The following is a 57,334-nucleotide window of genomic DNA, read 5'->3' as shown; positions in this document are numbered from 1 at the left end:
GTGCTATTCAAGATATTGAAGCCTTAGAAAAGATTTATCCAACCGGATATTTGGGATATTCCGTCAATGGCGATTATGAACTGCGGATCGCCAAAGCACTTTGCTACTCGGCAACCGGACAAAAAGAAAAAGCAATTTCTATTATAGAAAATCAGCTGGCAAAAAAAGACCACAACGTTGGTTTATATGATTATTATCAGCTTGGCGTCACTTATTTCGAAACTGGGAAATACGACAAAGCCTTAGAAAACTTCGAGAAACAAAGCAAAGTTTATGATTTTGCTGAGAATATTTATTTTAAAAGTAAAGTTTCTAAAATCAGAAATAAAGATTATTTGGATTTGAAATCACTTGCCCTCAAAACGTACGATGATGGCAAAACAATGAAAGATGGCTACACGCATCATTTCAACAAAGTTTACAGAAAGCAAATTGCCGAACTGTAAATTTTATTTCTAAAAATTCAAATCAAAAATCTTCCGGGTTAAATCATTTGACTACGGACTAAAAAATTAAAATTATGGCAGATTTACAATCCATAAAAGCACGCTTCGGAATTATCGGAAATTTCCCGGCACTTAACCGCGCTTTGGAAAAGGCAATCCAGGTAGCACCAACAGATATTTCGGTTTTAGTAATGGGAGAAAGTGGAGTAGGGAAAGAGTTTATCCCGAAAATTATCCACGGCGAATCCAGAAGAAAACACCAACCATATATTGTCGTAAACTGCGGCGCAATCCCGGAAGGCACAATAGATTCCGAGCTTTTCGGGCACGAGAAAGGCGCTTTTACCGGCGCAACTTCCACCAGAAAAGGCTACTTCGAAGTCGCTGATGGCGGAACAATTTTTCTAGATGAGGTTGGAGAGTTACCACTTCAAACGCAGGTTCGTCTCCTGAGAGTTCTTGAAAGCGGCGAATTTATGAAGGTTGGTTCGTCTCAAGTTCAGAAAACGAATGTAAGAATTGTGGCAGCGACCAACGTAAATATGATGAAGGCTATCACAGACAATCGTTTCCGTGAGGATTTGTATTACCGTCTGAATACGGTTCAGATTGATATGCCGGCGCTTCGTGAGAGAAAAGGCGACATTCATCTGTTATTCAGAAAGTTTGCGATTGATTTTGCTGAAAAATACAGAATGCCGGAACTGAAACTGACAGACGATGCGGTTTCGTATCTGGAAAATTATGCTTTCCCGGGGAACGTCCGTCAATTGAGAAATCTGGTGGAGCAGATGACGGTTGTGGAGCAGAACCGCGAAGTGAATTCCACAAAACTGGCAGAGTATATCCCAATGAATGCGAATTTACCTGCTGTCATTTCTAAGACTGGCGGAAATAGTACTTCCGGAGATTTTGGTTCGGAACGCGATATTATGTACAAAATTCTCTTCGATATGCGAAGCGACATTAATGATTTAAAATCCTTAACTTCGGAACTGATAAAAAACAAGGGAAACACGGATCTGAGTTTGCAGGAAAAAAATCTCATCAACAGGATTTATACTCCGGAAACGCAGCAGTCGGCAAGTCCAAATTCTTTGCTTTATTTTGAAAATAATCAGCAGAATCAGAATCAAATTCATCATCCGACAATTATTTCTGATGAAGAGGATCATCATTACAACGATGTAGAAGATATTGAACTGGAAGAAAGCAGACCAGAATCGCTTTCGCTTCAGAATAATGAAAAAGATTTGATTATCAAAGCTTTAGAAAAACATAAAGGCAGAAGAAACAGAGCGGCAGACGAATTGGGAATTTCTCAAAGAACGCTTTACAGAAAAATAAAACAATATAATCTAGAGGAATAATATGGAAACAAAAATGAACCCAAGACCAGTAGATTTTAAATTTAGCAACTACATCAGCCAGGGATTTGATCTGCTGAAAGCTAACTTTATGCCCATTTTCTTAGCGACACTTTGTACAATCTTGATGTCGATCATCCCATTTTGCGGCGTCGTAGCAGTGAGTAACTTACTCAAATTTATACGCAAAATTGACAAAGGACAGCAGGCAGAACCATCAGAAGTTTTCAATTTTGGTGATTTTATGAAATATTTTGTTCCGCAGTTATTAATTTTTGCGGGAGTGATCGCCCTTTACATTCCATATTTTGTGCTTTTGGCTTTAACAGGAATGTTGAGAGGAGAGCAGCCTTCAGGATTTGTGGGATTGATAATGGGACTTTACGTTCTTTTCATTGTTGTGGTCATTTTTTATTTTACACTGAAAGGTTTTTATATTATTGCTTTGATGTCCCTGAAAAATATTGCCGATTTAAAACAGGCCTGGAACATCTCAAAAGTGATGTCCACTGGAAATCTTATTATGATTTTCTTGTTCAGTATCGTTGTCAGTTTCCTGGGAGAAATTGGAATTATCCTTTGTGGAATCGGTGTTTTCTTTACGATTCCGTTTATCTATTGTGCACATTATTTTGCATATAAAGATGGATTGTCTCAAGTTGAATATGATGACATCACAGAAATCGGTCAAAACTATTAATTTATGAAAATTGTTTCTGGAATCTCATTCCTGCTTTTATTACTTCTGACTTCGTGTTATTCATTCACAGGATCGTCTCTCAGTCCCGAGATGAAAACCGTGAAGATCAATACGTTTCCGAATAACGCGGCCAATAATCTTCCGAGTCTAAGTCAGGATTTTACGGTGGCATTGCAAAACCGTTTTCTGCAAAGAACCACTTTGAAAGGCGCTGTAGAAAATCCAGATCTTTTGATAGAAGGAGAAATCAGCGATTACAACATCACGCCAACCAGCGTTGGTTCAGCTACAACGACGGAGCAGGGAAACACAATCCAGGCGTTGCAGAATAAACTGACGATTACAATAAAAGTACATTACGAAAACAAAATTGATCCTACTTTGAGCTTCGACAGAACTTACAGTGATGAAGCTGTTTTCAACAGTGATCTGGATCTCAACACGATAGAAACTGCGCAAGTGAGAATCGTGAACGAAAGGATCATCAACAAAATTTATAACGACATTGTCGCCAACTGGTAAAAGTATGAATACTAGAGTTTTAGAACTAATAAAGAATCCAAAAATCATTACTGAATCTGACCTCCATATCCTGGAATCAGAATCAGCAAAAATGCCTTATGCACAAAGTATCAGGGCGCTTTATCTCTACGGAATCAATCTTTATCAGTCCGAAAATTATAAAGAAAATCTTTCTAAAACCGCCGCTTACACAACGGATAAAAAAATCCTTTATCAATTTATCAATTCTCAGAAAAATATTCTGAAAGAGGAATTGCCAATCGAAGAAACAGCAAGTCAAGTAGTTGAAAATAAGGTTGCTAACGAAACGACTACTGCGGAAAATATCATTGAAAAAACGGAAGAAAATTCATCAGGGATTGAAGATGCTTCGGTTGTCCTGAATAAATTTGATATTGATAGAATTATCGAATCTGAAGAATCTCAAAACTCAGAATTCATTGTTGTAGAAGGTGAAAAAAACCGATTGCTCTACGAAGGCGAAGAAAATTTCCTCGAAGAAAAATCGCAGGAAATAGATTTGGAAGCAACTAAGGAATCTGGAATTATCACAGTTAAGGATGACTTAGATATTAAGGAAAATCTGATTATTATTGATGATAACAGATCCGAAGAAACCATTTCTGAGCACACCAACGTTGAAGAAGTTTTAGAAATTCCGGAAGTAGAAATTCCTGAAAGTAAAGTTGAGGAAACACACGTTGATACTCAGGTTCAGGATGAAGATTCGTCTGGAAATATCAGTTTCAATGGCATTGAAGATTTCTTACCTCAGATAAAATTTTCTGTTCCCAAAAACCATTTGGATTATTTGAATCCACCAAAAAAAGAGATTAAAACAGAAATTCCAACGGCAGAAAAACCGGTTTCAAAATCGGAGTATAAAGAAGCTTCCGTTGATGAAATTTCTGAAGATCAAATTGACAACAGCCAAATCAGTTTTGGAGAAACGCAGACTTTTGAGGTCTCAAAGCCTGTTGAAGTTGAGAAAATTGAAGCAATAACTGAAAATCAAGACGAAACGAAAGCTGTTGAAAATGAAGTCAATTTTGAGAATACTCAATCTTTCGAAGTTTCAGAACCTGAAAAAATAGAGGAAACTGAAGTTCAGGCAGATCAAATTGCTAAAGAAGACATTAAGGATCAAATCAGTTTTGAAAATACCCAGACATTTGAAGTTTCAAAACCGGAAGAAATTTCAACCGAAACTCAAATTTCGAAACCTAAAAATATTAAGATTGAAGAGGAAGTTGTTGAGCCAGTTTCTACCTGGAAACCAATGTCTTTTTCCACAAATACGCCAGATGCATTGATTGGAAAATCGCCGGAAATTGAACAGCCAAAACAGGAGATAAAAATTGAGGAAAAAGTTGAAGAACCTGTAGTGACAGAGGAAATTATCATCGATGAACAACCGTTTGAAGAAGAAAAACCTCAAATCACTGAAAGCGAAAGACCTTTAATTAACGTTTCATTTTTTGGAAATGATGTTTCAAAAATTGAAGAAAAAGAAAAGGAAATCCCTCCAATTCTGGACAAATCGATCGAACAGGATTTGGCAGACAGTAATGTTGGCACATTCATCAACACCTGGCAAAACTGGCTGAAAATCGACAGACCAAAATCCGAAGAATTACCAGAGAAAACCATTGTTGTCAAAGAAAAAATCATTGATCAATTCATAGAAAAAAATCCAAAAATATCTCAATTGAAAGATGAGGTCAATTTTGTCGTAAAAGAGAAAAAAGACGACATTTCCCACTTGATGACCGAGACTTTGGCAAAATTATATGTGGAGCAAAAACTCTATTCCAAAGCGATAAAAGCCTACGAAATCTTGATTGAAAAGCATCCGCAGAAAAAGGGTTACTTCAATGAAAAAATTGAGGAAGTCAAAGAAATCAGAAAGTCATAAAACAAAAAACCGGAAAATTAATTTCCGGTTTTTTTTATTTCAATTCAATAGGATTGTTTCTGCTTTTTATCTCAGTTTCCATTCGTTTCTGCATTTCCTGCATTTGTTTCGGATCCATTCCAGGTCTGTTGGCACCGCCGCCAGCTGGACCTCTTCCGCCTCCGCTGTTCCTTAACGCGTTCACAAAACTTGCAGGATCTTTTTGCATCTTCTTTTCCATATCTGCATATTTTGATTTGGAAAGTGAGATAAATTGTCCTCTATTCAAAGGTTGATAGATCTCCGCTATTTTTTTTGTCTGCATCAAATCGAAAGAATAATCGCCTTTGTCGTCTTGAACTTTCAAAATCAATCCAGGCAATCCGGAAAATTTATAAGGACCGTCCTGCAAAGGAATCTCTTGTGTAAACCACGCGTACCAGGTTCTTCCACCGAATTTGGTTTCTGCTTTCTGGGTTTGGTAATCTCCAATTTTTACCGTTTCCGGCAATATTTTCCATCCAAAGGCCGGCGTTTCTGAATACGAATAATTGTCTCTTCCGATTCTTGATTTGTAAACCAAAGTCTGGTTTGTAAGATCTTTTTCGATTATGAATTGCAGATTGCTTCTCAGATTTTGCATTTGGCTTCTGTCAAAGTTTTTCGTGGTGCGCATTCTTTCCATTATAGAATCTCGCTTCATCGAATTTTCTGCGTAGAAAACAGATTTTTGTCCGTCTGTATCAAGATAAGCCAATTCCGTTTTTTTCTCAACGTTGGTAGAATCGGGTGTCAATGTCGCCTGATAAACGAAACGAGTGCTTTGCTGAGCCATCAAAAGAGGCATTGCAAGTATGCTTAGTAGTTTTAAAATTTTCATATTAATATTTGTTGCTTAGTTCTATTGGATTTGTATTCCCGAAGTTCATTGTGTTTCCATGACTCGCCGAAGATTGCTGCGAAGGATTTCCCATTTGCATATCTGGTTGTCCGCCCATATCGCCGTTTTGCATTCCGCCAGGCTGCTGGCCTTGACCTCCAAATCCATTATTCATTCTGCCACTTCCATTGTTATTCATTCGGTTGAAGCTGTCGAAGTTGATTTCCGGATCTTTATTGTTGACCATTTCCATTCGTACCGATGCTTTGTCACCTTGGAAATTAATTCTTGTCGATTTTCTGGCGTCTTGTTTTATGCTTTCGGAAAAGGCTTTTTCAATATTGATCTTCTTCACAAAGCTGAATCTGTAATCGCCTTTGTCATCCTCCAATTTTAAGATCAAACCTGGAAGACCAAGGAATTTATAAGGTCCATCTGAGATTTTAATATCTGGAGTAAACAATGCTGTCCAGGTTCTGCCTCCAAATTTCATTATTGCCTTTTGAACTTTATAATTATTAAAATCAGAAACTTGCGGTGAAACTTCCCAAATCATTTTTCGATCTTCCTGATAGTAAACTTGTTTGGATCCAATGCTTTCAACAAAATTCACCGATTTGTCATCCCTGTTTTTTGTAATAAAATAATCGAAGAAAGTCGGCTGGATAGATTTCCCATTCGGCAGTTTTGGAAATTCGGATTTATCTTTTTTAGATTTTTTTGTTTCTGTAATGCCTTGTTGTCTTAGAACGGTTGTCAAGGAATCTCTAAGTAATTTGCTTTCGCTGATGAATAATGATTGATTTCCTTTAATGTCCAGAAATGTGTTCTCAACTTTCATATTCACAAGATTGATGGTGTCTGGATTCACTTCCGTCTGGTAGATGTATCTTTCGGTTTGACTGAAAACTTTTCCGAAAAAGAAAAACATAAGTATCAAAATGAGGAGCTTCTTCATAATTTAAAACTGATTGTTTGATTAACAAAATCAAGCAAAGTTAATTATTAGAAGTTTCAGAATTAATAATTGTTGGTTTTTTGATAAGAATTTAACATTAACGAACTGTTTTTCATTGCTAAAGCATTACTGGTTCATCATAGAAAATCATAAAAATAGATGTCATCGATTTGAGATTGCGGAAATTAGTTCGTACTTTTGTAGACTAAAATCAGTCTAAATAAAAACAATGATACAAGTAAGCGATCAGGCAAAATCTAAGGCGGCTCAGCTGATGACCGAAGAAGGCTTCAACCCTGAGACTGACTACATAAGAGTAGGCGTAAAAAGTGGCGGTTGTTCCGGACTAGAATACGTCTTGAAGTTTGATAATATAAAAAATGAAACCGACACAATTTTCGAAGATAACGGCGTAAGAGTCATTATTGAGAAAAAATCCATCCTTTATCTTGCAGGAACAGTTCTGGAATATTCTGGAGGATTGAATGGGAAAGGTTTTATTTTTAACAATCCAAATGCTGCAAGAACTTGCGGCTGCGGAGAGAGTTTCTCTTTGTGATTAAGAGATTAAGTTATTAGGAGATTTAGAAATTATGACTGCTTCATTTGAAAATTTTCCAGTTTACAAGAAAACTATTTCATTTACAGTTAAAATTTTTAAACTTCTTGAAAATGAAAATCTGAATAAAGAGTTTTCACTTAAAGACCAATTAAAAAGAGCCACTTTATCAATATCAAATAATATAGCAGAAGGCTCAGAATATGGCAGTAACAGACAATTTATAAGATTTCTTTGGATAGCAAAAGGAAGTTGCGCCGAAGTAAGAAATATGTTATTTGTCTTATATAGTCTAGAAAAAATAAATGAACAGACTTTTATTACTACAAACGAAGAATGTTTAGAAATAACAAAAGAAGTTTATCATTTCATAAAATATTTGGAAAAGAACAATTTAGGAAAGTAATAATTTCTAAATCTCTTAATTTCTAAATTTTTAATTAATTATGGCAAAATATACTGAGGACGATTTAAGGGAAGACCTTAAAACAAAAGAATATGAGGCGGGCTTTTATACCGATATCGAGTATGATGATTTCCCGACTGGACTGAATGAAGACATCGTGCGCGCTATTTCTGCAAAGAAAGAAGAGCCGGAATGGATGACGGAATGGCGTTTGGAATCTTTCCGAATCTGGCAGAAAATGACAGAACCGGATTGGGCCAACATCAAATATGAAAAACCGGATTTCCAAGCGATAAGATATTATGCTGCTCCGACCAAAAAACCGGAATTGGCAAGTCTTGACGAAGTTGACCCAGAGCTTTTGGCAACTTTTGCTAAACTAGGAATCAACATCGAAGAGCAAAAAAGACTTTCAAACGTTGCAGTTGACATCGTAATGGATTCTGTTTCCGTAAAAACGACTTTCCAGGCGACTTTGTTGGAGAAAGGTGTGATCTTCTGTTCTATTTCAGAAGCGATCAAGAACCATCCAGACCTCGTTAAAAAATATCTTGGAAAAGTAGTTCCGAGAGGCGATAACTTCTACGCAGCACTTAACTCCGCAGTTTTCTCTGACGGAAGTTTCTGTTACATTCCAAAGGGTGTGAAATGTCCAATGGAATTGTCAACCTATTTCCGAATCAATCAGTCAGGAACCGGACAGTTCGAGAGAACTTTGGTCATCGCTGATGCAGGAAGTTATGTTTCATATCTGGAAGGTTGTACAGCACCATCAAGAGATGAAAATCAATTACACGCTGCTGTTGTGGAATTAATTGCAATGGATGACGCTGAGATCAAATATTCGACCGTTCAAAACTGGTATCCAGGAAATGAGGAAGGAAAAGGAGGTGTTTTTAATTTTGTGACGAAGAGAGGACTTTGTGAAAACAGAGCTAAGATTTCTTGGACTCAGGTAGAAACTGGTTCTGCAGTGACTTGGAAATATCCATCTTGTATCTTGAAAGGAGATAACTCAATTGGCGAATTTTATTCGATTGCAGTGACGAACAATCACCAATACGCCGATACAGGAACGAAGATGATCCACATCGGTAAAAATTCTAGATCGACAATTATCTCTAAAGGAATCTCTGCTGGGAAATCTCAAAACTCATACAGAGGATTGGTAAAAGTGATGCCTTCTGCAAAAGGAGCGCGTAACTTCTCCCAATGTGATTCTTTGTTGATGGGTAACGAATGTGGCGCACACACTTTCCCTTACATCGAGATCAAGGATCCTACGGCACAATTGGAACACGAAGCTACAACTTCGAAAATTGGTGAAGACCAAATCTTCTATTGCAACCAAAGAGGAATCGATACTGAGAGAGCGATTGCACTGATTGTGAATGGATTCAGTAAAGAAGTTTTGAACAAGCTTCCAATGGAATTTGCGATTGAGGCTCAGAAATTATTGGAGATTTCGCTTGAAGGTTCAGTAGGATAGAATTTTGTAAATTTGAAAAAATTTAGATATGGAAAATACAATTTTAATCAATAAAATAAAAATATTGCCCAATTCATTAAAGGAAGAGGTCAATGATTTTATTGATTTTTTGTTATCTAAAAAAAATAAAAAATCGATTCCTGCAATCGAAGAATTTTCCGGAATTTGGTCTAAAGAAGAATCAATTGAAATCGAAAGTGTTATTAAGAAAGGGACAGAAAATATAGACAATGAGTGGTAATGTATTAGATACAAATATCATCATTGATTTGTTTCGGGGAGACGAAAAAACAAAATCATTTTTGAAGAATTTTGATTTTGAAATTCCAGTATTTGTAGTTGGAGAATTGTTTTACGGAGCCGAAAACTCTTCAAAAAAAGAAAAGCATTTTGAGCAAATAAAGAAATTTACTGAAAATGTTTCTATTATTAATTCTACCGAAGAAACTGCAAGAATTTATGCTTCTGTAAAATCTTTATTAAAACAGCAAGGAACACCAATTCCTGAGAATGATATATGGATTGCTGCAATTTCTATTGAGAACGATAAATCTTTGGTGACAAATGACCAACATTTTTCATTGATAAAAAATTTGAAAATCATTAATTTAAAATAAAAAATCATATTTCACGAAAAGAAATGTGTGTAAAATAATATGTTACAAATCAAAAACTTACACGCCAAAATTGAAGACGGCGCAGAAATACTAAAAGGAATCAATCTTGAGATCAAACCAGGCGAGGTTCACGCAATTATGGGACCGAATGGTGCTGGAAAATCTACACTTTCCTCTGTGATCGCAGGGAAAGAAGATTATGAAGTAACCGAAGGAAACATTCTTTTCGAAGGTGAAGATATTGCTGAAGATGCACCAGAGGAAAGAGCGCACAAAGGGATTTTCCTTTCGTTCCAATATCCGGTTGAGATTCCTGGCGTTTCTGTTACCAACTTCATCAAAGCAGCGCTTAATGAGACCAGAAAAGCAAATGGACTGGAAGATATGGGCGCAAAAGAAATGCTTGGCCTGATCCGTGAAAAATCTGAGCAACTGGGCATCAAAAAAGATTTCCTTTCCAGATCTCTAAACGAAGGTTTCTCCGGAGGTGAGAAAAAAAGAAACGAGATCTTCCAAATGATGATGCTGAATCCAAAATTGGCCATCCTGGACGAGACAGATTCCGGACTTGATATCGATGCTTTGAGAATCGTTGCTGATGGTGTTAACAAATTCAAGAATGAAGGGAACGCGGTTCTTTTGATCACGCACTACCAAAGACTTTTGAACTACATTCAGCCAGATTTCGTACACGTTTTAGCAGACGGAAAAATTATTAAAACAGGAGATAAATCTCTAGCACTAGAATTGGAAGAAAAAGGCTACGACTGGCTTTTAAACTAAAAACAAATCTTCTAACAGATGCAAAATCAAACCATTACAATGGCTTTATTTGAACAGACAATAGATCAACATTCAGATTTTTTGGGAACGCTTCGTCACAGATTTTTGGACGAGGACAGAAAAACCGCTCTCGAAGCTTTCGCTTTGAAGGGTTTTCCGACCAAAAAAGATGAAGAATACAAATACACCAACCTAAAAGAGATCACGGAGAAAAACTACAATTTTTTCCCGACAGAGGAGCACCACATCTCGAGAGAGCAATTGGATGCGCTTCATTTGGGCGAGGAAAACTTTGACAGAATCGTTTTCATCAACGGAAAACTTCATAAAGAATTTTCCAAGATCTCCATAGGAAATGCAGAGTTCCTTTCTTTCAATTACGCATTGAACGATGCGGCTCATAAAGAGGTTTTCGACAAATATTTCAACACAATTGCCAACAAAGATCTGGCTTTCACGAACTTGAATTCTGCTTACTGCAAATTCGGATTCTTTTTGAGAGTTCCGAAAAATGTGGTAATCGAGAAACCAATTCACGTCTTCTATCTTTCTCAAAATCAGGAAGAGAACACATTCTACAACACAAGAAATCTCTTGATCGTAGAAGAAGGCGCCAAAGTGGAGATCATTGAAAGTCATCACAATTTGGACGAATCTTTCGTGCTAACCAACTCTGTGACAGAGATTTTCACTTATCAAAATGCAAAAACCGATTGGCACAAATTGCAGAATGACAACGATACGTCTTTCCTTGTAGATCACACCTTTGCGAAGCAAGAAAGAGACAGTTTGACGACGGTAAATACTTTCACTTTCGGCGGAAAATTGGTTCGTAACAATCTGGATTTCATTCACAATGGTGAGAATATCAATTCATTTATGAACGGGATCACGATCATCGGAAAAGACCAATTGGTAGATCACCACACGGCCGTGCACCACAACACGCCGAATTGCGAATCTTACCAGAATTACAAAGGAATCTTCAAAGACAGATCGCACGGTGTTTTCAACGGGAAAGTTTTCGTGAACAAGATCGCTCAGAAAACCAATGCATATCAGCAAAACAACAACATTCTTCTGGACGAAGGCGCAAGCATCGACACAAAACCTCAGTTGGAGATTTTCGCCGACGATGTGAAATGTTCGCACGGTTGTACCGTTGGACAGCTGAACGCAGATGCGATGTTCTATCTGAGGGCGAGAGGGATTTCCAAGAAAGAAGCCAGAGCACTTTTGCTTTATGCTTTCGCCAACGACGCAATGCAAAACATTGATATTGAGCCACTAAAACTAAAGGTCTCAAAATTACTCGCTGAAAAGCTGGAGGTAAGTATGGAATTTTAAAACTTCAACATAAACAATCTAAATCCCGGAATTTTCTGGGATTTTTTATTTTTGGGCGCCTTTATCCGCGCTCCACTCCCGCTATTTTTGTGATTGCGAACGACGATTTTGCAAAAATTGAACATTGGCAACTCGCAATCACAAAAATGAGCTCCGTTCAGCTCGGGGCGCAGATTTGTATTTTTTTTGAAACATTTGCCACGAAATTGTAAATTTGAATCATCTCCGAACAAATTAAACTTTAACACAAATGAACTACGAAAAACTACAATTCAACCTCAACGCTTACAAAGAAACCGGCGAAATATTAGACGGCGCCAAATTCCTCATTCATCAATTCGATTTGGACGACGACAACTTTGCAGGCTTTGGTTTCCGCGAAGAATTAGAAAAGAACTCAATCCTCCTAACTGCGAATGGAGAACTCGGAGAATTGCAACACGTAATGATCCCAAGAAATCTCTTCGATTTTGATTTGACCTTAGTTCTAAATATGCTGGCTCACGAGATGTTGCACGTCCGTCAGAAATCACCAAGAATGATGATTGTGGACAAGAACGAACGCGAATGGCAAGCTTATTACGAAATGCTTTTTCACACCAATTTTCCTCAAATTCCGATGCTTTCTGATTATTACAGCAAATTCTTTGGTGAAAAAGCTTTGGTTTATTACTCAAGAATGGGCGAAGGAAGTGAACTTCAAATAAAGTACGCTGAACAAAAACTGGAAGTTGAAGAGCTACTGGAAAATTTAACCAAAGAAAATATCTGATATGAGGAAAATTCTATCTTCGTTAATCAATCCTAGAGTTATAATTATGGTCATTCTGATCATTCCCAATCTTTTTCAATCTCAAACAAAAAAGGAGATTTATGATAAATATTTGAAGAATGGTGCGTACAAGTATTCCTATTTTCATACAAAATATCAGCAATATCTTGACTCAGCATTGATCTATTTGCCAAATGACGCTTTTCTCTGGCAGCAGAAAGCAATGCCTTTATTCAAAAGTAAAAAGTATGAGTTGGGGATGAAATATCTTGATAATGCTGTAAAAAACGATGATGAGTACAGCTCCATGCTTTCATATCGTGCATTCATCAAATGTATCTTCCAAAAGGATTACGGCGGCGCAATTGCAGATCTGGATGTCCTGATCAAGAAGTACCCGAAAGGGATTATTATGGATCATTCGTATGTATTTTACAAAGCATTGTCGCAGATTCAGCTCAATAAATATCAGGAAGCCGAAAGCAATCTGAAAATTTCGACCAATCTCTTCATCCAAAATGGAATCGAATCTCATTTTTTGGAATTATTCTATCTCGGAATCACTTTTTATGAAAGGGAAAACTATGATGAAGCGATTAAATATTTTGATGAAAGTTTGAAACAGAATCCCAAATTCTCTGACTGCCAATATTACAAAGCGTTAAGTTTGTATTATTTGAAGAGAAAACCGGAGGCTCTGGAAATCATCAAAAAAGCACAGGAAAATTTTTTAAACGGTGATACTATCACGGAGGACAACAGATTCTACGAAGATTATCCTTATCAAATCAAGAAATGGATGTTGCAAAATTGGGTCGAATTATTAAGTGGAAAATAATCAGTAATTTTATTTGTAGCATTAAAAATAAAGCTTGAGATAATGATAAAACCCGAAATAACCTGGCAGGATTTTGAGAAAATCGACATCCGAGTTGGAACCATCATTTCCGCAACAGACTTTGAAAAAGCAAGAAATCCGTCTTACCAATTGGAAATTGATTTTGGAGATTTAGGAGTTAGAAAATCTGCGGCTCAAATTACAGCTTTGTACAAAAAAGAAGATTTGATAGGAAAGCAAATTATGGCAGTCGTCAATTTCCCAAAGAAACAAATTGCCAATTTCTTCAGCGAATGTTTGGTAATGGGCGTTTACGGAGAAGATAAAAATGAAGTGACACTTTTGACTTCTAGTCTGCCTGTGAAAAATGGTCTGAATATTGGTTAGTTTTTTTTATCATATATGTTAAGAAAAACGCTAAATGATACAAAATAATTATAAAAATTAAAAAAACACACTATGGAAACAAATCGATTAAAAGAAAATCAGACGAAAAAGAAAAGCAAAGTAGCCTACTACATCTTCGGCGCAATTTTTTTATTAGCAGCAGGAATTTTCATTTGGCAGTACTACCAAGGTAAAACATCTGCTGATGAGGACGATACAGTTTATACTACTACAGCTGTCACAGAACCTATTTATCCCGATACAGAGAATTACGATTATTATAATAAATTGTTGTTTGACATTAATGAATATGACGGTATTTCACAAAACTACCGAGAAGGAATTATGAAGGTTTTTAAAGACAATGGCTTCTTCGAACCGGCAGAAGGGGAAAGGAGATTTTCTATGACCAAAATAAAAGACAGAGCTTCAAAAGTGTACTCTTTCGGAGACTTTACAGGACAAACGAAAAATAATGAACCGGAACTGGCTTTCCTGATACAGTCTGAAGATGCCAATGAAAGTAAGCTTTTCATCATTTCCAATGACCGTGACGTTCTTTTCAGAAAAGATTATAGCGATGCACCTATTATCAATTCTTTTAAAAAGGGCAGCAAGATCTTTATGGAAAGTGAAAAATTGCAACCGTCGCCAAAAGACGGATTGATCATCAAATCCAAGAATTCAAAATATGCATTGGTGTATAACGAAAGTTCTAAAAACTTTGATGAATTTTACCAATACACAAACCAAGATCTGATTGATAATAAAAATGAAAGAGAAGATTATCAGGAAGTTTCTGACGAACCAGAGGAAACGCCTTAATTATTCGCTTTCAATTAATCAAAATTCTGGAGCTCAACCAGTTTTCTGTACGTTCCATTTTTGTCCATAAGTTCATGATGAGAACCTTGCTCAATGATGTCACCTTTTTCCATTACGACAATGTGATCGGCTTTTTGGATGGTCGATAATCTGTGGGCGATGATCAGTGACGTTCTGTTTTGCATCATTTTTTCTAAAGCGTCTTGAACATATCTTTCAGATTCCGTGTCGAGGGCAGAAGTTGCTTCGTCCAAAATCATAATTGGCGGATTTTTCAGAACTGCTCTTGCGATGGAAACACGTTGTTTTTGACCGCCGGAAAGTTTGTTCCCATCGTCACCGATATTCGTGTAATATCCGTCTTGAAGCTGTGAAATAAACTCGTGGGCGTTGGCAATTTTTGCAGCTTCAATTACTTGCGCTTCGGTTGCATCAGGATTTCCCATCAAAATATTATTGTAAACCGAATCATTAAACAAAACAGATTCCTGAGTTACCATTCCGAGAAGTTGTCGGTAATCTGTCAGTTTTAAGTTTTTAATATTGTGACCGTCAATTAGGATTTCGCCTTCGGAAACATCGTAGAATCTGGCTAATAAGTTGGCAATTGTAGTTTTACCACTTCCGGACTGGCCAACTAGCGCAACCGTTTTTCCTTTTGGTAAAGTAATGGAAACATTTTTAAGAATCAGATTGGATTTTTCATAATAGAATCCAATGTTTTTGAATTCGATTTTATCATTAATTTTAGAAATTGGTGTTGGATTGGCAACTTCTTCCACTTTTAAATCATAGTCCAAAACTTCCGAAACCCTTTCCAGACTCGCCATTCCGCCTTGGATAGCGGAAACTGCGTTCGATAAACGTTTTGCAGGATCCAGCACCTGAAAAAATACAGCTATAAACGCCAGGAAAGTCGCAGGATCCTTATTGGTTCCATTGATGATTTCCGTCCCTGCGTACCAGGTGATGAGCAACATTGTAACGGATCCAAGGAATTCACTCATTGGAGAAGCCAATTCTCTTCTTCGGCTCATAGAAATGGCGTGATGCTGCCACTGATCTGTGGTTTTATTGAATCTGTTTTTAAGAATTTTGTCAGCGTTGAAAATCTTGATAACTTTCGAAGATTTCAAGGTTTCATCAACCAAAGAGAAAAGATTGCCCAATTCTTCCTGCGCAAATCTTGCCTGCTTTTTCAGACTTTTACCAACCCAGGAGATGATCCAGCCCATAATCGGGAAAACGATTAACGAGAATAATGTCAATTTCGGAGATAATAAAAATAAGGCTGTGAGTGATGAAATGATCATAAACGGCGAATTCACAATATCTACCAAAGATCCCATAATTCCGCCTTCTACAGCACCAATGTCATTGGAAATACGCGACATCATATCGCCTTTTCTCTGTTCGGTAAAAAAGGAAACCGGCAGTTTCAGGAATTTATCATACATCAAAGTCCGAAGATCTCTGGTAATCCCGACACGGTAATTCACCAATAGATAGGAACCCAAATATCTAAAAATATTTCTTAATAAAAATGCAACCGCAGTGATGCAGCAGAGAACAGCTAAGACTTTGATGCCGCCGTGCTTATCCATATTAACCTGAATGGTGTAATATGCCCAATCTTTGAGGTAACCAAAATAATCAGCAATTCTTCCACTCCAAACCGGCACTTTCGAAGTGTCAATTTTGTCCGAGGTTCCAAACATTACACTTAGGATTGGCAATAAAGTTCCAATAGAAGCGATCTGAAGAAGAGAATAAAGAATATTGAAAAACATACTGCCCCACAAAAATCTTTGATGTGGTCTGGCAATACTGATAATGCGTTGAAATGGTTTCATTCAAAAAAATTGAATTGCAAAATTACGGAAAATAAATAGCTTAGTTTATCTAGACGTTAGAAATCGAAATTTACTTTATCGTTGTATTTCGGAGTAAAGTTTTTGGTGTTCAGTTTTTCAATTGTTTTTGCAAAGTTGTTGATGATGTTTGTGAGATTTTCCGCATTTACAATTTTAATGTCATCATTTACAGCATGGTAATGAAAGGCTTTGGTCATATCAACTGTAGAAATAGAATGTGCAATGATTTTCTTTTTAACGAAATTCACATTGTCAGATCTGTAGAAAAGCTGTTCATTTTTGTATGGATCAGGATAAATTTTCAAACCATTCACAGCATTTGCATTAATCAATTCGTCAAAATCAGAAAACTCGTCACCTGTCATAAAGACAGCATTTTTCCCGAATTGAGATTCTGTCGCCAGCATTTCGAAATTGAAAAGTGCGGTGATATTATTAAAAACAGGATTTAAATCTTTGTTTTCTGATAATGCTTTTGAACCTTTGAGACCAACTTCCTCCGCATTGAAAGCCATAAAGACCATCGAATAATCTGTCTTTTTATCTTTAAAATAATCAGCAATTCCAATCACGGTAGAAATTCCGCTCGCATCATCATCGGCGCCATTGTAAATATGATCTCCGAAATTCGTATTCGTTCCGATGTGATCAAAATGTCCTGAGAAAGCCAGACTTTTTTCGGATGTTCCTTTTTTGATGCCGCAAACATTAAAACCCTTTTGTCCTTTATATTCAAATGGAATTAGATATGAATCGCCGAAACAGTAATCCAGATTATCTTTTTTGAATTCCGAAGCGATGTACTCTGCAGCTTTATCATTTTCCGGAGTTCCGAATTTTCTTCCCTTCATCTCATCCGAAGCCAGAGTGGAAATGATATTCACAACTCTGTCTTTCGAGATTTGTTGTGCGAAAGAAAATGTTGAAAGCGTAACAAAAAGAAACAGGTTTAGTTTTTTCATAATGGTTGATTTATTTATAAAACAAAGATATGACTGATATGTCATTGAATCCTTAGTTTTGTTACCATTAATCGTAATAAAACAAAAAAACAGCCTCCAAAAAGGAAGCTGCTCTTACTCAAAAAAATCGTCGTCAAGTTTATCGAAGTCTGTCTACAGATTTTACGAGCCTCTCATCTTTTTTGATGTACACATTTGCCAGAAGCAAACATACAATCGCAATTACTGAGAAAACCGGCTCAATACCCTTCTCAGGAAAAGTGATTCCTCCGGGTAAGTTTTGCAGCCAATAAATCAAAAAACCAAGCAACAAAGCGTTTATAAAAATGCTGATGTTGTTCAGCAAGATTTGTCTTTTGCGGTTTTTAAAACTGAAGATACTTAGCAATCCCAATAATATTAATAGAACAGAAGAAATATTGATAATTAAGTTTCCACCTAATACATCAAAGTCCTGAGCTGTGAGGTTTAGGAACAAAGCGCCTAACACAGCTAAAAATATCCAGATTGTTTGTATTCTTTGTAACATTTTTCTTGATGAATTCCGTTTTGAATGGGAATAAATTGTCTGCAAAAATAAAATAATTTTTGCGTAATTCAAAAATTAATGTAGATTTGCATTGTAATCACCTATTAAAAATGATAATCGCCTGATTTTCATTCTTACTTTTACAAAATTAATTTACTTTTTTACGCATTATATGTTTAATATTGAAACGCTAAGGTCAAAATCCGATGAGGAATTGACCAAACTTTCTAAAGATTTAGGCGTCAATTTGGCAAAGAAAAGCTCTCCGGAAGAAACTGTTTTCGCAATTCTGGACTATCAGGCTTCGAACCCAAAAATCATTAAAGATTATCTAAACGCCAATCAGGAAAATATGAATAAAAACACAGAAGATAACTCTGAGGAAAAAGCTGTTCCGGCTAAAAAACGAGGCAGAAAGCCTGCAGAAAAGCCCAAGCAAGAAGCAGAGATTCCTACAGCAGAAGTTGCAAAAGAAGAGGTTCCTGTAGCGGTAGAAGCGCCGGTTGCGCCGGAGGAAGTCAAAAAACCGAATCCGCCAAAGAAAAAACAACCGAGAGCAAGAGTTGCAGCTAACGAAAATCAAGAAGTCGTGGCAGAAGCTAAAACAGCAGAACCAACTCAGCCAACAGAAACCGCTCCTAAAACTGACGAAAAGCCAGAGGAAACAAAACAGCCTCAACAAAGACAGCCTCAACAGCAGAATAACCGTCAGCAACAGCAAAAGACCAATAATAACAATAGAGGTCAGCAAAAAACACAAAATCCCAATTCTCCCCAACATAACAATCAAAAAGAACCATCCGAAAACCAACAGGACAATTCGCAAAAGAAAGAATTCAACTTTGATGGATTGATCACTATTGAAGGTGTTTTGGAAATACTTCCGGACAACTACGGATTCCTTCGTTCTTCAGATTTCAGTTATATCTCTTCTCCGGACGACGTTTACGTTTCTACCAATCAGATCAGAAATTATGGTTTGAAAACGGGTGACACTGTAAAAGGATTCGTAAGATTGCCAAAAGAAGGCGAGAAATATTTCTCACTTTTGAAACCTACTGAAGTTAACGGACGAGATCTGGCTTTCATTAAGGACAGAGTTGCTTTCGAATATTTGACGCCGCTTTTCCCTCAGGAGAAATTTAACCTGGCAGGAAAAGGCTCAACACTTTCTACGAGAATTGTCGATTTGTTCGCGCCAATCGGAAAAGGACAAAGAGCAATGATTGTTGCGCAGCCAAAAACTGGTAAAACGATTTTGCTTAAAGATATCGCCAACGCAATCTCAGCCAATCACCCGGAAGCTTATATGATGGTTCTTCTTATCGACGAACGTCCTGAGGAAGTAACTGATATGCAGAGAAGTGTGAATGCGGAAGTGATTGCTTCTACTTTTGATGAAGCAGCAGATAAGCACGTAAAAGTGGCGAATTTGGTTCTTTCAAAAGCGCAAAGAATGGTGGAATGTGGACACGATGTTGTAATCCTTCTTGATTCGATCACAAGATTGGCAAGAGCTTACAATACAGTAACGCCAGCTTCAGGAAAAATACTTTCTGGTGGTGTAGATGCCAACGCGCTTCATAAGCCAAAGCGTTTCTTCGGTGCTGCAAGGAAAATCGAAAATGGCGGATCGCTTACGATTATCGCAACAGCTTTGATCGATACAGGTTCCAAGATGGATGAGGTGATCTTCGAAGAGTTCAAAGGAACCGGAAATATGGAATTGCAATTGGACAGAAAAATCGCTAACAAAAGAATTTATCCGGCTGTAGATTTGGTTTCATCCAGTACAAGAAGAGACGATCTTCTTTTGGACGAGGCGACAATGCAAAGAATGTGGATTATGAGAAAATATCTTTCTGATATGAATCCTTTGGAAGCGATGGAATTTGTACAAAAGCAGATCCAAGGAACCAAAAACAACGAAGAGTTCTTGATGTCTATGAACCGATAAGTTCATTATACAATTTAAAAAAACAATGTATTTTAAAAATAAAAAATTCCGAATCAAATCTGATTCGGAATTTTTTTTAATTGTATGTAATTGGATTTACATTATATTTTTTACTTAATACATTTTACAGTTTTAAGAAACCAAAATATCTTCAACGTCATCTTTTCTGCTAAGTACCGAGTGCGCGTACGAGCAATGTGCTTTAATTTTCCAGCCATTTTTTCTTGCAAATTCTACAGATTTTTCAACCAATTTTTTGCCAAGACCTTGACCTTCAAATTTTGGAAAAACCATCACATAGCTGACAATCAATTTTTTAAGTTCCGGAACAATCGTGTAAGTCAGTCTTCCAACGTCTTCTGCGCTGTTTTTCAAAGTGATGTAACCTCCGTTTCCGGATTTGTTATTTTCAAAGCTAAGATCCATAAGTATGTATTTTATGGCTAGCATAGCGAAAAGTATTCCAAAATTGAAGAATTGTGTTATTTGATTGATAAAAATTCAAATGATTTTGGTTTCTAAATATTTGAATATTAGGGCAATCAAAAAAGCTACAATTATTAATGAAATATTTCTACTGGTTTTTTCTGATTTGAACAATGCGTAAACGACTTTTCTTAGTTTTCTATGATCAAAAATAAGTATGATGGAAATTAAAACTTGATAATAGACTGCAGAACTCAAGGCAATAATTTCATAAATATAATCTTGGATAATAATGTTTGACAAAATAACCGTGAGCAAAATGCACCCAAATATTCTTGTTCTGCTAAAGAGCAGACTTACTCCGCCAATAACCTCAAAGACACCAATAATAATTGGATATGCCAGCGAATAGGAATAAAAGGTCCACATCAATTTGTGACCTTCGGAAACATTTACATTTACCGAATCTTTGAAACTTTGGAACTGAATAGGTTTGCTAATTCCATAAACGATCATCGAGCCTGCGACTACAAAAATTATCGTCCAATAAAAAATATAGCTGATCTTTTTTCTGTAAGTATTCATCAAATCAGATCATTACCTTACAGGTGTTCTAAATTCTCCATAACCAATCAAGCCATCGAAGTTTCTGCCAAATGGCGTGTAATATAAAAAGGCTTGATAAAGATTTTCTGTCTGCCAGAAGTTTCCGTTTATTTCGCCGTAGTTGAGTTTTCCGTCAGAATCTTTTGTTGCCAGAATATAACTGTAGAATCCCTGCTTCAAATAGATTTTAGCAATATATTTCTGCGCTTTTTCGTCGTACAGCATTTGGCTTTTTGCATCAGCTTTGTAATCATTGAATATTCCGAGGACGTAAAATTCTTTGTCCGATTTCTGACTGTCGAGCGCAAAATAAACCCAGGAATAATCGCCTTCTCTGTCCGCATCTCGTTCAATTCCAAGATCATTTCTTCGGAAATAAAACGCACCGTTCACATCTGGCTGATATTGATAATCTCCTGGATATGCCCAGACTGGATGAAGGTAAGTGTAATTTTTACCATCGATATTTTCCGTGTTGGCGACCATATCCAAAGCCTGATTCATCACCTTATTGTCAAAATAATAAAACTCATTATTTCCCGGAAAAGCCAAACCTAACTGTTGGAAAAGAAGTTGATTTCCTAAGGTGGAACTTGGTCGGATATTAGTCAAAGAAATTCCCCAGTTGTTATTTTGAATCACACTTAAGGATAATGAAGAAAGGTTATTTGTAATTCCGGAACCGTTTCCTGTGGCCTGGATTTCCAGTCTCTGTTTAGCATTCGGATTTTTTGCATCGATGAATCTTGTTACATTGATTCCCAGATTGGCGCCGTCTTCATAAATTGAAAATCTCTTTTTGAACAAAGGTTTGTCCTGCGAATCTTTATAAACGATAATTTCATAATTACCCGAAATTTTCGGCTGAATTTTCTCATTCGGGAAAACCAATTCGTAATGTGTATATTTTTGATAAGTGTTGAAGGAATATTGGAATTGATCGATCAGCGCATTCATACTTCCACTGGCATATTCGGTAAAGAAAAGTCCGTCTTCTTCCCAGTTTCGGTTGTAATGTTTGTAAGTATATCGGTAGAGCTGGCTGGAGTTGGCAAGATCATCAAATCTTAAAATCAACTGCTGACCCTGAGCAATTACTGGCGTTTCATCATTGGTTTTAGGATTGAAAACCTGTACACTTCTGATTTCCTGAGCGAAAGAAATGGCGCTTAAAAAAAGAAAAAATAGTCTAAATACCTTCATCCTGCTAAGTTAATGTTTTATATTTTTACAGTTAAATTAAAAAAATGTTACACGTAGAATCTTTCACTTTCAATCCGTTTTCCGAGAACACGTATGTTATTTATAACGAAGAAAAGGAGGCTTTTCTTATCGATCCGGGAAATATGCCTGATGCTGAGACCAAAGTTCTGGCTGATTTTATCAAAACAAAAGATCTCAAAATCCAGAATATTCTTTTGACACACGCTCATATCGATCATATTATCGGTTTGCAATGGGCGTATGACGAGTTCAAAGTTCCTGTTTTGGTTCATCTGGAGGAAGTAGAAATTCTTGAGAAAGCACCTTTTACCGCAAAGAATTACGGTTTCTTTTTTCCTGCTTTCAAAGGCGAAATCCAAAATATAAAAGAAGGAGACAAATTGAATTTAGGTTCTGACGCTTTTCAGATTTTTGATGTTCCGGGACATTCGCCGGGAAGTGTCGCTTTTTATAATGAAGAAAATGAATTTGTAATTTCCGGTGACGCGCTTTTTATGATGAGCATCGGCAGAACGGATCTTTACAAAGGTGATTACGACCAATTGATTACAAGTATTAAAACCAAATTACTGACGCTTCCGGAATCGACAAAAGTTTTCAGTGGTCACGGAGAATCAACTACAATTGGTTTTGAAAAGGCACATAATTCGTTTTTACAATAAATTTAAACTGATGAAATACAGAATCCTGATTCTTTTAATGTTAATATTCAATCTTTCTTTTGCACAAAATGAATTGGATAAAAACGAAATTGAAAATATTCAAAAGCTCATAAACTTATATAAAGCTAAAAATATCAACGGAATTTCGAAGATCATCAGTTATCCTTTGGAAAGAGAATATCCAATTCCGAGCGTCAAAAACGAAGCGGATTTTAAGAAAAGATTTGATCAAATTTTTGATAAGAAGATTGTTGATTTAATTTCAAATTCGAAAATCGAACAATGGAGCGAAGTCGGCTGGCGTGGGATTATGCTGAATCGCGGCGATCTTTGGATCGAATCTGACGGAACGATAACAGCCCTCAATTACCAAAGTGATTTTGAAGCCAAGCAGAAAAAAGATTTAATCACCAGGCAAAAAACAAAACTTCACGCTTCGTTGAAATCGTTTTTGCTTCCTGTTTACAAATTTAAAACAAAGAATTATTTGATCAGAATTGATGAGCAGGCAAATAATAAATACCGATATGCATCCTGGAAGATTGGTAGTTCAGAATCTTCAAAGCCAGATATGATTCTTACTGATGGCGAATGGGAAAATGACGGAACTGGCGGCAATCACACAATTACTTTCAAAAAAGGAGAATTCAATTATAAAATTTACAGGGGAATTATCGGCGAAAAAGATGCAGCAGAAATTTCTCTGACTGTAGAACAAAAAGGTAAAATCATTTTGCAGCAGGACGGTAAATTATTAGAATAAAAAAGCGCTTCCAATCCGGAAGCATTTTGATTTTATAATTTTAATCTCTGAAGTTCACATCCCGGATATTCAGGAAGTGAGAAACGTTGCCTTTCCAGTGATTTTCTTCAATTGTAAATGCCAGATCGAAAGTTTTAGTTTTAAAATCTTCGACAAACTGCCCAAATCTGAATCCCACACATTCGATATTCCTGCCGTTGGTCGGCTGCAAAATGTTGAATTTGAGATGCGTACTTTCTTTCCCCATCAATCTTACATAGCCATTGACTTTCACATTTTTTAGTACCAAAATCGGCTTCATATTGTGCGGACCAAACGGTGCGAGTTTTCTGTGAAAATTAATGAATTCGCGATTCAGATCTTCAGGGTTTACAATGCTGTCAACGTAAATTGTCGGCTCTTTCTGATGTTCCTGAATATTATTTTTAACATAATCTTCGAAACGGATTTTAAACTCCTCGAACTTTTCTTTCTCCATAGAAAGTCCTGCTGCAGCCTGATGTCCGCCGAATTTCATAAAAAGATCGGAACAGAATTCCAAAGCTTTATGAATGTCAAAATCGGAAACAGATCTTGCGGAAGCTACCATTTCGCCATTATTTCCTTCAGTAAAAACCAGAGTTGGCTTGAAGTAATTTTCTATCAATCTGGAAGCTACAATTCCGATGACGCCTTTGTTCCAGATTGGATCGTAAACAATGGTAGAAAAGCGTTGTGTTTTGTGCATTTCCAACGCCTGATTCATCGCCGAAAGTGTGATGTTGATGTCCATTTCGCGGCGTTCGTCATTCAGGTTGATGATGTTTTCAACCATTTGCTGAGCCTGTTTCAGGTTGTCCGAAATCATTAGTTCAACCGAAGCTTTCGCGTGAGAAATTCTTCCCGCTGCGTTGATTTTCGGAGCAATGTCAAAAACAATATTTGAAATTTCGAAGTGCGCTAATTTCTCTTCAGGAATCAATAATCTCAAACCAAATTTCCTTGTTTTTCTAAGGAATTTCAAGCCTTGCATTGCCAAAACCCGATTCTCACCAGTCATCGCCACAATGTCTGAAGCAATGCTGATTGCAAGTAAATCTGTCAATTCAAACAGCTCACTTTCCGGAATTTTGTAAATGGTATTAAGACCTTGGCAAAGTTTGAAACCAACGCCACAACCGCTCAATTCCTTGTAAGGATATCGGCAGTCTTTTCTTTTCGGATCCAAAACTGCAACAGCATTTGGAAGTTTTTCGCCTGGCAAATGGTGATCGCAGATGATGAAATCTACACCTACAGAATTGGCGTAATCTATTTTGTCAACCGATTTGATTCCGCAGTCTAAAGCAATTATTAATGAAAATCCGTTTTCTTTTGCGAAGTCTATTCCTTCGTCAGAAATCCCGTAACCTTCAACATTTCTGTCCGGAATGTAAAAATCCAGATATTTTTTGTCAACGATTTTGCTGAGGTACAAATACATCAAAGCAACGGAAGTTGTTCCATCTACGTCATAATCACCGTAAACCAATATTTTTTCGCCGTTTTCTATGGATGTTGCAATGCGTTCGACCGCTTTTTGCATATCGGCCATCAGGAAAGGATTGTGGATGTCGCCGCCGTTGGGTTTGAAGAATTCGCGGGCTTTCTGATAATTGTCGATGCCGCGCATCACCAGGATCTTGGACTCTAAAGTTCCAAAACCAATAGAAGAAATTAATCCATCAACAATTTCTTCGTCCGGCTCGGGTTTATAGATCCATTTTTGACTCATAGCTACAAAAGTAATGAAAAAATTATCGATAAGAAATTAAAAAAGCCATCAATTTGATTGATAGCCTGTATTGAAAATCAAAAATTTAGTTCTTAATTTTTGATGAATTTTTTGGTTTCAAATCCTGATTTTGTTTCAATGGAAATGATGTAATTTCCTTTTGGGAAAGTGGAAATATCCACTTTTGAAGTTGTATCAGATTTGATTAATGAACCTTTGATGTCATAAATTTTAACAGATTTAATTTCGTTATCAGATTTAATATTAATGAAATCAGAACTTGGATTCGGGAAAATATTAATTTGAGTTTTATTAAGTTCGTTTACTGCTAACTGATCTAAATCTTTAATGATAATATTATCGACAATAAAACCACTTCCGTCATTGTCGAATTCGAAATTTAAATCATTCGCTCTTAAAACTCTGGTTCCGAGAGCAGAAGTGTGAACCAATTGATTGTCAAGATAATATTTAACATTCTTTTCTGTCACGTGATCTATTTCAATTCTTAGATTGTACCATTTATCAGGAATCCAGCTTCCCAAATCCTTGAAATTGACATCACTGTCGGCGTACAGTTTACCGCTGTACATAAAATTAAATCCGCCAGCCCAGGAATAATTGCCGTTGTTGTTATAATATAATGACAGCAAATAATAATCGGAACTGTTCAGTTTTTCCAATTTCACATCTGCCGAAACGGAAAGCCTGTTATACTCCGGTATTTTCTTGAAAAGAAAAGACATATTTTCTGTGTATTGATTCGTGCTTGTCACTTCCACAGAATTGTTGCCGTCGCTTGCTTTTCCAGTCACCACTTTGAAATTATTATTTGGGACATTGTTAGTTTTCACCATCCATTCTTTTTGCCCGACAACCGTTCCCAGATTGTAGCCTTCGGAAGTTTCAAAAGAAATTTTCTGCTGTTGTGCAGAGATTGAAATTGATAATAAAGCTGTTGCTAAAGAGAATAAAAATTTTGTCATAAATAAAATTATAGGGATGCGAATATAGAAAATATATGGTTAAATATAAATCAATTAGCCTTTGTTTGATGATCAAAAAAAATCAGCCTCTAAGATAGAGACTGATTTTAGATTTTAAAAAATCAAACAATTAATTTTTAATGAACTTCTTATTTGTTTTTCCTTTCGATGTCTGAACTTCTAGAAGGTAAGTTCCTTTTGGTAGTTGTGAAACATTGATTGCTGGATTGTTGCTTTTAGAATGGCTTGTTTTGATTAATTTTCCGTCTAATCCGTAGATAGAAAGTTGGTCGATGATTTCCTTGTTGGCCGTTTGAACTTTCAATTCTGACTGTACAGGATTTGGATAAATCTGAATCGACAATGATTTTTGAACGTCGCTCACACCCAATTCTCCTAAAGAAAGTTTCCACAGTTCCACGCCTCTGTCATCATATTCTGCTTTGAAAAATAACTCGTCATTTAATTCCGTAAAGAAAGGCAGGAAATATAAAGGGCTTGGTTCAGTCACATTTGCTGGCGCTAATTTTACAGTACCATTTGCCGAGCCGTCTGTCATATACAATTCACTTCCGTTGGTTCCATCAATGGCCACAAAGAAGAGTTTGTCCTTAAATGTAGCGAAGAAGTTAGGAGCAGAATAGCCTGTTGGATTAATATCTTTTACCATATAAGTTCCGCTAGGTGTTCCGTCACTTACCCAAAGTTCTTCGGAATGCACGCCGTCTGTCGCCTGAAAATAAACTTTATCATTGTAAACGGTTAACGCCCCAGGAAAAGAATCTGAATCGCCTGGATTAATGTCTTTTACCATTACAGTTCCTGCTGCTGTGCCATCTGTAGTCCAAAGTTCTGCGCCGTGAACACCGTCATTTGCCCGGAAACAAAGTTTGCCATTGATTTCCACAAATTCATTGATGCTCGATCCGTCAGTTGGGTTGATATCTTTTACGAGGACCGTTCCGGCTTCGGTTCCGTCTGTTACCCACAATTCATCACCATTTTCGTCATCAGCCCGGAAGAAAAGTTTGTCTTTGAATACTTTAAATCTTCTCGGCGAAGAGTCGGAGCTTGCAAAAATATCTTTCACCATATAAGTTCCAGCTTCCGTTCCGTCCGTAGTCCAAAGTTCCCAACCATCGATTCCATTGCTGGCCTGGAAATATATTTTGCCTTTGTATTCTGTAAAGTCAGATGAATAGGAACTCTCTGCTCCCGGAGCGATGTCTTTCACCATATAAGTTCCGGTTTCAGTTCCGTCTGTGATCCAGATTTCTTCACCGTGAGTGCCGTCATTTGCGACAAAAATTGCTCTGTTCCCGTATTGTTTAAAATTCAAGGCAACGGAACTTGATTCGCCTGGATAAATATCTTTTAGTAGTTTGGTTCCAGCTTCTGTTCCATCTGTCACCCATAATTCGATTCCGGTGCTTCCGTCGAACGCACTGAATACCAATTTTCCGCCAGCTTCTGTAAGTTCTACAATGCCTGAATTTCCAGTTGGGTTGATGTCTTTTACGAGTTTTGTACCTGCGCTGGTACCATCAGTTACCCAAAGTTCATCTTGATGTACACCGTCGTCTGCTGAGAAATAAAGCTTGTTTCCAAAGGTTTTTAATTGTGAAATTGAAGATCCTTCTGAACCTGGATTCAAGTCCTTCAAAATATTGATGTTAACGGTTTGTGACATCACAAATAGCGGAGATGCCACAGCGATTAATGTGGTAAAAATTCTTTTCATTTACTTATAAATTGATTTAAACTCTCAATTTATGAACTTTTAATAAAATTTACAGAATTTTGAATGTGACATTAATGTTAATAAAAAAACCTTCCGAAATAAATCAGAAGGTTCAGTTTTAATTGTCTATGTTCTATTTGTCTATAATCTCAAAGTCTACTTTGTATGATTCATCATATTTGTATCGATGTTGACGCCAATTCCTTGCGCAACTCTCATTCCAAGTTCGATATTTGCCCGGAAGAAATGACATAGCTGACGGTTGATGATTTCATCACGTTTTGGTCCGTCTACGCCACCAAGATGACCGACAATGTTATTCACCAAAGCCGTTCTCGCTTCTTGGTCTAAAGCTTTAGTATAAAACAATCCGGGTTGTGTGTAATGATCATCATCATTTTGATTTCGGTCGAAATGGGCAACTCGGGAATTGTCCAGATCATATTCCAGATTCTTGTAAGATTCGGTAGGTTCCACGTCGCTGAAACTATTTGGGAAATAGTTTGGTTTGTCACCATAATCAGAATCGTCTGCCATATGTCCCGCTCTTTGGAAATTGTTCACGGCGAAAGGACATTTGTTAACTTCCAATTGATGAGAATTGACACCCAATCTGTATCTGTGTGCATCGGCGTAGGAAAATAATCTGCCTTGCAACATTTTGTCCGGAGAAAAACTGATGCCGTCCACCAAATGACTTGGCGCAAAAGCAGATTGCTCCACGTGAACGAAATAATTTCTTGGCACTTCATTCAATTCCATCACACCAACTTCCTGCAATGGGAATTCGTCCTGGAACCAAACTTTCGTGACGTCGAAAGGATTCCAACGCCATTCTTTCGCCTGCTCTTCGGTCATCGTCTGGATGTAAAGTTTCCATTTGGGAAATTCTCCTTTTTCAATAGCATTCACCAAATCTTCCTGAGAAAAATCCGGGTTTTCACCTTTCATTTTTGTGGCTTCATCGTCTGTGAAGTTTTTGATGCCTTGCTGCGTTTTGAAATGGAATTTGACCCAAGTTCTTTCGTTGTTTGCATTAATCAAAGAAAAAGTGTGAGATCCAAATCCGTGCATATGTCTGTATCCGTGAGGTGTTCCTCTTTCAGACATTAATATCAAAACTTGATGAAGCGATTCCGGATTCAAAGACCAGAAGTCCCAAACCATCGTTTTGCTTTTCAGATTGGTTTTCGGAACACGTTTTTGTGTGTGGATGAAGTCCGGGAATTTTTTAGCATCCTTAATAAAGAAAACAGGCGTATTGTTTCCAACCAAATCCCAGTTTCCGTCTTCGGTATAAAATTTCAAAGCGAAACCTCTTGGATCTCTTTCTGTATCGGCGCTTCCCATTTCGCCACCAACCGTTGAGAATCTTGCAAACATTTTGCACGAGTTTCCAACTTGGGAGAATATTTTTGCTCTCGTCAAATGACTGATGTCGTGTGTCACGGTGAAAGTCCCGTACGCACCGGAACCTTTCGCGTGGACAATTCTTTCGGGAATTCTTTCTCTTACGAAGTGCGCAAGATTTTCCTGAAGAATGAAATCCTGCAGCAGAACCGGACCGCGTGGGCCAACAGTCTGTGAATCCTGATGCTCAAAATAAGGAGCGCCTACAGAATTGGTGAGTTTTTTTTTGTTTTCCATATTTCAGATTTTATTGATGTATGATATTTAAAAGCTAAATTCGATAAAAAAACTTATTCATGAAACAAATTAATAATTATATTTGTCATAGATAAAATAAATTACAAGTCGTGAATATCCAACAGTTAGAATATTTGATTGCAGTAGATAAATATAAACATTTTGGCAAAGCTGCACAAGCATGTTTTATCACTCAACCGACACTCAGCGCAATGATTCAAAAGTTTGAAGATGAGCTGGATGTGAAAATCTTTGACAGAACCACACATCCAATCAGAACTACTGACGCGGGTGGAGAGCTCATCAAAGAGGCTCAAAAGATCATTGATGCTGTGATGGAACTGAGGAATAAGGCTAATTTCCTTAATAATATTCTTGCGGGTAAAATTAATCTGGGAATTATTCCGACAGTTTCCACTTACATTCTTCCAAACGAAATTTTTAGTTTTTTGAATAAAAATCCGCAGATCGAACTTAATATCAAGGAGATGACTACGGACAGCATTATCAAAGCTTTGAAGTCTGGAGAGCTGGATGCCGGAATTATTTCAACACCATATTCTGCAGCGGATGAGTTTTATCAGGACTTTTTATTTAATGAAGAACTGATGTTGTACTCTGGAACAGAATCTGGGCAAAAGAAAGATTGCTTCGTCGTGCCAGAAGATATTGACGTGGATAAAGTCTGGCTTTTGGAGGAAGGAAACTGCCTGCGAACGCAATTCGAAAATATTTGTCATCTGAAGGAAAATTCTTTAAAACCAAAAAATCTGGAGTTCCTAGCTTCTAATGTGAATACGTTGGTTCAAATGGTGGATAAAGTTGGCGGAATTACCATTCTTTCTGAGATTGGCGTTCAGCAATTATCATCAGAACAAAAAGAAAAAGTTTCAAGATTTATCAAGCCTTTTCCTTACAGAGAAATCAGTCTTATTTATTACAAACCAACTTACAAGCAAAAGATTATTGACGAGTTGATTTCTGAAATTCGTACTTCTATGGAACAGAAACTTAATTTTTATAAAGACAGAGAAAATTACAAAAGTGTGAAACCTGAATAAATTCATACTGGATTAATAGGAATTGATTTTGAAATTAGAAAATTAGTTTGTAAATTTGCAACCGATTTTTGAATAAACGGAGGAGAACTTTGACTGATTGCAACCTCAATAAAAAATGCTAAAACAGATTTTTTTCTCTTTTAGTTCCTTTTTTAAACAATCATTGTTTTACCTCAAAAATTTAATATAAAAAGGAATAATTTATGTCTTATTTATTTACGTCCGAATCAGTTTCTGAAGGACATCCTGATAAAGTAGCCGATCAGATTTCTGACGCGCTAATCGATCATTTTTTAGCTTACGACAAAAACTCAAAAGTAGCTTGCGAAACGCTTGTGACAACAGGTCAGGTAGTTTTGGCAGGAGAGGTGAAGTCTGAGGCATATCTAGATGTTCAGCAAATTGCAAGAAATGTGATCAACAAAATTGGTTACACGAAAAGCGAATATATGTTCAATGGTGATTCTTGCGGTGTGATCTCTGCGATCCACGAGCAGTCTCCGGATATCAACCAAGGTGTTGACAGAACTTTGGACGAAACCGATTTTGAAGCAAGAGCAAACGCTCAAGGTGCTGGAGATCAGGGAATGATGTTCGGTTATGCAACCAACGAAACTGAGAATTATATGCCTTTGGCTTTGGATATTGCTCATCAGATTCTAAAAGAATTGGCAGATCTCAGAAGAGAAGGTTCAGCGATTCCTTACCTTCGTCCAGATGCAAAATCTCAGGTAACAATCGAGTATTCTGACGATCACAAACCAGTGAGAATCGACAGTATTGTAGTTTCTACACAACACGACGATTTCGGAAGCGAAGAAGCTATGTTGGCAAAAATCAAAAAAGATATTATCGAAATTTTGATTCCTAAGATCAAGGCTAAACAAAAACCTGAGATCCAGAAATTATTCAACAACGAGATCAAATATCACATCAACCCGACTGGAAAATTTGTAATCGGTGGTCCTCACGGAGATACAGGTTTGACGGGAAGAAAAATCATCGTTGATACTTACGGTGGAAAAGGTGCTCACGGAGGTGGTGCATTCTCAGGAAAAGATCCAAGTAAAGTGGACAGAAGTGCGGCTTATGCAACGAGACACATTGCTAAAAACTTGGTAGCAGCAGGCGTTGCAGATGAGGTTTTGGTGCAGGTTTCTTATGCAATTGGTGTTGCAGAGCCTTGTGGACTTTACATCAATACTTACGGAACTTCAAAACTGGATATCAACGATGGCGAATTGGCTAAGAAAGTTCAGCAATTGTTTGACCTTAGACCTTATGCGGTTGAGAAAAACCTTAAGCTGAGAAATCCAATCTATATCGAGACTGCAGCTTACGGACATATGGGGAAAGATTATTACGTCGCTGATAAAACTTTCAACAAAGGCCTTAAAAATGAAATCACTTTGAAAGATTTGGAATTTTTCACTTGGGAAAAACTTGATCGAGTAGAAGATATCAAAAAGGAATTCGGACTTTAATCTGATTTTTATATAAAAAGTAAAACTGCTTTGTCTTTGATGAAGCAGTTTTTTTAATTAATTACACTTTCAAACATCTGTTTTGTTATTTTTGTCGTAAATAAGATTACTAAAATGAAATCAAAAATATTCATCCTATTTATATTAATGGCTTTCGGTGGTTTGGCTAAGTCACAACTCACGATGCACAAGTTCATAACGGCGGGTTACGTCTATCAGAATCAAAGTTTTGGGGAAGTAGGTGGGAAGTTGCTTTTTCTAAGTAATGATGACGTCTTATTTCGCGTTGGCGCCTCAGCGTTGATGGGTTCTGCAAATAATAAGTTTGCAATAATGCCAAAAGTGAACGCTGATTTCCTGTTAAATTTTCAAAAAAATGTAGACTTTTACCATGCCCATTATTTCATTTTGGGTGCAGATGCTACAAATAAATACATCGCTCCGAAGGCTGGTTTCAGTCTTTTTGGGATTTTGGATCTCACCGGAGGATATGGATTTTCGCTCGATAAAGAGGGAATTAACGGCAAAGAACTGAAAGGTCTTAATATCAATTTCACAATAAATATCCCATTAGTTCTGCTTAATTGATTTAACTTTTATAATATATTTGAATCAAATTAAAGAAATATGAAAGTTTAACAATTCATTAACATTTTGTTTTGACTTTTTTATTACTTTTACAAACCTAAAATCAGCGTATAGAATAAATTTACTTCATTAATTAAAAACAACCGAGTCAGGAAAATTAGTTACACACGTAACTAACGAATTGCTGGGTTTTATATTATAGAAGTAAATATTATGAAAACGCAAACTGATAGCCAACTAATTCTTCAATATCAGAATGGAAATGAGAAATCACTTTCGTTACTGATCAACAGACACAAAAAAGACCTTTTCAGCTTTATCTACTACAAATTGATGGATGAAGATCTGGCCAATGACATCTTCCAGGATACATTTATCAAAATCATTGTTACCCTGAAGGAAGGCCGCTACAAAGAGGAAAATAAGTTTATTCTTTGGGCAAAACGAATCGCTCACAACTTGATCATCGATCATTTCCGCCTACAGTCCAAGCACATCAAAGTTTCCGAAACATCCTATGAAAACGAAGAGTTTTCTATCTTCGATATCATCAAAGAGCCGGAAAGCAACATCGAAGACCGATTGATAGATAAACAAATAAATGACGATCTTTTGAGAATGCTCGTAATGCTTCCGGAGAACCAGCAAGAGGTCATTAAGCTTAGATTTTTCGACGGACTCAGCTTCAAAGAGATTGCAGATCATACAGATACGAGTATCAATACAACGCTGGGACGAGTGAGATATGCGCTGATTAACCTTAGAAAAATTATGGACGAACATAAAATTATTTTAACAAAATAATAAATATGTAATAATAAAGATTTTCTTTTGGCGTTATTGTTGTAAAAGTCAGCCTATGAAAAAAAACGACACTTTAACAACGAAAGCTTTGATGCCGAAAAAAGAAATAATCGATTTTCTGATGAATTATTCCAAGAATATCCATCCGATAAAAACTAAGAACAGAAAAACCATTTTAGTTTCAAAGAACTAAGCATTTTTAGATTTTAAATAATTGATTTTTATGATTGAACTTTCCTACGTGGATCAAAAATGATTAGATTTGTGCCTTATGAAAAACGTAAGGCACATTTTTTTTGATCTCGACAATACACTTTGGGATCACCGCAAAAACGCATATTTGACCATCAAGGAATTATTTTCACAACAGAAAATTTCAGAAACATACAACATCGATTTTGAGTTATTTCACGACGCTTATCATGAGATTAATGAAAAACTTTGGGAACAGATCCGTGATGGCGAAATTGATAAAGAATATTTGAGAAAGTACAGATTTTACAATACTTTTTTAAGATTCGAAGTTGATAATCAGGATTTGGCAGATTATTTCGAGCATCATTTTCTTGATGAAATCTTGAAATACAATGAATTGGTTCCCGGCGCAGCCGATCTTTTGGATTATCTTGAGGCTAATGATTACACAATGCACATTATCTCCAACGGTTTTCAAGAAGTGACCGAAAGAAAATGTGTTCTTTCCGGAATCGCTGACTATTTTGAAACTATCACGAGTGCAGATTCCGTTGGCGTAAGAAAACCTAGACCGGAAATTTTCCAGCATTCGTTAGACCTTGCCAGAGCTGAAAAATCTGAAAGTATTTTAATAGGCGACGATTGGATTGCAGACGTAAAAGGCGCACAGAGATTTGGAATTGATGTGATCTTCTTTGATGTTTATGGTGATAATCCACAAGAGGCAAATCTTAAAGTGATCAAGCAATTATCAGAAGTAAAAGAATATTTATAAAAGTAAAGCCTTTCAATTTTGAAAGGCTTTGTTGTATTAAAAAAGAAATGTAGGTTAAATTCCCAAACTTTCTCTCACTCTTGTAATTGTTTCGATCGCAATTTTTCTCGTTTTCTGCGCACCTTCCTGAAGTTTAGCTTCAAGCTCTTCAAGATGCGTCATATAATAATTGAAAGTTTCTCTTTCCGTCGCAAATCTTGTCAAAATTAAGTCTAATAATTCTTTTTTGGCGTGTCCGTAACCGTAATTTCCGGCTAAATATTTGGCTCTTAATTCTTCAGTTTGTTCAGGTGTTGCAACCAAAGCGTAGATCGCAAAAACTTTATCAGTTTCAGGATCTTTTGGATCTTCCAAAGGCGTGGAATCTGTTTCGATGGACATTACTTGCTTTTTCAGTTCTTTTTCCGGCAAGAAAATATTAATGATATTTCCTCTCGATTTTGACATTTTTTGTCCGTCGGTTCCAGGAACATATTTCGTGTCCTGCTGCAACTCTGCTTGAGGCAAAACCAGAACTTCACCCATTTGATTATTAAATCTAGAAGCTACATCACGAGCAATTTCCAGATGCTGAAGCTGATCTTTACCAACCGGAACGATCTCGGCATCATAAAGCAAAATATCTGCAGCCATCAAAATCGGATAAGTGAAAAGTCCGGCATTCACGTCTTGCAATCTGTCCGCTTTATCTTTGAAAGAATGTGCCAATGTCAATCTCTGGTAAGGGAAAAAGCACGACAAATGCCAGGATAATTCGCAAGTCTCGGGAATATCGCTTTGTCTGTAGAAATAAGTTTTTTCTGTGTCTAGTCCGCAGGCAAGCCAAGCCGCAGCAATCTCATAGGTGTTTTCTTTAAGTTCGATTGCGTTTTTAATCTGTGTTAAAGAGTGAAGATTCGCAATGAACAGAAATGATTCGTTTTCTGCTTTTTTGGATAATTCAATTGCGGGAATGATGGCTCCCAAAAGGTTTCCCAAGTGTGGTGTTCCGGTGGCTTGTATTCCGGTAAGGATTCTAGACATTTAAATAAAATTTAGTTTTTCTGAAATTTTCAGTCAGTAAAAATACAAAAGATACAATTGGAAACAAAAATTGGGTTATTTTATTTAATCTCAATTTTCTCGCCACCAAATTTCGGATCTACATCAAACAAAAAATCCCAAAACACTTTCACTCGAGCCAATTTTTCGCGGGCATTGGTTTTAAATCCCGCTTCTTTATCAACATCTTTTGCATTGTAACCATAAGCTGTGATGCCGTTTCTGTGAGAAAGATAGACGGCGCGTTCGTTATGAAATCGCTGTGAAATAACTATGAAAGATTTCTGTCCGAAAATTTCCTTTGCACGAACGACAGAATCCAAAGTTCTAAATCCTGCAAAATCTTCATAAATCTTATCAGCCGGAACGCCCAGTTTGATCAGCTCGTTCTTCATATCTTCGGGCTCGTTGTAGTTTGCTCGGGAATTATCACCACTGGCAATAATATTTTGGATTCGGCCGGAATGATAGAGTTTCGCAGCAGCTTCAATTCTGTATGTGAAATATGGATTGGGACTTCCATTGTCAAGCGTTTTGCTCGTTCCTAAAAGAAGTCCGACTTTTTCGTTAGGAAGTTTTGATATTTCCGAAGTCACATTATCTTCCGCTTCACTATCAATAGTAAAGTTGGCCCAGAAAACAAAAAGAACTGACAATCCGAAGAAAATCAGTCCTGTAATTAATATTGTTTTGAAAATTTTCATCTTTTAAAAATCCAATCCGTTCGGAAAAGCTTTCTTTCTGAATATATAAAGGAACAATGCACCTACTGTGATAGAACTGTCGGCAACATTGAAAATATATTTGAAAAACTCAATTCTGTTACCGCCTAAAACAGGCACCCAATCCGGCCAAACTGTATCAACCAATGGAAAATGAAGCATATCCACCACGCAGCCTTTCATCAAATCTGAATAACCGTGTCCGATTTGCGTCAGTTTGGAAACGCCGCCATAATCGATCCATCTTCCTGAAGCCGCATCGTAGAAAGTTCCGCTGTCGAAAATAATGCCGTAAAACATCCCGTCAAAAACATTCCCGATTGCACCTGCGAAAATCATTGCCATTGGAATCAAAAGATAGTTTGAAGCGCCTTCTTTCAGCCATTTTCTAAATAAAACAACCATTCCGATTGCGAGAACAATTCTTAATAGGATCAAAGCATATTTTCCCCACAATCCACCGAAATGAAGTCCGTAAGCCATTCCCGGATTTTCCACAAAAGTCATTTTGAACCAATTGAGTCCAAAAACATTCACACTTTCGCCAAGATAGAAATGGGTTTTGATATAGATTTTTGAAGCTTGATCTAAAAGAAGAACAAATAAAGTAACCAGTATGATAATTGTCTTTTTATTCATTACAATCCTTTTGGTTTAGAAGGTTTGAAGATTTTTTTCTCCTTTCTTTCAGTAATCTTTTGAACAGTTTTCTTGTTGTGGAAATTATTTTTTGTGTGGAATTTTTCGAATTCAATATTCATATCTTTCAAAACACTTTTCAGCGCCGTCAGTTCCATTGCATTTTTTGGGTGTACAATTATGGATTCCATTTTTGTAATTTTTTAGTTTAGATCAAAATAATATTAATTTTCCCGAAGAAAAATTTTTGCAAATGTAATTCAAATTACTTATTTCTTGGACAATTCGTCCAGCCTTTTGCGTTCTTTTTCGGTAAGATCGTCCAGACCGTTTTTTCCTATTTTGCTCAGAAGTTTGTCGATTTCGTCCTGCCGTTCTTTGCGTTTTGCATTGAACTCATCATCGATGGTATAATATTTTTCCTCAGGTTTGAAAATGTTTTTAACAGGCTTATTATTAAAAACAAAAAAGCCTACCAAAATAATCACTAATAAAATAATAATAGTTATCATCCTTATAAAAAAAATACAAAGCAAAAGTGCCGAAACACCTTATGCTTTGTATTAGAATTTATTACATTGTACTTACTACTTTTTGCAACAGTTTATCGCTGCATATTTTTAGCTTCGATGCTCAGCGTAGCGTGAGGAACTGCTCTCAATCTTTCTTTTGGGATCAATTTTCCAGTTACTCTGCAGATGCCGTAAGTTTTGTTCTGGATTCTGATAAGCGCGTGTTTCAAGTCGCGTACAAACTTTTCCTGTCTTCCTGCCAAGATAGAATTCTGCTCCTTGCTCAGAGTTTCAGCACCTTCTTCAAAAGCTTTGAAGGTTGGCGAAGTATCATCAGTACCGTTGTTTTGGTCATTGATGAAACTTTCTTTGATTAGAAGAAGATCTTTTTCCGCTTTATCGATTTTTTCCTGTATCAATTGTTTGAATTCCTGTAAATCAGCGTCGTTATATCGTAATTTTTCGTCGGCCATTTCCATTGTTATTAATTGTTCAAAATTTTATTTTTTTTGGCTTTTTTGAATTTCAGCAGCCACGCTTTTTATTAATTGACAAGTATAGAAATAAAATTAAAAAAATATCAATAAAGAATTATGAATTCACAATTTCTTAACAATAATAAAAAATCGTTTATTTTTTCTCAACTTTTATCTTGAATTTTTCTTCATTTATCTCTATTTCGTCAAAATTCGAGAGTGAATTTACAAATTCTATTTTATCTGACAATACTTCTTCAGAAATATATGCATCATTGTTAATAAGTTCTGTCTGGAACGGCGAATTCTCTTCCAATTGGATTGATATCCTGTCCGTTAAATCAAAATCTTTCTCTTTTCTAAGATTTTGAACCCTGTTGATGAACTCTCGTGCAACGCCTTCTGATTTCAATTCATCCGTCAGCTTCAAATCTAATGCCACAGTTGTTTTTCCTTCGCTCGCAACAGTCCATCCTGGGATATCTTTTGTGAAAATCTCTACATCTTCCGTTGTGATTTCGTATCCGGAAACGGTTGCTTTTCCTTCTTTCTCTAAGGTTGCAATTTGCTCAGATGTGAAGTTGGCAATCTCTCCAGCCACAGTTTTCATATCTTTTCCTAATCTCGCACCAAGGGTTTTGAAATTCGGTTTGATTTGTTTTATAATAAGATGCGATGCTTCTTCGGAATTGATGAGTTGCAATTCCTTCACATTCACTTCTTGTTTGATTAATTCAGAAACGGCCAAAATCTGCTCCTCGGTTTTCTTATCCAAAACTGGAATCATCACTTTTTGAAGTGGCTGACGAACTTTCACATTTTCTTTCTTTCTCAATGAAAAAACCATCGATGTGATTTGCTGAGCCAGATGTGTTTTCTCAACCAAATCCTGGTCAATCAAGCTTTCATCCACCACTGGGAAGTCTGTCAGGTGAACAGAATTTACTAAATCTTTTCCAGTTACCTTGTTCAAATCCTGGAACAATTGATCCATAAAGAACGGCGCAATTGGTGCGGAAAGTTTTGCTACAGTTTCAAGACAAGTATATAAAGTTTGGTAAGCAGAAATCTTATCATCGGAATATTCGCCTTTCCAGAAACGTCTTCTGCAAAGTCTTACGTACCAATTCGATAAGTTATCATTAACGAAATTATTGATTGCTCTCGAAGCTTTCGTCGGCTCGTAATCTTCGTAGAACGATTTCACGTCTTTGATTAATAAATTCAATTCAGACAAAATCCAACGGTCAATTTCCGGGCGGTTTTCGATGTTGCTTTCCAAGTATTTGAAACCGTCAACATTCGCATACAAAGCGAAGAAAGAGTAGGTGTTGTAAAGTGTTCCGAAGAATTTCCGTCTTACTTCATCAATCCCTTCAATATCGAATTTCAGATTCTCCCAAGGATTCGCATTGGAAATCATATACCAACGCGTCGCATCCGGTCCGTAAACCGAAAGCGTTTCGAATGGGTCAACGGCGTTTCCAAGACGTTTGGACATTTTTTGTCCGTTTTTGTCCAAAACCAAACCGTTTGAAACCACATTTTTGTAAGCTACAGAATCGAAAACTGTTGTCGCAATCGCGTGCAAAGTATAGAACCAACCACGAGTCTGGTCAACACCTTCCGCAATAAAATCTGCTGGGAAAGCTTTGTTGTTATCAACTTGCTCTTTATTCTCGAACGGATAATGCAATTGCGCATAAGGCATCGCTCCGGAATCGAACCAAACGTCAATCAAATCGCTTTCACGCTTCATCGGTTTTCCGGATTCTGAAACCAAAGTGATTTGGTCCACAATATTTTTATGAAGGTCAACTAATGCGTAATTTTCCTCCGACATATTTCCAATTTCGAAACCTTTGAAAGGATTTTCTTTCTGGAAACCAGCTTCGATGGATTTTTCAATTGCGTTGTACAATTCTTCTACAGAACCGATTAATACTTCTTCTTTTTTATCTTCAGTTCTCCAGATCGGCAACGGAATTCCCCAATATCTGGAGCGGGAAAGATTCCAGTCGTTGGCGTTTTTCAACCAATTTCCGAAACGGCCTTCACCGGTAGATTTTGGTTTCCAGTTGATGGTTTCATTCAAATCGAACATTCTGTCTTTCACATCAGTCACTTTGATGAACCAAGAATCTAATGGATAATACAACAAAGGCTCGTCAGTTCTCCAACTGTGCGGATAACTGTGGACATATTTTTCAACCTTGAAGGCTTTGTTTTCTTTTCTTAATTTTAATGCAATTCTCTCATCAACAGAAAGATACGCTTTCAAATCAGAAATAATTGATTTTAAATTTTCTTTTTGAAGATTGAATTCTACAGATTTTTCGTCATCATTCAAATATTCGCCTTTCACATATTCGTTCGCAAAACCGTAAGTTTCATCTTTTACAATTGATAAAAATTTACCTTGCATATCAACCAAAGGAACCGGATTTCCATTATCATCCAAAACCAACATTGGCGGAACTTCAGGCGTTGCTTCTTTTGCAACTTTTGCATCATCTGCACCAAAAGTCGGCGCAGTGTGAACGATTCCTGTTCCGTCTTCCGTGGTTACAAAATCTCCGGCAATCACTCGGAAAGCGTTTTCTGGATTTTGGTAAGGTTTAGCGTAATCTAATAATTGCTCATATTTGATTCCCACCAAATCAGCACCTTTGAATTCTGCTAAGATTTGATATGGAATAACTTTGTTTTCAGAAGTGTAATTCGCGAAATCTTCATCAGTTCCTTCCGCATATTTCTTTGCAAACTGTTTTCCAACCAACGCTTTCGCCAAAACAATATTAATCGGCTCAAAAGTATATTGATTGAAAGTTTTCACCAAAACATAATCGATTTTTGGACCCACTGTCAAAGCTGTATTGGAAGGCAAAGTCCAAGGTGTCGTCGTCCAAGCCAAGAAATGAACATCACCAAAACCTTGTAAAAACGAAGGCAAAGTTTCTTGCAAAGTTTTGAACTGGGCTACAACCGTCGTATCGGAAACATCACGATAAGCGCCTGGCTGATTGACTTCGTGGGAAGACAAACCAGTTCCAGCTTTCGGAGAATACGGCTGGATTGTGTAACCTTTGTACAGCAAACCTTTGTCGTAGATTTGTTTCAAAAGCCACCAAACCGACTCCATATATTTTGGTTTGTAGGTGATGTACGGATTTTCCATATCCACCCAATAACCGATTTTTTCGGTCATGTCGTTCCAAACATCGGTGTAGCGCATCACGGCATTTTTACAAGCTTCGTTATATTCTTCGATGCTGATTTTTTTGCCGATATCTTCTTTGGTGATTCCCAATTCTTTCTCAACTCCCAATTCCACAGGAAGTCCGTGCGTGTCCCAACCGGCTTTTCTGAAAACCTGTTTTCCGGATTGCGTCTGGAAACGGCAGAAAATATCTTTAATAGCTCTCGCCATCACGTGGTGAATTCCCGGCATTCCGTTGGCAGAAGGCGGTCCTTCATAAAAAACAAATTCCGGCTGTCCTTCACGGATTTCTACGGATTTTTTGAAAGTATCGTTGGTTTTCCAAAATTCTGCTATGTTTTTTGCAGTTTCGGTCAGGCTAAGATTTTTATATTCTGTGAACTTGCTCATTTTCAATGTCTCAAATCTGTTTTTGATAGATTAAGTTTGCGAATTTAGTGATTTTTGTCGATTAATTAATGGGTTTTTGAGTTGAAAATGGGCTTAAAATTGAATGAACATTATCTATTGTTTTAAAATGGAGAATATTTTTCATTAATAATGAAAGATATTATTTGATTATAAAAAACAATTATGTTTGTTAGTAGTGGATATATGTGTTTGATAATAAAATTAAATTTTATACATTTGTATTGAATAAAATTATTATTATGCTGTCTAATAGTCAATTAACAGAAATAGTTGAGTACCAAAATGTATATTTTTTAGGAAAAAAAATAGGATTGCAACGTGAGAAATTAGAGGAAATAACTTTGTATGAAAGTTTTGTTTTGCTTATAACTGGCGTTCGAAGAGCTGGAAAAAGTACACTTTTACTACAATTATTGAATGATAATAAAGAACAATCTTTGTTTTTGAATTTTGAAGACCCAAGATTGGCTGGTTTCGAATTGCCGGATTTTCAGAAATTAGATGTCATCATCAGAGAAAAAAGTGTGAAAAATTTATTTTTTGATGAAATACAAATTGTTGAAGGTTGGGAATTGTATGTTCGGCAGAAATTAGATGAAGGTTTCAAAGTTGCAGTTACGGGTTCTAATGCGACTTTGCTAAGTCGAGAAATGGGGACGAAATTAACAGGCAGAAACCTTCCATATGAACTTTTTCCGTTTTCTTATCGGGAATTTTTAGAGTTTAAAAATTTAGAAAACAATAGTTTTTCAGTTGAAGAATATATGACTGAAGGTGGTTTTCCGGAGTTTCTAAATTTGGATAATGGTTTGGTTTTGCAACGTCTGTTGGTAGATGTTTTGAACCGTGATATTGCCGTGAGATACGGAATACGCGACATCAATTCTTTGCAACAATTGGCAATCTATCTCATATCAAATATAGGAAAACTTGTTTCTGCAAACAAATTGAAAGATTTATTCGGTTTGAAATCGGTGAGTGCAATCGCCGATTATTTCTCTCATTTGGAAAATACTTATCTGGTGCAATTTCTTCCAAAATTCAGTTATTCTTTGAAAACCCAAGTTCGAAATCCGAAGAAAGTTTATGTTGTGGATTTGGGTTTGTTTACGCACGCTTCCATCGTTTTTACGGACGAATTGGGAAGGCGTTTGGAAAATATGGTGTATTTGCATTTAAGAAGAAAATTTCCCGAAGTTTACTATTTTAATGAAAAAAAAGAATGTGATTTTATCGCTATCAAGCAAGGAAAACCTGCGGAAATAATACAGGTTTGCTACGATTTGAATCAAGATAACTTGCAACGGGAAATCGCTGGATTGCTGGATGCGTTGAATTATTTCGATGAAGAAAAAGGAAAAATCATCACATTCAATCAGAAGGACCGTTTCGAAAAAGATGGTAAAGTCATAGAAGTTTTGCCGTTTCACGAGTTTGCAGGATAGCTTTTGATTGCTCAAAATTTTAATATTTCTAACTTTGCTTAAAACCCATTATTTTGAACTTATTTCCAGACATCGAATTTTCCGATTCCAATAAAATAAAAATGTTCCAAGAAGAAAAACTTCGGGAGCAATTGCAATATTTGAACGAGAAATCGCCGTATTATCAGAAACTTTTCAAAGACCACAATATCGATATAAATGAAATTAGAACTTTAGAAGATTTAGTTAAAATTCCGACGACTTCAAAAAATGATATTCAGGCAAACAATCAGGATTTTTTCTGTGTTCCTCACAGCGAAATTGTGGATTACAGCACGACTTCTGGAACTTTGGGCGACCCTGTGACTTTCGGATTGTCGGACAAGGATTTGGAACGTTTGGCTTACAACGAAGCGATTTCTTTTGCCTGCGCCGGAATCCAAAAAGGTGATGTTGTGCAGATGATAACAACTATCGATAAAAGATTTATGGCTGGTTTGGCTTATTTTCTTGGGCTTCGAAAAATGGGTGCGAGCGTTGTGAGAATGGGACCTGGAATTCCGGAATTGCAATGGGATTCGATTTTCCGATACAAGCCGAAATATCTGATTACCGTTCCGTCTTTCCTTTTGAAAATGATAGATTACGCTGAAAAACACGGCATCGATTATAAAAATTCCAGCGTTTACGGTGCGGTTTGTATTGGTGAAGGTCTTAAAAATCAAGATTTCACCGATAATATTCTGTCTCAAAAAATCAAAGAACGATGGAATATTCAATTGTTTTCAACCTACGCTTCTACGGAAATGAGCACCGCTTTCACGGAATGTGAATTTCAAATCGGTGGTCATCATCATCCTGAACTCATCATTACAGAAATTCTTGATGAAAATGAAAATCCTGTAAAAGAAGGCGAAAGTGGCGAATTGACCATTACGACTTTGGGTGTTGAAGCAATTCCTCTTTTAAGATTCAAAACCGGAGATTTGGTAAAAGCGCATTATGAACCTTGCAAATGTGGCAGAAACACGATGCGTATTGGTCCGGTTCTCGGCAGAAAACAGCAAATGATAAAGTACAAAGGAACGACACTTTATCCGCCTGCGATGAACGATATTATGAATGATTTCGGGAATGTTTCCTGCTATCAGATTGTCATCAAATCCGACGAAATTGGTTTGGATGAAATTATCATCAAACTAAGTACAGACAGCGAAAGCGAAAATTTTGTGGATGAAGTGCGAGACCATTTCCGGGCAAAACTGAGAGTCAGTCCGAAAATCGAAGTTTTGGATTTTGAAGTGTTGTCAAAAAATGTTTTTAATCCAAATAGCCGTAAACCAATTAATTTTATAGATTTACGAAATTAAAATTTTACTCAATTAATAACTATGAAAAAACTATTATTACTTGTCGTTCTTATGTTTTCGACATTTACTTTTGCCCAGAACCAATTAAATTTTGAATCCGGAAATTTTGATTTTTTGAAGGACCAAACGGAAGTTAATGTTCAACTGAAATTTGATAACGTCCTTTTTCAAGCAGAAAATTATACAGAAGCTCAATATTTAGAAAAAAGAAAAGCTGAAACTTTGGCGAAGAAAGACGCTGCAGCTTGGCAAAAATGGTCAGAATCTTGGCAAGCTTTTAAAGATTCAGAATATCTTAATTATTTCCTGAAAGGTGTCAATGGATGGTCTAAGCAGGTGGTTTTCAAAAAAGATGTGAAGTCTAAATATACTTTAATTATTGACACGAAATGGGTTTATGCGGGCTGGCACGCAGGTTTGGTGGCTCAAGAAGGAAAGCTGACATCTGATTTGATTTTTGTAGAAACAGAGAATCCTTCGAAAGTGGTGATGAAAATCCAAGGTGCTGAGGTTCTTGGCAAAAAGACGAATAAAGATTTCACGATGGAATATGGAAGAATTGCCGCAGCTTACGAAGTGACGGGGAAGCTGGTTGGGAAGGCTTTAAAAAAAGTTGTTAGATAGAAAAAGTAGAAAGGTCTGAATTTTCAGACCTTTTTTTTATTGTTGCTCCAGTTTTTCTAATTTGATGAAATCCGCAAGATTTTTAACAGCCGAATCGTGAATTCTAACAAATGGATTTTTCTTATCCCAAACATAACCCGCCAAAACAGCGCAGATTTTCCTCTTCACATCAGGATTTTCCGGCTGATGGAAAAATAATTCCTGAAGATTTCCCGTGTACCATTCTTTCACATAAGTTGTAAAAACATTCACGCCATATAAGATGTAATCCGAATATTCCTTTTGCCAATCGATGGTTTCGCCATTTAATTGCCTTAAGGCTAATTTTGCAGCCAGCATTCCGGATTCTGTCGCAAATGCCATTCCGGATGAGAAAACAGGATCCAAAAATTCAGACGCATTTCCGGTCAAAGCAAATCCGTCACCGAATAACTTTTTGACAGAACAAGAATAATCTTTCAAATGTCTCGGTTCAAAAAGAAAATCAACATCTCCAAAACGTTTGACGTAATAATCAGAAAGTGAAATGGCTTTTCTCAACGCTTCAGCTGTATCACCATTCTCGGATAATTTATCGATATAATCAGTTGGTCCAACAATTCCGATGCTGGTATTTCCGTCAGAAAAAGGAATCACCCAAAGCCAAACTTCGGTTTCAATAATGTCAAATGAAATTAAAGTTCCTTCAACGCCTTCTTCCCGGTTAACATCTTTAACGTGAGCAAAAATGGCTGAATGTGGAGAGAGTTTAGAAGGTTTTTCTAAGTCTAAAAGTCGTGGCAAAACGCGACCATAACCGCTGGAATCGATGACGAATTTTGCCTGGATCTCCTTCGTTTCACCATTTTTATTTTTAACTGTTGTAATAGAATCAGTTCCATTGAATTCAATGCCAATCACTTCGGTTTGAAATTCCAGATCAACGCCTTTATTAATGACTTCCTGGGCCAAAGTATTGTCAAAGTCCGCTCTCGGAACCTGCCACGTCCAATCCCAACCTTCCCCGAATTTATCACTGAAATCAAAAATGCAAACTTCGTCTCCTCGCATAAAACGGGCGCCAAGTTTCTTTTCAAAGCCCATCTTGTCTAGCGCTGGAAACAATCCGGCCTCGTCAAAATGGTTCATCACTCTAGGAATTAGACTTTCGCCTACCACGAGTCTTGGGAATAGCGTTTTTTCAACAACTTTCACATTGATGTTGTTCTTTTTCAGAAAAGCAGAGGAGACGCAACCCGAAGGTCCGGCGCCAATTACCAAAACATCAACAATTTCTTTGTCCATTTGTTTAATAAAACTTTTATCTTTGCGCAAAATTAATGACAAATATTTAATTATATTACAATTTTATCTTTTATTACGATAATTAATGAAAATTAGCAACCATTTAGATATTAGGGATTTCCAGAGGATAATCATTGAAAATGAAAACATAGAATTGGATGACACACTTCTACAAAGAGTGAACGCCAGTTTCCAATTTCTGAAAGAATTTTCTAAAAATAAAGTGATCTATGGCGTCAACACAGGTTTCGGACCTATGGCACAGTTCAAGATCAATGATCAGGACACGCATCAGCTTCAGTACAATCTTATTAGAAGTCATTCTTCTGGCATCGGAAATCCATTGCCTGCAGATGAGGTAAAGGCTTGTATGCTTGCGAGACTTAATACATTGTCGCTTGGTCGTTCTGGAGTTCACGATTCTGTTATTAATTTGCTTAAGGATTTGATAAACAGAAATATTACGCCATTGATCTTCGAACACGGCGGCGTTGGTGCAAGTGGTGATCTTGTACAATTGGCACATTTGGCTTTGGTCCTAATTGGTGAAGGCGAAGTTTTCTATAAAGGCGAGAGAAGATCAACAAAAGAAGTTTTCGAAACCGAAGGATTGCAACCTATCAATGTTGAGATCCGCGAAGGTCTTGCCTTGATGAACGGAACTTCCGTAATGTCGGGAATCGGAATCGTAAACTCGTACAAAGCCAATCAATTGACCGAGATCTCTATCAAATTATCTTGTGCTATCAACGAGTTGGTCCAGGCTTACGATGACCATTTTTCTGAATCGCTCAATGCAACCAAAAAACATCTTGGACAACAAAAAGTAGCGGAGAAAATGCGTTCATATTTGTCTGATAGTAAATTAATTAGAAAAAGAGAAGACCACCTTTATACAAGTTTCGAAGAGCAAGATAAAGTTTTCAAAGAAAAGGTTCAGGAATATTATTCTTTGAGATGTGTTCCGCAGATTTTGGGGCCAGTTCTCGACACTTTGGAATATACGGAAGAAGTGCTTGAGAATGAGATCAATTCAGCAAATGATAATCCAATCATTAACGTTGAAGATCAGCACGTTTATCACGGCGGGAATTTCCACGGCGATTATATTTCGCTCGAAATGGACAAGCTGAAAATCGTTGTGACGAAACTGACAATGCTAGCCGAAAGACAATTGAACTATTTGTTAAATGCTAAGATCAACGAGATCTTCCCACCATTTGTGAATTTGGGTAAATTGGGATTCAATTTTGGAATGCAGGGCGTCCAGTTCACAGCGACTTCTACAACGGCAGAAAGTCAGATGTTGTCCAATCCAATGTACGTTCACAGTATTCCGAATAACAATGACAATCAGGATATTGTAAGTATGGGAACCAATGCTGCGGTAATCTGCAGAAAGGTAATTGAAAATGCTTTTGAAGTTTTAGCGATCGAAGCAATTACAATCGTCCAGGCAGTTGAGTATCTTGGTTTTCAGGATAAGATCTCATCATCAACCAAAGAACTTTATACAGAGATCAGAAAAATTATACCAGCATTTTCAGAAGATATGGTGATGTATCCGTACTTGGAAGGTGTGAAGCAATATCTGAAGAATTATAAATATTAATGACCAACTCCCAAAGTTTGGAATCTGTTCTTAATTAAATCTAAAAACTACAACCAATGAAATGTGCAATCATAACAGGAGGATCCAGAGGAATTGGTAGAGCGATCTGTCTGAAACTGGCAGAGGAAAAAAACTATCACATTCTTATCAACTATACTTCAAACGAAGACGCAGCAAAGGAAACTTTAGCAAAAGTGGAAGAGTTGGGTTCTACAGGAGAAATTCTTAAATTTGATGTAGGAAATGCCGAAGAAACCTTGAAAGTTCTTGGCGATTGGCAGGAGAAGAATCCAGAATCTTTGGTAGAAGTGATCGTCAACAACGCTGGGATCACAAGAGACGGACTTTTTATGTGGATGAAATCCGAGGATTGGAATTCTGTGATCAACACAAGCTTGAATGGTTTTTTCAACGTGACCAATTTTTTCATTCAGAAATTATTAAGAAACAAATACGGCAGGATCATCAATATGGTTTCTGTCTCTGGCGTGAAAGGTACCGCTGGACAAACCAATTATTCTGCAGCGAAAGGTGCAGTAGTTGGAGCGACTAAGGCTTTGGCTCAGGAAGTTGCGAAAAGAAATATTACAGTTAATGCCGTGGCGCCAGGATTTATCAGAACCGATATGACCCAGGATTTTGATGAGAAAGAACTGAAAGCAATGATTCCCGCCAACCGTTTTGGTGAAGCGGAAGAAGTAGCTGACCTTGTTGCATTTTTAGCATCAAGAAAATCGTCTTACATCACTGGCGAAGTGATCAATATCAACGGAGGAATTTATTCATAATCAATGTAACAATCTAAAAATTTACCAGTTTACGAATGATTCTAATTGTTACATTGCTAGACTGATACATTGTTAAATTTAAAAAATGGAAAACAGAGTCGTCATTACCGGAATGGGAATTTATTCCTGCATTGGGATTTCTTTGGAAGAAGTTAAAGAATCGCTCTATCACGGAAAATCCGGAATTGTTTTGGATGAGGAAAGAAAGGAATTTGGCTACAGGTCAGGTTTGACCGGCCGTGTTCCCAAGCCAGATTTGAAGAGCCTTCTCAGCAGAAGACAACGCATCAGTATGGGCGAAGAAAGTGAATATGCTTATCTCGCAACGATTGACGCTTTGAAGCAGGCTGGCATCGAACAGGAATTTCTTGATGACAACGAAGTCGGGATTTTATACGGTAATGATAGTGTTTCGCAAGCAGTTGTAGAAGCGATTGATATTGTGAGAGAAAAGCACGACACCACATTGATGGGTTCAGGCGCCATTTTCAAATCAATGAATTCCACTGTGACGATGAACCTTTCAACGATTTTCAAACTGAGAGGAATTAATTTGACAATTAGTGCAGCTTGCGCCAGCGGTTCTCATTCTCTAGGATTAGCTTATTTGCTGATTAAGAACGGAATGCAGGACATCGTTGTTTGCGGAGGCGCGCAGGAAACCAACAAATTTTCAATGGCAAGTTTCGACGGATTAGGCGTTTTTTCGGTTCGTGAAGATGAGCCTGCGAAAGCTTCCAGACCATTTGATGCCGGACGAGATGGACTGATTCCAAGCGGCGGCGCAGCAACTTTGATTGTTGAAAGCCTGGAATCTGCACAGAGAAGAGGTGCCAATATTTTAGCAGAAATTGTCGGCTACGGATTTTCTTCCAACGGAGGACACATTTCTACACCGAATGTCGATGGGCCAGCTCTAGCAATGGAAAGGTCTTTGAAACAAGCTGACCTGACGCCTAAAGATATCGATTATATCAATGCCCACGCCACTTCCACACCTTTGGGCGATGCGAATGAAGCAAAAGCGATACACGAAATTTTCGGAAAGCAAGTCCCCGTAAGCTCCACCAAATCGATGACAGGACACGAATGTTGGATGGCTGGTGCAAGCGAAGTCGTGTATTCTATTCTAATGATGCAAAACGATTTCATCGCACCAAACATCAATCTCGAAAATCCAGACGACGATGCAAAAAAGATAAATCTCATCACCCAAACCAAAAATCAAAAAATTGACGTATTTTTGTCGAATTCTTTCGGATTTGGAGGAACCAATTCTGCATTGATTGTTAAAAAATTTGTTTAATAAAGTTATGGAAAAAGAAAAAATTATTACGATTGCTAATGATTTTCTTGTCAATGAATTTGAGGTGGACCGCGATGATATCGCCAATGATGCCAACTTCAAAACCACACTGGGCTTGGACAGTCTGGATTATATCGATATGGTTGTAATTATCGAGTCTAATTTCGGTGTGAAATTGGGCGAGGCAGATTTCAAACAAATGGTCACTTTCGATGATTTTTACGACGCAATTCAGAATAAAATTTCCGAGAAAACTGCATAATTATTAAAGTATTTTTAGTCTAATGTCTAGCATCTATAGTCTAACATCTGAACTATGAACAAATGGAAAGGCAAATCCAAAGGCACGATATTGGGCTACCAGATTTTCGTCTGGTGCATCAAGAATATCGGAATCCGAAGCTCCTATTTTGTTCTTTATTTCGTTGCGACCTACTACTTCATTTTCGAGAAGAAAAGCAACCAATACATTTCTTATTATTTTAAAAACAGGCTGAATTTCAGTACTTTGAAAACCAAACTTTCCGTTTTCAAAAGTTACTTCGTCTTCGGCAAAGTTCTGATTGATAAAACCGCAATTTCTGTAGGATTAAGAAACCGATTCACCTACGAATTCGACGGCATTGAAAATCTCAAAAACCTTCTCGCCGAAAAAAAAGGTGGCGTTCTCATCAGCGCACACATCGGAAATTTTGAAATCGCCGAACACTTTTTTGCCGACATCGACTTTGATGCGCAAATCAACCTGGTCACGACAGACCAGGAAGTGACGGCCATCAGGGAATATATGGAAAGCATTTCCGTGAAGAAAAGCAACATCAAATTCATTTTCGTGAAGGACGATATGTCGCACATTTTCAGAATCAACGAAGCTTTGTCCAACAACGAACTGATTTGTTTCACAGGTGACCGATATTTCGAAGGCTCCAAATTTCTGGAAGCTGACTTGCTCGGAAAAACTGCAAAATTTCCAGCCGGACCTTTCCTCATCGCCTCCAGATTGCGCGTTCCCGTGGTTTATGTTTACGTGATGAAGGAAAAAAATCTCCATTATCATCTCTACGCGCGAGTCGCTCAGAACATCAAAAACCGCGATTCTCAAGGCCTACTCAACTCCTACGTCCAAAATCTGGAATCGATGCTCAAAAAATATCCACTTCAATGGTTCAATTACTTCGACTTTTGGGACGATATTGATTGATTTTCAATATATTTATGGCAGCTATTTCCGCCTTCCGTTCCCAATCTTTTTGCCTTGGCTTTTCCAGCCACAAAAAAGGATTTCCACTCAAGTCGGGCTGCAGATTCAACGTAAATTAACATTACACATTAAAACCCAATTTTGTCATTCCGTAGGAATCTAAATTTAGGAGTTACCAAAGAATAACAGAAAATAAATTTATTGAATATACTTTAATTCTAATATTTCACTTCTAAAAAATTGAAAAAACAATACGACATACTAGTCATCGGTAGCGGAATTGGTGGACTTGTTTCTGCCTTGGTTTTGGCGAAGGAAGGACTGAAAGTGTGCGTGTTAGAAAAGAATAACCAGTACGGCGGAAACCTCCAGACATTTTCGCGTGACAAACTTATTTTCGATACAGGTGTTCATTATCTGGGCGGACTTTCCGAAGGTCAGAATCTCCATCAATATTTCAAATACCTCGGCATCATTCAAGACTTGAATCTCGAAAAAATGGACGAAATTGGATTCGATAAAATCACTTTTGAAAACGACGAAATCGAATATCCACATTCACAATGTTACAACAATTTTGTTAATCAATTAGCTGAGATTTTCCCAGATGAGCGAGAGAATTTAATTAGTTATGTTGATGAAATTCAAAACGTTTGCAACCAATTTCCGAGGTACAATCTTGTGGGCGATGGGAAGTATGATGAAGATATTCTTTATATTAATGCCAAGGATTTTATAGCATCAATCACATCAAACAAGAAATTGCAAGCAGTTTTGTCTGGCTCCAATTTTCTTTATGCAGGCTCGGCAAAAACACCTTTGTATGTTCACGCTTTGACGGTCAATTCTTACATTCAAAGTGCGTATAAATGTACGAACGGTGGAAGTCAAATTTCAAAATTATTGATTAAACAATTGAGGAATTACGGAGCGGAAATCTATAAACATTCCGAAGTTTCAGAAATGATTTTTGACGAAGAACAAATTTTGAAATCCGTAAAAACCAGAAATGGAAAAGAATATTTTGCCAAAAAATTCATTTCGAATATTGAGATTAAAACAACTTTGGATTTGATTGGTAAAGAACATTTTAAGAAATCTTTCACCAAAAGAATTGATGAATTGGAACCGATAAGTTCGTGTTTCAGCGTTTACATTGTTCTAAAACCTAAGACTTTCAAACATTTCAATTTCAATTATTACCACTACAAAAACGAAGAAAATATTTGGAATCAGTCCGATTATTCGGATGAAAACTGGCCGGAATCTTATATGCTTTCCGCGACATCTTCCAAGCAAAATCCAGAGTTCGCAGAAAGCTTGACCATTTTGACTTATATGAATTACAATGAGGTGAAACAATGGGAAAACACTTTCAACACGGTTGCAGAAGAACACGAACGGGGAAAAACTTACGAAGCATTCAAAACTGAAAAAGCTGAAAAGTTGATTTCAGGAATCGAAAAGAAATTCCCGGAATTGCGTTCTCAAATCAAAGCTGTTCACACTTCTTCGCCACTTTCTTATCGCGATTACATCGGCGGTTACAAGGGAAATATGTACGGCTACACGAAAGATTCGTCCAATCCAATGAAAACGATATTTTCGCCAAAAACCAAGGTCAGCAACCTTTTTCTGACAGGTCAAAGCGTGAATATGCACGGAGTTTTGGGCTGTACGATAGGCGCGTTCAACACTTGCTCGGAGATTCTGGGAAAGGAATTGATTGATGAAAGATTGACTCAAGTTTTAAATCAAGCTGATGAAAAATAGAGTTCTACTTTATCTTTTTTTTGTTTTGAATGTCATTTCGTGTGGCGTTTCAAAGTCCATCAATCACGTTCCAGAAATTAGCCAATATTCTCTTGAGATTCCGAAAGTTGAAAAAGTAAACGACTCGACTTTTAGTTTTAAGGAAAATTATCTCACTAAAAATAAACAGCAAGTTTGGGAACTCTACATCCACGGAAATCCTTTGCAGTTAGGCTATAACAATGGTGCGTTGACGCAGAATCTGATGCAAAATCAGGAAGAGATTTTCTTTTCCAAGGTCGAAGGTTTTGTGCCTTCAAAATTCAAACAAAGATTGTTGAATGGTTTTTTGAAATGGTACAACCGGAAAATGTATTTGAATGTTCGGGAAGATTATCAAACTGAAATCTATGGTTTATCCCAATACTCATCAGATAAATACAACTTCATTGCGCCAAAATATCTCAGAAGTTTGTACTTGCACGGCGCGCACGACATTGGTCACGCAATGCAGGATTTGGCGATGGTTGGCTGTTCTTCACTCGCGGTTTGGAATGAGAATACAGAAGACGGCGATTTGCTGATTGGAAGAAATTTCGATTTTTATGTCGGCGACGATTTTGCCAAAAATAAGTTGGTAGAATTTGTGGAACCAGAAAATGGAATTCCGTATATGTCGGTCAGTTGGCCGGGAATGATTGGTGTGGTTTCGGGAATGAATAAGGAAGGAATTACGGTCACAATCAACGCTGGAAAATCCAAAATTCCGATGACCGCAAAAACACCGATTTCGCTTGTGACGAGAGAAATTCTACAGTTTGCTAAAAATATTGATGAAGCGATTGCGATTGCAAAAAAACGGAAAGTCTTCGTTTCAGAATCAATTTTGGTGGGAAGTGTGAATGATAAAAGTGCTGTAATCATTGAAGTTTCGCCTGATAATTTCGGGATTTTTAAAGTGGAGAATTCGAGTCAATTGGTTTGTACGAATCATTTTCAATCTGAAGCTTATAAAGATGACGAGCGAAATCAAAAGCAAATTGCGGAAAGCCATTCCGAATATCGGTATGAAAAACTTCAGGAATTGTTGACAGAAAACCCAAAGTTGAATCCTGAAAAAATGGCTTCGATTTTACGAGATAAATCTGGTTTGAAAGGAGCGCAAATTGGATACGGAAATGAGAAGGCTTTGAACCAACTTTTGGCGCATCACGCGGTGATTTTTTCGCCGGAGAAACGATTGGTCTGGGTGTCGTCAAATCCTTATCAATTGGGCGAATTTGTCTGTTATGATTTGAATAAAATCTTTTCTGATGAGCGATTGAAAAGTGGAGAATTTGCGACTTCAAATTTGAATATTGCGAAAGATTCTTTTGTGGATTCTCAGGAATTTAAAAATTATGAGGAATTTAAAAAATTGAGTTCTCAATTTGATGAAAATAATATCTTGTCTGATGAATTTATCAATCATTATCAAGCTTTGAATGCGGATTTCTGGTTGGTTTATTATCAAGCTGGGAAATATTATTTCAGTCAAAATGATTATCAGAAGGCGAAAATTGAATTTGAAAAAGCTTTGAAGAAGGAGATTACAACGATTCCCGACAAAGAGAATGTTGAGAAATATCTGAAGAAGACTTTGAAAAAGTTGAAGTAACGACAAATCGTCATATTAATGGAAATCGTTAAACTCTGCGAAGCGCAACCCGACTTGAACGGACTCTTCGAGATCCTCAGAGTGACAATTGGGAGTGGAAGGCGGATAAGTTGCCCAAATCATTCTAACCGTTTTCTGGATTGACTTTATTGAGGAAAAGATAAAAACCAACGCCCAGAATTGTGGAGACCGAAGTTGCCAAAATCAGACTACCGATAATGTATTGAAGCAGGTGATTTTTGACAAGTTCGAAGTTGATTTCGTGATTCAGAAAATTGGTTTCTCCATCCACGAAGGGCGCACCAATAAACAAAGAACCCGCAATAATGAACGGAATGAACGGCGGAAAACTGATGTTGGAAGAGACAAATGCCAGCACTTTGTTGAGCTTGAAAATTACGGCCAAAGATATCGTCAAAGCTGTCTGAAAACCCCAAACCGGCGACAGTCCAATGAATGCGCCTAACGCAATGGAAAAGGCCTTGGTGCGGTTGCTTCCGTCGCTTTCCATAACATCTTCTTTTATGAATCTCTTGAAACTTTTCTTCCTGAAATTTTGGATGAAATTTCGAGGTTTGATGTAGGCTAAAGTAATGATAACCAAGATGGTATTCAGAATGCTGATTCGCGTAAAATCTTTGAAAGGGCGGAAGTGCGAAACCCGTTCCGCTGGGTCGTAGAGAACTTTCACCGGAACATTTTTGACTGGAATATTTTTCCACGCAGTTCGTACAATAATTTCGATTTCGAACTCGAATTTTGGCGTGAAATATTTTTTCGGAATTTTGTTTAATGGATAAAGTCGGTAGCCGGATTGTGTGTCCTGAAGCTTGATTCCGGTCTCAAACCAAAACCAGAAGTTGGAAAAATTGTTCCCGAAACTGCTTTTTTTCGGAATGCCGTCCTGCGACATATTTCGGTTGCCGATGAGCAAAACGTCTTCATTTTCAGCGAGTAAAGCTTCCGCAAAAACGGGAATGTCGTCTGGATAATGTTGACCGTCGGAATCTATCGTGGTGGCGAAGTCAAATCCAAGTTCCAAAGCTTTTCTGAAACCGATTTTCAGCGCATTTCCTTTGCCTTTGTTTTCGGGTAAATGGATAATTGAGATTTGGCGATAATCGCTCAAAATGGAAGAAGTAGAATCCGTGGAACCGTCGTTTACAACAATGATGCTTTGGGTGTAATCCAGAACGCCGTCGATGACACGTTTCAGCGTCTTTTCGTTGTTGTAAGTTGGGATTAAAACGCAGATTTTCCTTTCGGAGATGGCGTTTCGTACTTCGTGGATGGTCATTATTTGAATGAAGCTTTTTCGGAAGCCGTCATCGTTTTGGATTGCCCGGCAAACTGTTTGATATAGCTTTTCAGGTCAGCATTTTGCTTGCTGTAATTGTTGATGAGGAAGATTTTGTCTTCTTTCAGATTCTTGTTGTAACCTACGATTTTTGGGATGTTTTCCTGAACGCTCATTCTGATTACACGTAATTCTGCATTGTTTGGATTGCTTGCAATGAGGCTTTCCAAGGTAGTTGCGCCTGATTTCACAAAGGATTTCCGTTTGTTTTTTTCGGATGTCACTTTGGCTTCCAAGATTTTAGAAGCTGATTTGTAGGCGAAAATTACGGGGTCATTTGATGATTTTTTATCAGCCAAAGCAATGAAATTCTTAGCATTCTCGTTGGACGAATTAGCCTTGGAATAGCTGTTTCTCAAAGATTCCAAATCGGATTGGAAGAATGAGAAGAATGCGAACATCAAAGTGAAAATCAATTTCATAACCTTAGATTTTGGTGTAATTAACTGACAGCTTCAATGCAATTGTTTCGCCAAAACTGGTCGTGTTCTTGACTTTTAGTTCGCCATCTTTTTCCGTAATGTCCAATTGCAAAACCAACTCTGGCGTTTCAAAAGGATTGATGATGGCCATAAACTTTACATTGGAAGCCGATTTCAAAAACAATTTTGAAGCGGTGAAATTTTCAGTTAAGTCTTTCACAATCTGCATCATACAAACACCTGGCGTTACAGGATTTCCAGGAAAATGTCCTTTGAAAATCTCGTGGTCGGGATTGAGTTTTATCTTCGCAATGAAACTTCCATTCTCTGATTTTTCGGATGATTCTAAAGTGTAAAAGTTGGTAAGAATGGTTTGCATATTTTATTCAGTTTCAGTGATTTGGAAAAGTTTGATATTGATTTTAAAATCTTTGTGTTGAAGATTGATTGTCTCTGCAAAAGTATGTTTTTTTGCTTCAAAACTAAAATCGACTTTTTCTCGCTTGTTTTTCGTGTAGATGACTTGATTTAATAAACCAGAATTTTTGTCAAAAAACAAATAGTATTGTTTCTTATCAACGTTTGAAAGATAAATTTTAGAATCTTCATTTTCAAAACTTGCACTCACCGAAAACTTTCGTTTTAGCAATTCTTGAAAATCATTTTTCAGAAAATTGATTACCATTTTT

Annotated in this window: 59 protein-coding genes (2 of these 59 only partly in view); 35 read left to right on the top strand and 24 right to left on the bottom strand. The window is 37.1% G+C overall.

Going from position 1 to position 57,334, the window contains the following annotated elements:
* The 5 genes from LUD75_RS05205 to LUD75_RS05185 all read left to right on the top strand — a co-directional run.
* Positions 1-446: the 3' portion of a tetratricopeptide repeat protein gene (locus LUD75_RS05205; RefSeq protein WP_232704603.1), read on the top strand. It extends 373 nt beyond the left edge of the window; the window shows 446 of its 819 coding nt (coding positions 374-819); its start codon lies beyond the left edge, outside the window; its stop codon occupies positions 444-446.
* Between the two features lie 74 nt (positions 447-520).
* Positions 521-1,816, top strand: coding sequence for a sigma-54 dependent transcriptional regulator (locus LUD75_RS05200; RefSeq protein WP_232704602.1), 1,296 nt, complete (start codon positions 521-523; stop codon positions 1,814-1,816).
* Positions 1,817-1,829: 13 nt separating this feature from the next.
* Positions 1,830-2,513 carry a hypothetical protein gene (locus tag LUD75_RS05195; protein ID WP_232704601.1) on the top strand — a complete coding sequence of 228 codons (684 nt, stop codon included), beginning with the start codon at positions 1,830-1,832 and terminating at the stop codon, positions 2,511-2,513.
* A gap of 3 nt (positions 2,514-2,516) precedes the next feature.
* Positions 2,517-3,035, top strand: coding sequence for an LptE family protein (locus LUD75_RS05190; RefSeq protein WP_232704600.1), 519 nt, complete (start codon positions 2,517-2,519; stop codon positions 3,033-3,035).
* 4 nt (positions 3,036-3,039) lie between these two features.
* A complete protein-coding gene (locus LUD75_RS05185) occupies positions 3,040-4,950 on the top strand; it encodes a hypothetical protein (RefSeq protein ID WP_232704599.1) in 1,911 nt (636 codons plus the stop codon).
* Positions 4,951-4,984: 34 nt separating this feature from the next.
* Here the strand turns inward: LUD75_RS05185 and LUD75_RS05180 are convergent, their stop codons facing one another.
* Together LUD75_RS05180 and LUD75_RS05175 are read right to left on the bottom strand one after the other, a co-directional pair.
* Positions 4,985-5,809, bottom strand: coding sequence for a GLPGLI family protein (locus tag LUD75_RS05180; RefSeq protein WP_232704598.1), 825 nt, complete (start codon positions 5,807-5,809; stop codon positions 4,985-4,987).
* Position 5,810: 1 nt separating this feature from the next.
* The gene (locus tag LUD75_RS05175; protein WP_232704597.1) at positions 5,811-6,767 is read right to left on the bottom strand and encodes a GLPGLI family protein; all 957 of its coding nucleotides are present in this window, start codon (positions 6,765-6,767) and stop codon (positions 5,811-5,813) included.
* A gap of 229 nt (positions 6,768-6,996) precedes the next feature.
* Here LUD75_RS05175 and LUD75_RS05170 point away from each other — a divergent pair, with 229 nt between their 5' ends.
* The 11 genes from LUD75_RS05170 to LUD75_RS05120 all read left to right on the top strand — a co-directional run bounded on the left by LUD75_RS05170 (position 6,997) and on the right by LUD75_RS05120 (position 14,790).
* Positions 6,997-7,326: an iron-sulfur cluster assembly accessory protein gene (locus LUD75_RS05170; protein ID WP_034973347.1), complete on the top strand. Its 330-nt coding sequence runs from the start codon at positions 6,997-6,999 to the stop codon at positions 7,324-7,326.
* 34 nt (positions 7,327-7,360) lie between these two features.
* Positions 7,361-7,732 (top strand): four helix bundle protein, encoded by a 372-nt coding sequence (locus LUD75_RS05165; protein ID WP_232704596.1) that lies wholly within the window; start codon positions 7,361-7,363, stop codon positions 7,730-7,732.
* A 40-nt stretch (positions 7,733-7,772) separates the two neighbouring features.
* On the top strand, positions 7,773-9,221 hold the full coding sequence (gene sufB, locus LUD75_RS05160) for a Fe-S cluster assembly protein SufB (RefSeq protein ID WP_034963268.1): 1,449 nt from the start codon (positions 7,773-7,775) through the stop codon (positions 9,219-9,221).
* Between the two features lie 28 nt (positions 9,222-9,249).
* A complete protein-coding gene (locus LUD75_RS05155) occupies positions 9,250-9,462 on the top strand; it encodes a DUF2281 domain-containing protein (RefSeq protein WP_232704595.1) in 213 nt (70 codons plus the stop codon).
* On the top strand, positions 9,452-9,838 hold the full coding sequence (locus tag LUD75_RS05150) for a type II toxin-antitoxin system VapC family toxin (protein WP_034963272.1): 387 nt from the start codon (positions 9,452-9,454) through the stop codon (positions 9,836-9,838). The genes LUD75_RS05155 and LUD75_RS05150 overlap by 11 nt, the downstream gene beginning before the upstream one ends.
* A gap of 39 nt (positions 9,839-9,877) precedes the next feature.
* On the top strand, positions 9,878-10,621 hold the full coding sequence (sufC, locus tag LUD75_RS05145) for a Fe-S cluster assembly ATPase SufC (protein WP_034973352.1): 744 nt from the start codon (positions 9,878-9,880) through the stop codon (positions 10,619-10,621).
* Positions 10,622-10,660: 39 nt separating this feature from the next.
* Positions 10,661-11,968 carry a Fe-S cluster assembly protein SufD gene (sufD, locus tag LUD75_RS05140; RefSeq protein WP_232704916.1) on the top strand — a complete coding sequence of 436 codons (1,308 nt, stop codon included), beginning with the start codon at positions 10,661-10,663 and terminating at the stop codon, positions 11,966-11,968.
* A gap of 250 nt (positions 11,969-12,218) precedes the next feature.
* Positions 12,219-12,740 carry a hypothetical protein gene (locus tag LUD75_RS05135; protein ID WP_232704593.1) on the top strand — a complete coding sequence of 174 codons (522 nt, stop codon included), beginning with the start codon at positions 12,219-12,221 and terminating at the stop codon, positions 12,738-12,740.
* 1 nt (position 12,741) lies between these two features.
* Positions 12,742-13,578 (top strand): tetratricopeptide repeat protein, encoded by an 837-nt coding sequence (locus LUD75_RS05130; protein WP_232704592.1) that lies wholly within the window; start codon positions 12,742-12,744, stop codon positions 13,576-13,578.
* A gap of 39 nt (positions 13,579-13,617) precedes the next feature.
* Positions 13,618-13,965, top strand: a complete 348-nt coding sequence (locus LUD75_RS05125; protein WP_232704915.1) for a tRNA-binding protein — start codon at positions 13,618-13,620, stop codon at positions 13,963-13,965.
* A 72-nt stretch (positions 13,966-14,037) separates the two neighbouring features.
* Positions 14,038-14,790, top strand: a complete 753-nt coding sequence (locus tag LUD75_RS05120; protein ID WP_232704591.1) for a hypothetical protein — start codon at positions 14,038-14,040, stop codon at positions 14,788-14,790.
* Between the two features lie 14 nt (positions 14,791-14,804).
* Here LUD75_RS05120 and LUD75_RS05115 read toward each other — a convergent pair whose 3' ends face one another.
* The 3 genes from LUD75_RS05115 to LUD75_RS05105 form a co-directional block, all read right to left on the bottom strand.
* On the bottom strand, positions 14,805-16,643 hold the full coding sequence (locus tag LUD75_RS05115; protein ID WP_232704590.1) for an ABC transporter ATP-binding protein: 1,839 nt from the start codon (positions 16,641-16,643) through the stop codon (positions 14,805-14,807).
* A 56-nt stretch (positions 16,644-16,699) separates the two neighbouring features.
* Positions 16,700-17,626, bottom strand: a complete 927-nt coding sequence (locus LUD75_RS05110; protein WP_232704589.1) for a M28 family peptidase — start codon at positions 17,624-17,626, stop codon at positions 16,700-16,702.
* 139 nt (positions 17,627-17,765) lie between these two features.
* On the bottom strand, positions 17,766-18,155 hold the full coding sequence (locus LUD75_RS05105) for a DUF4293 family protein (protein ID WP_232704588.1): 390 nt from the start codon (positions 18,153-18,155) through the stop codon (positions 17,766-17,768).
* Positions 18,156-18,327: 172 nt separating this feature from the next.
* On the opposite strand from LUD75_RS05105, the gene rho reads away from it, so the two are divergent.
* A complete protein-coding gene (rho, locus tag LUD75_RS05100; RefSeq protein ID WP_232704587.1) occupies positions 18,328-20,112 on the top strand; it encodes a transcription termination factor Rho in 1,785 nt (594 codons plus the stop codon).
* A 132-nt stretch (positions 20,113-20,244) separates the two neighbouring features.
* Here the strand turns inward: rho and LUD75_RS05095 are convergent, their stop codons facing one another.
* From LUD75_RS05095 to LUD75_RS05085, 3 genes are all read right to left on the bottom strand, one after another.
* Entirely contained in the window at positions 20,245-20,538 is a 294-nt protein-coding gene (locus tag LUD75_RS05095; RefSeq protein ID WP_232704586.1) for a GNAT family N-acetyltransferase, read from the bottom strand.
* Between the two features lie 75 nt (positions 20,539-20,613).
* Positions 20,614-21,123 (bottom strand): hypothetical protein, encoded by a 510-nt coding sequence (locus LUD75_RS05090; RefSeq protein WP_232704585.1) that lies wholly within the window; start codon positions 21,121-21,123, stop codon positions 20,614-20,616.
* 12 nt (positions 21,124-21,135) lie between these two features.
* The gene (locus LUD75_RS05085) at positions 21,136-22,347 is read right to left on the bottom strand and encodes a DUF5103 domain-containing protein (protein ID WP_232704584.1); all 1,212 of its coding nucleotides are present in this window, start codon (positions 22,345-22,347) and stop codon (positions 21,136-21,138) included.
* 44 nt (positions 22,348-22,391) lie between these two features.
* On the opposite strand from LUD75_RS05085, the gene LUD75_RS05080 reads away from it, so the two are divergent.
* Both LUD75_RS05080 and LUD75_RS05075 read left to right on the top strand, forming a co-directional pair.
* Positions 22,392-23,030, top strand: coding sequence for an MBL fold metallo-hydrolase (locus LUD75_RS05080; RefSeq protein ID WP_232704583.1), 639 nt, complete (start codon positions 22,392-22,394; stop codon positions 23,028-23,030).
* Positions 23,031-23,040: 10 nt separating this feature from the next.
* A complete protein-coding gene (locus LUD75_RS05075) occupies positions 23,041-23,793 on the top strand; it encodes a hypothetical protein (protein WP_232704582.1) in 753 nt (250 codons plus the stop codon).
* A 40-nt stretch (positions 23,794-23,833) separates the two neighbouring features.
* Here LUD75_RS05075 and recJ read toward each other — a convergent pair whose 3' ends face one another.
* The 4 genes from recJ to LUD75_RS05055 form a co-directional block, all read right to left on the bottom strand.
* On the bottom strand, positions 23,834-25,546 hold the full coding sequence (gene recJ, locus LUD75_RS05070) for a single-stranded-DNA-specific exonuclease RecJ (protein WP_232704581.1): 1,713 nt from the start codon (positions 25,544-25,546) through the stop codon (positions 23,834-23,836).
* 92 nt (positions 25,547-25,638) lie between these two features.
* Complete coding sequence (locus LUD75_RS05065) at positions 25,639-26,532, bottom strand: T9SS type A sorting domain-containing protein (protein ID WP_232704580.1); 894 nt, start codon at positions 26,530-26,532, stop codon at positions 25,639-25,641.
* A 130-nt stretch (positions 26,533-26,662) separates the two neighbouring features.
* On the bottom strand, positions 26,663-28,273 hold the full coding sequence (locus tag LUD75_RS05060) for an ELWxxDGT repeat protein (protein ID WP_232704579.1): 1,611 nt from the start codon (positions 28,271-28,273) through the stop codon (positions 26,663-26,665).
* 156 nt (positions 28,274-28,429) lie between these two features.
* Positions 28,430-29,920 carry a catalase gene (locus LUD75_RS05055; RefSeq protein WP_232704578.1) on the bottom strand — a complete coding sequence of 497 codons (1,491 nt, stop codon included), beginning with the start codon at positions 29,918-29,920 and terminating at the stop codon, positions 28,430-28,432.
* A gap of 110 nt (positions 29,921-30,030) precedes the next feature.
* On the opposite strand from LUD75_RS05055, the gene LUD75_RS05050 reads away from it, so the two are divergent.
* The 6 genes from LUD75_RS05050 to LUD75_RS05025 all read left to right on the top strand — a co-directional run bounded on the left by LUD75_RS05050 (position 30,031) and on the right by LUD75_RS05025 (position 34,827).
* Entirely contained in the window at positions 30,031-30,981 is a 951-nt protein-coding gene (locus LUD75_RS05050) for a hydrogen peroxide-inducible genes activator (protein WP_232704577.1), read from the top strand.
* 203 nt (positions 30,982-31,184) lie between these two features.
* Positions 31,185-32,465, top strand: coding sequence for a methionine adenosyltransferase (gene metK, locus LUD75_RS05045; protein WP_232704576.1), 1,281 nt, complete (start codon positions 31,185-31,187; stop codon positions 32,463-32,465).
* Between the two features lie 114 nt (positions 32,466-32,579).
* The gene (locus LUD75_RS05040; RefSeq protein WP_232704575.1) at positions 32,580-33,053 is read left to right on the top strand and encodes a hypothetical protein; all 474 of its coding nucleotides are present in this window, start codon (positions 32,580-32,582) and stop codon (positions 33,051-33,053) included.
* 213 nt (positions 33,054-33,266) lie between these two features.
* On the top strand, positions 33,267-33,857 hold the full coding sequence (locus LUD75_RS05035; RefSeq protein WP_232704574.1) for a sigma-70 family RNA polymerase sigma factor: 591 nt from the start codon (positions 33,267-33,269) through the stop codon (positions 33,855-33,857).
* A gap of 55 nt (positions 33,858-33,912) precedes the next feature.
* The gene (locus LUD75_RS05030; protein ID WP_232704573.1) at positions 33,913-34,050 is read left to right on the top strand and encodes a hypothetical protein; all 138 of its coding nucleotides are present in this window, start codon (positions 33,913-33,915) and stop codon (positions 34,048-34,050) included.
* Between the two features lie 78 nt (positions 34,051-34,128).
* Positions 34,129-34,827 (top strand): YjjG family noncanonical pyrimidine nucleotidase, encoded by a 699-nt coding sequence (locus LUD75_RS05025; RefSeq protein WP_232704572.1) that lies wholly within the window; start codon positions 34,129-34,131, stop codon positions 34,825-34,827.
* Between the two features lie 54 nt (positions 34,828-34,881).
* On the opposite strand, the gene trpS is transcribed toward LUD75_RS05025, so the two are convergent.
* The 7 genes from trpS to ileS form a co-directional block, all read right to left on the bottom strand.
* Positions 34,882-35,850 carry a tryptophan--tRNA ligase gene (gene trpS, locus LUD75_RS05020; RefSeq protein ID WP_232704571.1) on the bottom strand — a complete coding sequence of 323 codons (969 nt, stop codon included), beginning with the start codon at positions 35,848-35,850 and terminating at the stop codon, positions 34,882-34,884.
* Positions 35,851-35,930: 80 nt separating this feature from the next.
* The gene (locus tag LUD75_RS05015; RefSeq protein ID WP_232704570.1) at positions 35,931-36,572 is read right to left on the bottom strand and encodes an ElyC/SanA/YdcF family protein; all 642 of its coding nucleotides are present in this window, start codon (positions 36,570-36,572) and stop codon (positions 35,931-35,933) included.
* 3 nt (positions 36,573-36,575) lie between these two features.
* Entirely contained in the window at positions 36,576-37,229 is a 654-nt protein-coding gene (locus LUD75_RS05010) for a lipoprotein signal peptidase (protein ID WP_232704569.1), read from the bottom strand.
* The gene (locus tag LUD75_RS05005) at positions 37,229-37,420 is read right to left on the bottom strand and encodes a DUF2683 family protein (protein WP_034973237.1); all 192 of its coding nucleotides are present in this window, start codon (positions 37,418-37,420) and stop codon (positions 37,229-37,231) included. The genes LUD75_RS05010 and LUD75_RS05005 overlap by 1 nt, the downstream gene beginning before the upstream one ends.
* Before the next feature lie 78 nt (positions 37,421-37,498).
* On the bottom strand, positions 37,499-37,741 hold the full coding sequence (locus LUD75_RS05000; RefSeq protein WP_232704568.1) for a DUF6576 domain-containing protein: 243 nt from the start codon (positions 37,739-37,741) through the stop codon (positions 37,499-37,501).
* Between the two features lie 92 nt (positions 37,742-37,833).
* Complete coding sequence (locus LUD75_RS04995; protein ID WP_232704567.1) at positions 37,834-38,214, bottom strand: TraR/DksA C4-type zinc finger protein; 381 nt, start codon at positions 38,212-38,214, stop codon at positions 37,834-37,836.
* Between the two features lie 157 nt (positions 38,215-38,371).
* On the bottom strand, positions 38,372-41,827 hold the full coding sequence (ileS, locus tag LUD75_RS04990; protein WP_232704566.1) for an isoleucine--tRNA ligase: 3,456 nt from the start codon (positions 41,825-41,827) through the stop codon (positions 38,372-38,374).
* A gap of 260 nt (positions 41,828-42,087) precedes the next feature.
* Here ileS and LUD75_RS04985 point away from each other — a divergent pair, with 260 nt between their 5' ends.
* The 3 genes from LUD75_RS04985 to LUD75_RS04975 all read left to right on the top strand — a co-directional run bounded on the left by LUD75_RS04985 (position 42,088) and on the right by LUD75_RS04975 (position 45,266).
* On the top strand, positions 42,088-43,293 hold the full coding sequence (locus tag LUD75_RS04985; protein ID WP_232704565.1) for an ATP-binding protein: 1,206 nt from the start codon (positions 42,088-42,090) through the stop codon (positions 43,291-43,293).
* 101 nt (positions 43,294-43,394) lie between these two features.
* Positions 43,395-44,642 carry an AMP-binding protein gene (locus LUD75_RS04980; RefSeq protein WP_232704564.1) on the top strand — a complete coding sequence of 416 codons (1,248 nt, stop codon included), beginning with the start codon at positions 43,395-43,397 and terminating at the stop codon, positions 44,640-44,642.
* Positions 44,643-44,663: 21 nt separating this feature from the next.
* Positions 44,664-45,266, top strand: a complete 603-nt coding sequence (locus LUD75_RS04975) for a hypothetical protein (RefSeq protein ID WP_232704563.1) — start codon at positions 44,664-44,666, stop codon at positions 45,264-45,266.
* A gap of 36 nt (positions 45,267-45,302) precedes the next feature.
* Here LUD75_RS04975 and LUD75_RS04970 read toward each other — a convergent pair whose 3' ends face one another.
* A complete protein-coding gene (locus LUD75_RS04970; RefSeq protein ID WP_232704562.1) occupies positions 45,303-46,550 on the bottom strand; it encodes an NAD(P)/FAD-dependent oxidoreductase in 1,248 nt (415 codons plus the stop codon).
* A gap of 85 nt (positions 46,551-46,635) precedes the next feature.
* Here LUD75_RS04970 and LUD75_RS04965 point away from each other — a divergent pair, with 85 nt between their 5' ends.
* The 7 genes from LUD75_RS04965 to LUD75_RS04935 all read left to right on the top strand — a co-directional run bounded on the left by LUD75_RS04965 (position 46,636) and on the right by LUD75_RS04935 (position 54,866).
* Positions 46,636-48,162, top strand: a complete 1,527-nt coding sequence (locus LUD75_RS04965) for an aromatic amino acid ammonia-lyase (protein ID WP_232704561.1) — start codon at positions 46,636-46,638, stop codon at positions 48,160-48,162.
* Between the two features lie 56 nt (positions 48,163-48,218).
* Positions 48,219-48,950 carry a 3-oxoacyl-ACP reductase FabG gene (gene fabG, locus LUD75_RS04960; RefSeq protein WP_232704560.1) on the top strand — a complete coding sequence of 244 codons (732 nt, stop codon included), beginning with the start codon at positions 48,219-48,221 and terminating at the stop codon, positions 48,948-48,950.
* Between the two features lie 85 nt (positions 48,951-49,035).
* Positions 49,036-50,256, top strand: coding sequence for a beta-ketoacyl-[acyl-carrier-protein] synthase family protein (locus LUD75_RS04955; RefSeq protein WP_232704559.1), 1,221 nt, complete (start codon positions 49,036-49,038; stop codon positions 50,254-50,256).
* Between the two features lie 7 nt (positions 50,257-50,263).
* Positions 50,264-50,518 carry a phosphopantetheine-binding protein gene (locus LUD75_RS04950; protein ID WP_232704558.1) on the top strand — a complete coding sequence of 85 codons (255 nt, stop codon included), beginning with the start codon at positions 50,264-50,266 and terminating at the stop codon, positions 50,516-50,518.
* 54 nt (positions 50,519-50,572) lie between these two features.
* Positions 50,573-51,457, top strand: coding sequence for a lipid A biosynthesis acyltransferase (locus LUD75_RS04945; protein WP_232704557.1), 885 nt, complete (start codon positions 50,573-50,575; stop codon positions 51,455-51,457).
* A 240-nt stretch (positions 51,458-51,697) separates the two neighbouring features.
* Complete coding sequence (locus LUD75_RS04940) at positions 51,698-53,230, top strand: NAD(P)/FAD-dependent oxidoreductase (RefSeq protein ID WP_232704556.1); 1,533 nt, start codon at positions 51,698-51,700, stop codon at positions 53,228-53,230.
* Complete coding sequence (locus tag LUD75_RS04935; protein ID WP_232704555.1) at positions 53,220-54,866, top strand: C45 family autoproteolytic acyltransferase/hydolase; 1,647 nt, start codon at positions 53,220-53,222, stop codon at positions 54,864-54,866. The genes LUD75_RS04940 and LUD75_RS04935 overlap by 11 nt, the downstream gene beginning before the upstream one ends.
* 124 nt (positions 54,867-54,990) lie before the next feature.
* On the opposite strand, the gene LUD75_RS04930 is transcribed toward LUD75_RS04935, so the two are convergent.
* The 4 genes in view from LUD75_RS04930 to LUD75_RS04915 are tightly spaced (at most 4 nt apart) and all read right to left on the bottom strand, a layout consistent with a single transcriptional unit that may run on beyond the window.
* Positions 54,991-56,163, bottom strand: coding sequence for a DUF2062 domain-containing protein (locus LUD75_RS04930; RefSeq protein WP_232704554.1), 1,173 nt, complete (start codon positions 56,161-56,163; stop codon positions 54,991-54,993).
* Positions 56,163-56,645, bottom strand: coding sequence for a hypothetical protein (locus tag LUD75_RS04925; RefSeq protein WP_232704553.1), 483 nt, complete (start codon positions 56,643-56,645; stop codon positions 56,163-56,165). Before LUD75_RS04925 ends, LUD75_RS04930 begins: the two co-directional genes overlap by 1 nt.
* A gap of 4 nt (positions 56,646-56,649) precedes the next feature.
* Entirely contained in the window at positions 56,650-57,024 is a 375-nt protein-coding gene (locus LUD75_RS04920) for a 3-hydroxyacyl-ACP dehydratase (RefSeq protein ID WP_232704552.1), read from the bottom strand.
* 3 nt (positions 57,025-57,027) lie between these two features.
* A protein-coding gene (locus LUD75_RS04915; protein ID WP_232704551.1) for a hypothetical protein crosses the window boundary here: on the bottom strand, positions 57,028-57,334 show its 3' portion. 329 nt of this gene lie beyond the right edge of the window; the window shows 307 of its 636 coding nt (coding positions 330-636); its start codon lies off the right edge, out of view; it ends in the stop codon at positions 57,028-57,030.

The organism is Epilithonimonas sp. JDS, assembly GCF_021261315.1.
GTDB lineage: Bacteria > Bacteroidota > Bacteroidia > Flavobacteriales > Weeksellaceae > Epilithonimonas.
This window is presented reverse-complemented; position numbering and strand designations above follow the sequence as displayed.

What these genes read in the sequence shown, in the direction of transcription:
- LUD75_RS05065 (WP_232704580.1), bottom strand. Translation starts at nt 26,532, where the DNA reads ATGACAAAATTTTTATTCTCTTTAGCAACAGCTTTATTATCAATTTCA.
- LUD75_RS04930 (WP_232704554.1), bottom strand. Translation starts at nt 56,163, where the DNA reads ATGACCATCCACGAAGTACGAAACGCCATCTCCGAAAGGAAAATCTGC.
- LUD75_RS05135 (WP_232704593.1), top strand. Translation starts at nt 12,219, where the DNA reads ATGAACTACGAAAAACTACAATTCAACCTCAACGCTTACAAAGAAACC.
- fabG (WP_232704560.1), top strand. Translation starts at nt 48,219, where the DNA reads ATGAAATGTGCAATCATAACAGGAGGATCCAGAGGAATTGGTAGAGCG.
- LUD75_RS05010 (WP_232704569.1), bottom strand. Translation starts at nt 37,229, where the DNA reads ATGAATAAAAAGACAATTATCATACTGGTTACTTTATTTGTTCTTCTT.
- LUD75_RS04920 (WP_232704552.1), bottom strand. Translation starts at nt 57,024, where the DNA reads ATGCAAACCATTCTTACCAACTTTTACACTTTAGAATCATCCGAAAAA.
- sufC (WP_034973352.1), top strand. Translation starts at nt 9,878, where the DNA reads ATGTTACAAATCAAAAACTTACACGCCAAAATTGAAGACGGCGCAGAA.
- LUD75_RS04955 (WP_232704559.1), top strand. Translation starts at nt 49,036, where the DNA reads ATGGAAAACAGAGTCGTCATTACCGGAATGGGAATTTATTCCTGCATT.
- LUD75_RS04980 (WP_232704564.1), top strand. Translation starts at nt 43,395, where the DNA reads ATGTTCCAAGAAGAAAAACTTCGGGAGCAATTGCAATATTTGAACGAG.
- LUD75_RS05170 (WP_034973347.1), top strand. Translation starts at nt 6,997, where the DNA reads ATGATACAAGTAAGCGATCAGGCAAAATCTAAGGCGGCTCAGCTGATG.
- LUD75_RS05155 (WP_232704595.1), top strand. Translation starts at nt 9,250, where the DNA reads ATGGAAAATACAATTTTAATCAATAAAATAAAAATATTGCCCAATTCA.
- sufB (WP_034963268.1), top strand. Translation starts at nt 7,773, where the DNA reads ATGGCAAAATATACTGAGGACGATTTAAGGGAAGACCTTAAAACAAAA.
- LUD75_RS04985 (WP_232704565.1), top strand. Translation starts at nt 42,088, where the DNA reads ATGCTGTCTAATAGTCAATTAACAGAAATAGTTGAGTACCAAAATGTA.
- LUD75_RS04995 (WP_232704567.1), bottom strand. Translation starts at nt 38,214, where the DNA reads ATGGCCGACGAAAAATTACGATATAACGACGCTGATTTACAGGAATTC.
- ileS (WP_232704566.1), bottom strand. Translation starts at nt 41,827, where the DNA reads ATGAGCAAGTTCACAGAATATAAAAATCTTAGCCTGACCGAAACTGCA.
- LUD75_RS05060 (WP_232704579.1), bottom strand. Translation starts at nt 28,273, where the DNA reads ATGAAAAGAATTTTTACCACATTAATCGCTGTGGCATCTCCGCTATTT.
- LUD75_RS05120 (WP_232704591.1), top strand. Translation starts at nt 14,038, where the DNA reads ATGGAAACAAATCGATTAAAAGAAAATCAGACGAAAAAGAAAAGCAAA.
- LUD75_RS05175 (WP_232704597.1), bottom strand. Translation starts at nt 6,767, where the DNA reads ATGAAGAAGCTCCTCATTTTGATACTTATGTTTTTCTTTTTCGGAAAA.
- LUD75_RS04925 (WP_232704553.1), bottom strand. Translation starts at nt 56,645, where the DNA reads ATGAAATTGATTTTCACTTTGATGTTCGCATTCTTCTCATTCTTCCAA.
- sufD (WP_232704916.1), top strand. Translation starts at nt 10,661, where the DNA reads ATGGCTTTATTTGAACAGACAATAGATCAACATTCAGATTTTTTGGGA.
- LUD75_RS05040 (WP_232704575.1), top strand. Translation starts at nt 32,580, where the DNA reads ATGAAATCAAAAATATTCATCCTATTTATATTAATGGCTTTCGGTGGT.
- LUD75_RS05110 (WP_232704589.1), bottom strand. Translation starts at nt 17,626, where the DNA reads ATGAAAAAACTAAACCTGTTTCTTTTTGTTACGCTTTCAACATTTTCT.
- recJ (WP_232704581.1), bottom strand. Translation starts at nt 25,546, where the DNA reads ATGAGTCAAAAATGGATCTATAAACCCGAGCCGGACGAAGAAATTGTT.
- LUD75_RS05015 (WP_232704570.1), bottom strand. Translation starts at nt 36,572, where the DNA reads ATGAAAATTTTCAAAACAATATTAATTACAGGACTGATTTTCTTCGGA.
- LUD75_RS05095 (WP_232704586.1), bottom strand. Translation starts at nt 20,538, where the DNA reads ATGGATCTTAGCTTTGAAAATAACAAATCCGGAAACGGAGGTTACATC.
- LUD75_RS05185 (WP_232704599.1), top strand. Translation starts at nt 3,040, where the DNA reads ATGAATACTAGAGTTTTAGAACTAATAAAGAATCCAAAAATCATTACT.
- LUD75_RS05190 (WP_232704600.1), top strand. Translation starts at nt 2,517, where the DNA reads ATGAAAATTGTTTCTGGAATCTCATTCCTGCTTTTATTACTTCTGACT.
- LUD75_RS05005 (WP_034973237.1), bottom strand. Translation starts at nt 37,420, where the DNA reads ATGGAATCCATAATTGTACACCCAAAAAATGCAATGGAACTGACGGCG.
- LUD75_RS05115 (WP_232704590.1), bottom strand. Translation starts at nt 16,643, where the DNA reads ATGAAACCATTTCAACGCATTATCAGTATTGCCAGACCACATCAAAGA.
- LUD75_RS05035 (WP_232704574.1), top strand. Translation starts at nt 33,267, where the DNA reads ATGAAAACGCAAACTGATAGCCAACTAATTCTTCAATATCAGAATGGA.
- LUD75_RS05180 (WP_232704598.1), bottom strand. Translation starts at nt 5,809, where the DNA reads ATGAAAATTTTAAAACTACTAAGCATACTTGCAATGCCTCTTTTGATG.
- rho (WP_232704587.1), top strand. Translation starts at nt 18,328, where the DNA reads ATGTTTAATATTGAAACGCTAAGGTCAAAATCCGATGAGGAATTGACC.
- LUD75_RS05025 (WP_232704572.1), top strand. Translation starts at nt 34,129, where the DNA reads ATGAAAAACGTAAGGCACATTTTTTTTGATCTCGACAATACACTTTGG.
- LUD75_RS05130 (WP_232704592.1), top strand. Translation starts at nt 12,742, where the DNA reads ATGAGGAAAATTCTATCTTCGTTAATCAATCCTAGAGTTATAATTATG.
- LUD75_RS05055 (WP_232704578.1), bottom strand. Translation starts at nt 29,920, where the DNA reads ATGGAAAACAAAAAAAAACTCACCAATTCTGTAGGCGCTCCTTATTTT.
- LUD75_RS04945 (WP_232704557.1), top strand. Translation starts at nt 50,573, where the DNA reads ATGAACAAATGGAAAGGCAAATCCAAAGGCACGATATTGGGCTACCAG.
- trpS (WP_232704571.1), bottom strand. Translation starts at nt 35,850, where the DNA reads ATGTCTAGAATCCTTACCGGAATACAAGCCACCGGAACACCACACTTG.
- LUD75_RS05080 (WP_232704583.1), top strand. Translation starts at nt 22,392, where the DNA reads ATGTTACACGTAGAATCTTTCACTTTCAATCCGTTTTCCGAGAACACG.
- LUD75_RS05030 (WP_232704573.1), top strand. Translation starts at nt 33,913, where the DNA reads ATGAAAAAAAACGACACTTTAACAACGAAAGCTTTGATGCCGAAAAAA.
- LUD75_RS05090 (WP_232704585.1), bottom strand. Translation starts at nt 21,123, where the DNA reads ATGAATACTTACAGAAAAAAGATCAGCTATATTTTTTATTGGACGATA.
- LUD75_RS04975 (WP_232704563.1), top strand. Translation starts at nt 44,664, where the DNA reads ATGAAAAAACTATTATTACTTGTCGTTCTTATGTTTTCGACATTTACT.
- LUD75_RS05150 (WP_034963272.1), top strand. Translation starts at nt 9,452, where the DNA reads ATGAGTGGTAATGTATTAGATACAAATATCATCATTGATTTGTTTCGG.
- LUD75_RS05085 (WP_232704584.1), bottom strand. Translation starts at nt 22,347, where the DNA reads ATGAAGGTATTTAGACTATTTTTTCTTTTTTTAAGCGCCATTTCTTTC.
- LUD75_RS04935 (WP_232704555.1), top strand. Translation starts at nt 53,220, where the DNA reads ATGAAAAATAGAGTTCTACTTTATCTTTTTTTTGTTTTGAATGTCATT.
- LUD75_RS04970 (WP_232704562.1), bottom strand. Translation starts at nt 46,550, where the DNA reads ATGGACAAAGAAATTGTTGATGTTTTGGTAATTGGCGCCGGACCTTCG.
- LUD75_RS04965 (WP_232704561.1), top strand. Translation starts at nt 46,636, where the DNA reads ATGAAAATTAGCAACCATTTAGATATTAGGGATTTCCAGAGGATAATC.
- LUD75_RS05075 (WP_232704582.1), top strand. Translation starts at nt 23,041, where the DNA reads ATGAAATACAGAATCCTGATTCTTTTAATGTTAATATTCAATCTTTCT.
- LUD75_RS05200 (WP_232704602.1), top strand. Translation starts at nt 521, where the DNA reads ATGGCAGATTTACAATCCATAAAAGCACGCTTCGGAATTATCGGAAAT.
- LUD75_RS04950 (WP_232704558.1), top strand. Translation starts at nt 50,264, where the DNA reads ATGGAAAAAGAAAAAATTATTACGATTGCTAATGATTTTCTTGTCAAT.
- LUD75_RS05165 (WP_232704596.1), top strand. Translation starts at nt 7,361, where the DNA reads ATGACTGCTTCATTTGAAAATTTTCCAGTTTACAAGAAAACTATTTCA.
- LUD75_RS05000 (WP_232704568.1), bottom strand. Translation starts at nt 37,741, where the DNA reads ATGATAACTATTATTATTTTATTAGTGATTATTTTGGTAGGCTTTTTT.
- metK (WP_232704576.1), top strand. Translation starts at nt 31,185, where the DNA reads ATGTCTTATTTATTTACGTCCGAATCAGTTTCTGAAGGACATCCTGAT.
- LUD75_RS05105 (WP_232704588.1), bottom strand. Translation starts at nt 18,155, where the DNA reads ATGTTACAAAGAATACAAACAATCTGGATATTTTTAGCTGTGTTAGGC.
- LUD75_RS05195 (WP_232704601.1), top strand. Translation starts at nt 1,830, where the DNA reads ATGAACCCAAGACCAGTAGATTTTAAATTTAGCAACTACATCAGCCAG.